The 57,671-nt window shown below is 40.6% G+C and carries 48 protein-coding genes and 1 riboswitch; of the genes, 26 read left to right on the forward strand and 22 right to left on the reverse strand.

Annotated features, from left to right (window positions below; translation table 11 throughout):
- Window positions 1–283: 283 nt before the first annotated feature.
- Window positions 284–1,348: a uroporphyrinogen decarboxylase gene (hemE, locus tag H5117_RS09635; RefSeq protein ID WP_154903731.1), complete on the forward strand. Its 1,065-nt coding sequence runs from the start codon at window positions 284–286 to the stop codon at window positions 1,346–1,348.
- 95 nt (window positions 1,349–1,443) lie between these two features.
- Here hemE and sthA read toward each other — a convergent pair whose 3' ends face one another.
- Complete coding sequence (gene sthA / locus H5117_RS09640) at window positions 1,444–2,874, reverse strand: Si-specific NAD(P)(+) transhydrogenase (protein WP_007378904.1); 1,431 nt, start codon at window positions 2,872–2,874, stop codon at window positions 1,444–1,446.
- Window positions 2,875–2,887: 13 nt separating this feature from the next.
- The gene (locus H5117_RS09645; protein WP_182737470.1) at window positions 2,888–4,021 is read right to left on the reverse strand and encodes a fatty acid desaturase; all 1,134 of its coding nucleotides are present in this window, start codon (window positions 4,019–4,021) and stop codon (window positions 2,888–2,890) included.
- Between the two features lie 126 nt (window positions 4,022–4,147).
- On the opposite strand from H5117_RS09645, the gene fabR reads away from it, so the two are divergent.
- The 13 genes from fabR (at window position 4,148) to leuD (ending at window position 20,821) form a co-directional block, all read left to right on the forward strand.
- Window positions 4,148–4,771, forward strand: coding sequence for an HTH-type transcriptional repressor FabR (gene fabR / locus H5117_RS09650; protein ID WP_007582233.1), 624 nt, complete (start codon window positions 4,148–4,150; stop codon window positions 4,769–4,771).
- Window positions 4,772–4,900: 129 nt separating this feature from the next.
- Entirely contained in the window at window positions 4,901–6,088 is a 1,188-nt protein-coding gene (locus H5117_RS09655; RefSeq protein ID WP_259404318.1) for a hypothetical protein, read from the forward strand.
- 9 nt (window positions 6,089–6,097) lie between these two features.
- Complete coding sequence (locus tag H5117_RS09660; protein ID WP_182737484.1) at window positions 6,098–6,754, forward strand: peptidoglycan-binding protein; 657 nt, start codon at window positions 6,098–6,100, stop codon at window positions 6,752–6,754.
- 1 nt (window position 6,755) lies between these two features.
- Window positions 6,756–7,142 (forward strand): hypothetical protein, encoded by a 387-nt coding sequence (locus tag H5117_RS09665; RefSeq protein WP_182737487.1) that lies wholly within the window; start codon window positions 6,756–6,758, stop codon window positions 7,140–7,142.
- A 73-nt stretch (window positions 7,143–7,215) separates the two neighbouring features.
- Complete coding sequence (locus H5117_RS09670; protein ID WP_182737489.1) at window positions 7,216–8,304, forward strand: hypothetical protein; 1,089 nt, start codon at window positions 7,216–7,218, stop codon at window positions 8,302–8,304.
- Window positions 8,304–8,612 (forward strand): hypothetical protein, encoded by a 309-nt coding sequence (locus tag H5117_RS09675; RefSeq protein ID WP_182737491.1) that lies wholly within the window; start codon window positions 8,304–8,306, stop codon window positions 8,610–8,612. The genes H5117_RS09670 and H5117_RS09675 overlap by 1 nt, the downstream gene beginning before the upstream one ends.
- Window positions 8,612–9,733: a hypothetical protein gene (locus tag H5117_RS09680; protein WP_259400406.1), complete on the forward strand. Its 1,122-nt coding sequence runs from the start codon at window positions 8,612–8,614 to the stop codon at window positions 9,731–9,733. Before H5117_RS09675 ends, H5117_RS09680 begins: the two co-directional genes overlap by 1 nt.
- Complete coding sequence (locus H5117_RS09685) at window positions 9,730–14,400, forward strand: OmpA family protein (protein WP_182737493.1); 4,671 nt, start codon at window positions 9,730–9,732, stop codon at window positions 14,398–14,400. Before H5117_RS09680 ends, H5117_RS09685 begins: the two co-directional genes overlap by 4 nt.
- Window positions 14,401–14,467: 67 nt before the next feature.
- Window positions 14,468–15,541: a hypothetical protein gene (locus H5117_RS09690; RefSeq protein ID WP_182737495.1), complete on the forward strand. Its 1,074-nt coding sequence runs from the start codon at window positions 14,468–14,470 to the stop codon at window positions 15,539–15,541.
- 593 nt (window positions 15,542–16,134) lie between these two features.
- A complete protein-coding gene (leuA, locus tag H5117_RS09695) occupies window positions 16,135–17,688 on the forward strand; it encodes a 2-isopropylmalate synthase (protein WP_002961090.1) in 1,554 nt (517 codons plus the stop codon).
- On the forward strand, window positions 17,685–18,761 hold the full coding sequence (gene leuB / locus H5117_RS09700; protein WP_002961092.1) for a 3-isopropylmalate dehydrogenase: 1,077 nt from the start codon (window positions 17,685–17,687) through the stop codon (window positions 18,759–18,761). The genes leuA and leuB overlap by 4 nt, the downstream gene beginning before the upstream one ends.
- Window positions 18,762–18,821: 60 nt before the next feature.
- Entirely contained in the window at window positions 18,822–20,222 is a 1,401-nt protein-coding gene (gene leuC, locus H5117_RS09705; protein WP_182682468.1) for a 3-isopropylmalate dehydratase large subunit, read from the forward strand.
- On the forward strand, window positions 20,222–20,821 hold the full coding sequence (gene leuD / locus H5117_RS09710; RefSeq protein WP_002961095.1) for a 3-isopropylmalate dehydratase small subunit: 600 nt from the start codon (window positions 20,222–20,224) through the stop codon (window positions 20,819–20,821). Before leuC ends, leuD begins: the two co-directional genes overlap by 1 nt.
- 93 nt (window positions 20,822–20,914) lie before the next feature.
- On the opposite strand, the gene H5117_RS09715 is transcribed toward leuD, so the two are convergent.
- Window positions 20,915–22,414 (reverse strand): DUF3360 family protein, encoded by a 1,500-nt coding sequence (locus H5117_RS09715; RefSeq protein ID WP_039488646.1) that lies wholly within the window; start codon window positions 22,412–22,414, stop codon window positions 20,915–20,917.
- A gap of 416 nt (window positions 22,415–22,830) precedes the next feature.
- Between H5117_RS09715 and H5117_RS09720 the strand changes: the two genes are divergently transcribed.
- Window positions 22,831–23,817, forward strand: coding sequence for a hypothetical protein (locus H5117_RS09720; RefSeq protein ID WP_182737497.1), 987 nt, complete (start codon window positions 22,831–22,833; stop codon window positions 23,815–23,817).
- 88 nt (window positions 23,818–23,905) lie between these two features.
- Here the strand turns inward: H5117_RS09720 and H5117_RS09725 are convergent, their stop codons facing one another.
- A complete protein-coding gene (locus H5117_RS09725; protein WP_182737499.1) occupies window positions 23,906–25,531 on the reverse strand; it encodes an endonuclease in 1,626 nt (541 codons plus the stop codon).
- 303 nt (window positions 25,532–25,834) lie between these two features.
- Here H5117_RS09725 and H5117_RS09730 point away from each other — a divergent pair, with 303 nt between their 5' ends.
- The 4 genes from H5117_RS09730 to H5117_RS09745 all read left to right on the forward strand — a co-directional run bounded on the left by H5117_RS09730 (window position 25,835) and on the right by H5117_RS09745 (window position 30,886).
- Window positions 25,835–27,649 carry an assimilatory sulfite reductase (NADPH) flavoprotein subunit gene (locus H5117_RS09730; protein WP_182737502.1) on the forward strand — a complete coding sequence of 605 codons (1,815 nt, stop codon included), beginning with the start codon at window positions 25,835–25,837 and terminating at the stop codon, window positions 27,647–27,649.
- A gap of 61 nt (window positions 27,650–27,710) precedes the next feature.
- A complete protein-coding gene (cysI, locus tag H5117_RS09735) occupies window positions 27,711–29,408 on the forward strand; it encodes an assimilatory sulfite reductase (NADPH) hemoprotein subunit (RefSeq protein WP_182737516.1) in 1,698 nt (565 codons plus the stop codon).
- 43 nt (window positions 29,409–29,451) lie between these two features.
- Entirely contained in the window at window positions 29,452–30,192 is a 741-nt protein-coding gene (locus H5117_RS09740) for a phosphoadenylyl-sulfate reductase (protein ID WP_002961106.1), read from the forward strand.
- 145 nt (window positions 30,193–30,337) lie between these two features.
- Window positions 30,338–30,886 (forward strand): DUF4124 domain-containing protein, encoded by a 549-nt coding sequence (locus H5117_RS09745; RefSeq protein ID WP_182696276.1) that lies wholly within the window; start codon window positions 30,338–30,340, stop codon window positions 30,884–30,886.
- Here H5117_RS09745 and H5117_RS09750 read toward each other — a convergent pair whose 3' ends face one another.
- The 4 genes from H5117_RS09750 to H5117_RS09765 all read right to left on the reverse strand — a co-directional run bounded on the left by H5117_RS09750 (window position 30,887) and on the right by H5117_RS09765 (window position 35,122).
- Window positions 30,887–31,141 carry a hypothetical protein gene (locus H5117_RS09750; protein ID WP_182737519.1) on the reverse strand — a complete coding sequence of 85 codons (255 nt, stop codon included), beginning with the start codon at window positions 31,139–31,141 and terminating at the stop codon, window positions 30,887–30,889.
- 120 nt (window positions 31,142–31,261) lie between these two features.
- Complete coding sequence (gene acnA / locus H5117_RS09755; protein ID WP_002961112.1) at window positions 31,262–34,006, reverse strand: aconitate hydratase AcnA; 2,745 nt, start codon at window positions 34,004–34,006, stop codon at window positions 31,262–31,264.
- 205 nt (window positions 34,007–34,211) lie between these two features.
- A complete protein-coding gene (locus H5117_RS09760) occupies window positions 34,212–34,640 on the reverse strand; it encodes a hypothetical protein (RefSeq protein ID WP_182737522.1) in 429 nt (142 codons plus the stop codon).
- Window positions 34,641–34,738: 98 nt separating this feature from the next.
- A complete protein-coding gene (locus H5117_RS09765; RefSeq protein ID WP_182737524.1) occupies window positions 34,739–35,122 on the reverse strand; it encodes an RNA-binding S4 domain-containing protein in 384 nt (127 codons plus the stop codon).
- Between the two features lie 245 nt (window positions 35,123–35,367).
- On the opposite strand from H5117_RS09765, the gene H5117_RS09770 reads away from it, so the two are divergent.
- Window positions 35,368–35,655 carry a hypothetical protein gene (locus H5117_RS09770; RefSeq protein WP_182712460.1) on the forward strand — a complete coding sequence of 96 codons (288 nt, stop codon included), beginning with the start codon at window positions 35,368–35,370 and terminating at the stop codon, window positions 35,653–35,655.
- 145 nt (window positions 35,656–35,800) lie between these two features.
- Here the strand turns inward: H5117_RS09770 and H5117_RS09775 are convergent, their stop codons facing one another.
- The 5 genes from H5117_RS09775 to glnA form a co-directional block, all read right to left on the reverse strand.
- Complete coding sequence (locus tag H5117_RS09775) at window positions 35,801–36,259, reverse strand: cyclic nucleotide-binding domain-containing protein (RefSeq protein ID WP_182737527.1); 459 nt, start codon at window positions 36,257–36,259, stop codon at window positions 35,801–35,803.
- 29 nt (window positions 36,260–36,288) lie between these two features.
- Window positions 36,289–37,674 (reverse strand): nitrogen regulation protein NR(I), encoded by a 1,386-nt coding sequence (ntrC, locus tag H5117_RS09780; RefSeq protein WP_002961117.1) that lies wholly within the window; start codon window positions 37,672–37,674, stop codon window positions 36,289–36,291.
- Window positions 37,675–37,688: 14 nt separating this feature from the next.
- Entirely contained in the window at window positions 37,689–38,759 is a 1,071-nt protein-coding gene (gene glnL / locus H5117_RS09785; RefSeq protein WP_002961118.1) for a nitrogen regulation protein NR(II), read from the reverse strand.
- Between the two features lie 82 nt (window positions 38,760–38,841).
- Window positions 38,842–39,363, reverse strand: a complete 522-nt coding sequence (locus tag H5117_RS09790) for a DUF4124 domain-containing protein (protein WP_182671859.1) — start codon at window positions 39,361–39,363, stop codon at window positions 38,842–38,844.
- Window positions 39,364–39,476: 113 nt separating this feature from the next.
- Window positions 39,477–40,883 carry a glutamate--ammonia ligase gene (glnA, locus tag H5117_RS09795; RefSeq protein ID WP_182692919.1) on the reverse strand — a complete coding sequence of 469 codons (1,407 nt, stop codon included), beginning with the start codon at window positions 40,881–40,883 and terminating at the stop codon, window positions 39,477–39,479.
- A gap of 507 nt (window positions 40,884–41,390) precedes the next feature.
- On the opposite strand from glnA, the gene typA reads away from it, so the two are divergent.
- Window positions 41,391–43,214, forward strand: a complete 1,824-nt coding sequence (gene typA, locus H5117_RS09800) for a translational GTPase TypA (RefSeq protein WP_002961123.1) — start codon at window positions 41,391–41,393, stop codon at window positions 43,212–43,214.
- A 364-nt stretch (window positions 43,215–43,578) separates the two neighbouring features.
- Here typA and H5117_RS09805 read toward each other — a convergent pair whose 3' ends face one another.
- From H5117_RS09805 to H5117_RS09815, 3 genes are all read right to left on the reverse strand, one after another.
- On the reverse strand, window positions 43,579–44,307 hold the full coding sequence (locus H5117_RS09805) for a CBM9 family sugar-binding protein (RefSeq protein WP_182696282.1): 729 nt from the start codon (window positions 44,305–44,307) through the stop codon (window positions 43,579–43,581).
- A 67-nt stretch (window positions 44,308–44,374) separates the two neighbouring features.
- Complete coding sequence (locus H5117_RS09810) at window positions 44,375–45,454, reverse strand: MBL fold metallo-hydrolase (protein ID WP_182737532.1); 1,080 nt, start codon at window positions 45,452–45,454, stop codon at window positions 44,375–44,377.
- 74 nt (window positions 45,455–45,528) lie between these two features.
- Window positions 45,529–46,185 carry a DUF2959 domain-containing protein gene (locus tag H5117_RS09815; protein WP_002961128.1) on the reverse strand — a complete coding sequence of 219 codons (657 nt, stop codon included), beginning with the start codon at window positions 46,183–46,185 and terminating at the stop codon, window positions 45,529–45,531.
- Between the two features lie 87 nt (window positions 46,186–46,272).
- Between H5117_RS09815 and H5117_RS09820 the strand changes: the two genes are divergently transcribed.
- Together H5117_RS09820 and dtd are read left to right on the forward strand one after the other, a co-directional pair.
- The gene (locus tag H5117_RS09820) at window positions 46,273–47,178 is read left to right on the forward strand and encodes a virulence factor BrkB family protein (protein WP_002961130.1); all 906 of its coding nucleotides are present in this window, start codon (window positions 46,273–46,275) and stop codon (window positions 47,176–47,178) included.
- Window positions 47,179–47,616 (forward strand): D-aminoacyl-tRNA deacylase, encoded by a 438-nt coding sequence (gene dtd / locus H5117_RS09825; protein WP_024597209.1) that lies wholly within the window; start codon window positions 47,179–47,181, stop codon window positions 47,614–47,616.
- Here dtd and H5117_RS09830 read toward each other — a convergent pair.
- Window positions 47,605–48,318, reverse strand: a complete 714-nt coding sequence (locus H5117_RS09830) for a spermidine synthase (RefSeq protein WP_024597210.1) — start codon at window positions 48,316–48,318, stop codon at window positions 47,605–47,607. The two genes, dtd and H5117_RS09830, sit on opposite strands and share 12 nt — an antisense overlap.
- A 246-nt stretch (window positions 48,319–48,564) precedes the next feature.
- On the opposite strand from H5117_RS09830, the gene H5117_RS09835 reads away from it, so the two are divergent.
- On the forward strand, window positions 48,565–49,458 hold the full coding sequence (locus H5117_RS09835; protein ID WP_002961136.1) for a bifunctional GNAT family N-acetyltransferase/hotdog fold thioesterase: 894 nt from the start codon (window positions 48,565–48,567) through the stop codon (window positions 49,456–49,458).
- A gap of 72 nt (window positions 49,459–49,530) precedes the next feature.
- Here the strand turns inward: H5117_RS09835 and H5117_RS09840 are convergent, their stop codons facing one another.
- From H5117_RS09840 to dapA, 5 genes are all read right to left on the reverse strand, one after another.
- Window positions 49,531–50,568 carry a phospholipase A gene (locus H5117_RS09840; RefSeq protein ID WP_182737536.1) on the reverse strand — a complete coding sequence of 346 codons (1,038 nt, stop codon included), beginning with the start codon at window positions 50,566–50,568 and terminating at the stop codon, window positions 49,531–49,533.
- 378 nt (window positions 50,569–50,946) lie between these two features.
- On the reverse strand, window positions 50,947–52,068 hold the full coding sequence (locus tag H5117_RS09845; RefSeq protein WP_182737539.1) for a succinylglutamate desuccinylase/aspartoacylase family protein: 1,122 nt from the start codon (window positions 52,066–52,068) through the stop codon (window positions 50,947–50,949).
- Window positions 52,069–52,073: 5 nt separating this feature from the next.
- On the reverse strand, window positions 52,074–53,279 hold the full coding sequence (locus H5117_RS09850; RefSeq protein ID WP_182737540.1) for a PLP-dependent decarboxylase: 1,206 nt from the start codon (window positions 53,277–53,279) through the stop codon (window positions 52,074–52,076).
- A complete protein-coding gene (locus tag H5117_RS09855) occupies window positions 53,279–54,019 on the reverse strand; it encodes a 2,3,4,5-tetrahydropyridine-2,6-dicarboxylate N-succinyltransferase (RefSeq protein WP_039488626.1) in 741 nt (246 codons plus the stop codon). Before H5117_RS09855 ends, H5117_RS09850 begins: the two co-directional genes overlap by 1 nt.
- Before the next feature lie 15 nt (window positions 54,020–54,034).
- A complete protein-coding gene (gene dapA / locus H5117_RS09860; RefSeq protein ID WP_182737542.1) occupies window positions 54,035–54,919 on the reverse strand; it encodes a 4-hydroxy-tetrahydrodipicolinate synthase in 885 nt (294 codons plus the stop codon).
- 190 nt (window positions 54,920–55,109) lie between these two features.
- Window positions 55,110–55,310, reverse strand: a riboswitch (Lysine riboswitch).
- 191 nt (window positions 55,311–55,501) lie between these two features.
- Here dapA and H5117_RS09865 point away from each other — a divergent pair.
- A complete protein-coding gene (locus H5117_RS09865; RefSeq protein ID WP_024597214.1) occupies window positions 55,502–56,200 on the forward strand; it encodes a DNA-3-methyladenine glycosylase I in 699 nt (232 codons plus the stop codon).
- Between the two features lie 8 nt (window positions 56,201–56,208).
- On the forward strand, window positions 56,209–57,618 hold the full coding sequence (locus H5117_RS09870; protein WP_182737545.1) for a YdiU family protein: 1,410 nt from the start codon (window positions 56,209–56,211) through the stop codon (window positions 57,616–57,618).
- Window positions 57,619–57,671: the final 53 nt, after the last annotated feature.

Genomic DNA, 57,671 nt, shown 5'->3' on the forward strand with positions numbered 1-57,671 from the left:
TATTATTTTAAAACAGTTATTTTTATTGTTTTAAGATTTTTATTATTGTTTTTGTTAACGCGGGACAAACAATAACAAGGTTTTTGTAATGTTGCAAACATATTAATAAAAAGTTTTAAATGTTATTTATTTTTGTTTATTTTATAGTCAAAATGGATTAAAAAACTCTATTCTATTGATCTACCTCTAGGTAAAGCTGTTTTCGTCCCTAAGCAATAGAGGGTCGGAGAATATGGTGGTACAATCTTGCACAATTTATACAAGTCTTAGGATCATTTACGCCATGAGCGAATTAAAAAACGACCGTTATTTACGTGCACTTGCAAAACAACCTGTTGATGTAACTCCGGTATGGATGATGCGCCAAGCAGGACGCTATTTACCAGAGTATCGCGCTACACGTGCACAAGCGGGCGATTTTATGAGCCTGTGCCGTAATGCTGAGCTTGCATGTGAAGTAACACTGCAGCCACTACGTCGCTACCCGTTAGATGCCGCTATATTATTTAGTGATATTTTAACGATTCCAGATGCGATGGGTTTAGGTCTTTACTTTGAAACTGGCGAAGGCCCTAAGTTCGAACGTCCTATTTCATCTCTTTCTGATGTTAAAAAAATTCCAAAGTTAGACCCTACAGACGAGCTTGGCTACGTAATGAACGCAGTAAGCACTATTCGTCGTGAGCTTAAAGGCGAAGTACCGCTTATTGGTTTTTCTGGTTCACCTTGGACGCTAGCAACTTATATGGTTGAAGGCGGTAGCAGCAAAGTATTTGGTAAAATCAAAAAAATGGCGTTTGCAGAGCCGCAAACACTTCATTTATTACTCGATAAGTTAGCTGATTCAGTTATTGATTACTTAAATGCTCAAATTAAAGCTGGCGCGCAATCGCTAATGGTATTTGACTCATGGGGCGGTGTATTAAGCCCGCGCGATTACAACGAATTTTCATTACAATACATGCATAAAATTGTAGATGGCTTAATTCGTGAGTACGACGGTCGTAAAGTACCGGTTACTTTGTTCACTAAAAATGGTGGTCAATGGATTGAAGCTATTGCAGCAACAGGCTGTGATGCAATCGGTCTTGATTGGACTATTAATATTAGCGACGCTAAGCGCCGTGTGGGTGATAAAGTAGCTCTACAAGGTAATATGGACCCATCTATGTTACACGGTACACCAGAGCGTATTCGCCAAGAAGTAGGCACTATTTTAGAAGACTTTGGTACAGGCAATGGCCACGTGTTTAACTTAGGCCACGGTATTACACCAGATGTAGACCCTGAAAATGCTGGCGTATTCATTAATGCAGTACATGAGCTAAGTGCTAAGTACCATAAGTAATAGTCACTTAAACAAGCTTTAAAACTGTTTAAAAGTAAAAAACCCGCTAAGTTGCGGGTTTTTTGTTACCTATTTATAAAGGCTTTTAAAACTACTTATTTAAATAAGCGATTTAAGCCATTTAATGCCGCAACACGGTAGGCTTCAGCCATGGTTGGGTAGTTAAATGTGGTATTTACAAAGTAGTCGATATTATTGCCACCATTTTTTTGTTCCATAATAGCTTGGCCAATGTGAACAATTTCAGAGGCACGTTCGCCAAAACAATGTACGCCAAGTACTTCTTTGGTTTCGGTGTGGAATAATATTTTTAAACTACCTACTTCAGTACCAGCAATTTGCGCGCGAGCCAAATGCTTAAACTGAGCACGGCCTACTTCATACGGTACTTTAGCGGCTGTAAGCTCTTGCTCGGTTTTACCTACTGAGCTCATTTCTGGGATGGTATAAATACCAGCCGGAATATCAACAATCAGCCTGTCATCGCAGTTACCACATGCAATTGCATCAGCAGCTATACGACCTTGGTCAAACGCAGCACTTGCAAGGCTTGGGTAGCCTATTACATCACCTACAGCGTAAACGTTATCAATTTCTGTTTGGTATGTTTCGTTAACTTTTAATTGGCCACGGCTATCGGCTTTTAAGCCAATGGCTTCAAGATTTAGTGTATCAGTGTTACCAGTACGACCATTAGCAAATAAAATACAGTCAGCTTTTACGCGTTTACCTGATTTTAGATGCATTATAACGCAGTCGTCACGCGTCTCAATTCGGTCAAACTCTTCGTTATGGCGAATAACAATACCGCTATTCCAAAAGTGATAGCTAAGTGCGTCAGATATTTCTGCATCCATAAAAGCAAGTAGTCGATCGCGTGTATTAACCAAATCAACTTTAGCGCCTAAACCTTTAAATATTGACGCGTACTCACAACCAATTACACCTGCACCATAAATCAGTACACGATGAGGGTCATGCTCAAGGCCAAGTATTGTGTCACTTTCGTAAATACGAGAATGCGTAAAATCTACCTCTGGTGGGCGATAAGGGCGTGAACCCGTTGCAATAACAATCGTTTTAGCAGTCAGTCGCTCAGTTGAACCATCATTTCGTTTTACTTCAATTGTGTGCTTATCTACAAAGCTCGCATCACCTTGAAACATATGAATGCGGTTACGATCGTAAAAGCTACTACGTAAATTAGATTGCTTAGAAATAACAGAACTTGCGTGACGTAAAATATCAGGAAATGTTAAGCGGCTAGGGCGCTCACCAACATTAAATAACGGATTTGCTTTGTATTCAATATAGCGGCTAACAGAGTGGCGAAGCGCTTTTGAAGGAATTGTTCCCCAATGTACACAACCGCCACCAACTGATTCTTGGCGTTCAATAACCGCTACTTTTTTATCGTTTTTTGAAAGGTTCATGGCGGTACCTTCACCGCCAGGACCCGTGCCAATAATTATTGCATCATATTGGTATGTCACGGGTACTTTTTTTTGTTCTGGTTGTTTGGCCACAGCCACTCCTAAATTAATTAAAAGAGGCTTTTAATAACCTCGCATTAAGTGCTAGCCATGCCTGTTTTTGATTTTCCCAGGCGGCTTCCAACTCATGGTATTGTGCCATTAATGCTGAGCGTTCACACTGCTTTGCCATGTTATTTTTTTTAACTTCTAACACTTGTTTTTGCAGTGAACAATAATTTTGCAGTTTTTTCAGCAGTAAATCGTACTCTTGTTGTAATAATGTAATCTTATCTTGTGCTAAAGGCAATTTTGCAAGGCGCGTTTGCGTTTTGCTCATGAGCGTTTCGGCCTTCGCTTTTTCGATACGTTCAACAGGAGTACGCTTTAATTTATTGGCTAAACCTACAGCTGCTAAAGAGCGGATCATCCATTTTGTTGGGTCGTAATGAAACCATTTAATACCGTTACGGTAGTCGCTTGCAAAAATATGGTGGAAGTTATGGTACCCCTCACCGTATGTAAATAACGCTAAAAAGCCGTTATCACGTGCCGTATTTTTTTCGGTGTATGGTCGAGAGCCCCAAATATGTGCAACTGAGTTTATAAAAAAGGTAAAGTGTTGACTCATTACTAAGCGTAGTAAACCAGCAAGAATTAACATCCCCCACACATCACCAACCAATAAACCAAGTGCTAGAGGCAAGCCTACGTTCATAGCAATAGCTAGTTTTAAGTAGTGCTTATGTTGCCACATAACTATTTTATTGCGCTGTAAATCACGACAATTACTATAATCACCGTAGCTATCGCCTTGGTAGTCACGTAACATCCATCCGATATGGCTATACCAAAAACCATTGGTCGCCGCGTAAGGGTCTTTTATTGGGTCGTCAACTTGACCGTGATGTATACGGTGATCGCTACTCCAATGCAATGCACTGTTTTGCAGCGCAAAAGCACCGCCAAGCGCAAAAATAAATTCAACTGCAGGGTGTGCGTTATAGGTTTTATGTGCCCATAATCGATGGTAGCCGGCAGTAATTGATAAGCCCGCATAAAACATGCAGGCTACAAAAGCAATCCAATGCGCGCTGGTAAATCCGTAGCTAATGGCGTACCAAGGTACAAGTGTGGCAGCCGCCAAAAAGGTTAGGCTAAAAAATAGGACGTTTGTCCAAATAATCGGTGGTTTATTCATAATTCTCAATCTCAGCGTACAACTGTAAGCTAAAATAGTATTTCAAACTCTTGTCGTCAAGTATTAGACTGTACAATTGAGCTAATATCACTAAATATTCATATAAAATAATTCAGGGAGCTGTTGATGTCGGGTGTTAGAGCGCAACAGAAACAAAAAACACGACAGGCGTTAATTCAAGCGGCATTTAATCAGCTGAGTGCTGATCATAGTTTTTCGAATTTAAGTTTACGCGAAGTAGCACGAGAAGCCGGTATTGCCCCAACGTCTTTTTATCGTCATTTTAAAGACATGGATGAGCTAGGTTTAACCATGGTAGACGAAGCCGGTTTAACCCTTCGCCAACTAATGCGTCAAGCTCGCAGACGAATAGCAAACGATGGCGGCAGTGTTATAAATACCTCAGTGGTTACTTTTATGGAGTTTATTGATAACTCAAGTAACCAATTTAGGTTGTTGCTGCGAGAACGCTCTGGGACTTCTAAAGCATTTAGAGCCGCTGTAGCCCGCGAGGTAAAGCATTTTATTTTAGAGTTGGCTCACTATCTAGAAAGCGAAACTAAGTGCAACGCTATGCATGCCTATATTCAGGCGGAATCTATGGTAACGCTCGTATTTAATGCGGGTGCAGAAGCGCTCGATATAGAAGGATTGCAACGCGACGAATTGATTGAGCGCGTTATTTGGCAGCTGCGTTATATTACTCGTGGAGCCGGACATTACGTAAGAGAAAACACTGAACAAAGTTAGCAAATTTAAAAATTCATTGTAGATTTTTTGTGCCTATTTCTTTATATTAACGCACTATAATAACGGCGTACCTTTTAGCCGTAACTAAATAATAAATAAGTCTCTTATTAAGAGAAAGCGAGGATGCAAATGCTCACCAAGGATCCGGTGAACTTAAATTACCCCCCACTATTTGAACAACCACATAATGAGCCTGAAAATTCAGAGCCTGTGGTTACATTCTCTTATTTAAGTCGTGCTCAGCTTTGCAAACTTCCTAAAGTGTTGCAAAGGCAACTTCAAGACAACTTATTTGGTGCGCTAGATAAACACCAAGCTGCGCGATTACGCGACGACACTCGGTGCCAGTATTGGGCTAAAGACAAAGAGTGGAAAAAAGTACCGTACTCAGTTTTTAAACAAGCTAATACACGTTTGGCTGTTTACCCAAAACAAACTCAAGCACCAACAAAGTACTCGGGCGCGGTTAATAATGGTTCAATTACATCATCGCAAACAGCGTTGCAAAACAATACTTTTATAATTAACACAGTAATGACGCCAAGCACTTCTGCATTTATAAACAGCCAATCAGCTGCGCAAAATAGTCCGCAATTTATAAATCAGCAAAGTTATAACCAAAAACCTAAAAAAGCAGCGCAACCTATACAACAGCATGCGCCCGCTGTACGTATTTATAAGCCAGAGCTAAACAGCACAATGCTATTAAAAGCGTCTCACACTGTTAGGCAAAATTTTACAACCCACGTACTTAGCGCCGCCGAAACCGTAGAGCAACTCGCCCAGCAATATACCGGCTATAAAAATGCCAACTTAATTTACGATTACAACCTAGGTTATAGCGAGCGCAAACCTGCTAAAGCAGGCACAAGCTTAACAGTCCCCAATGGTTGGAAACTTAATATAGAAGGCTCATGCAGTAACAGTCGCAGTGTAGTTATTCAGTGGCAAGGGCCAACAAGTGGTCAAACAACGCTACAACTAGAAAAAAAACGCCCCGACGAAGTCTCGTTTTGGCAGCACTACGCTGAGGTAAAACCGGGTATTTATAATGTTACGGTAACGGCCAGTGGCGCAACCGACACCACCACATTTACTGTTGAACAACCCACTTTAGCTTACGAAATAGAACTACTCGACGAGGCTGGCGAGCCACAAGCTAACATGGGCTACAAAATACGCCTACGCAACGGCCACATTATTACCGGGCAGCTAGATCAAAACGGTTATGCCAACGTATCAGGCCCCGACTTTGAAAACGCTAAAGTCAGCTTTTTTGAACTCGACAGCGAAGATTGGTCTGTAGGTAAAGTTTAAGGATATACAATGACCCAACAACACACCGTAGCCCAAGGTGAAACGCTATTGCGCATAGCTAAGCAATACGGCTACCAAACATCTAAAGCGCTTTACAACCACCCAAGTAATGCAGAGTTTAAAGCCCTTCGCCCAGACCCAAACTTAATTTACCCGGGCGATAAAATTACCATTCCGCCAAAAAAAGAAAAGTTTATACCGCTGCGTACCAACAGCATTAATAGCTTTGTTGTACAAAACGAAAAAGAATATTTTCGCCTGCAAATTATTCATGAAGATGGCGACGATATTACGGGTAAGCGCATCGTAATTACTATTGGTAGCCAAACAATAGACACTGTATTACCAAGCAATGGTTTAATAGAAGTTGAGTTAAACGAAAATGATTCACTCACTGGGCAGGTTGATTTATACCTCAAGGAAGATCAAAGCTCACCAAGTGAAAGTTTTACCGCACAAGTTGGTCATTTAGACCCCATTGACACACTTTCGGGTGTACAAGCGCGTTGTAACTTATTGGGCTTTGACTGCGGTAAGGTAGATGGCGTTAACGGCGCAAAAACTAAAGCCGGGGTGAGGGATTTTCAATACGAGCACGACCTTGAAGTAGATGGAATTGCAGGGAAGAAAACCAAAGCAAAATTACAGCAAGTATTTGGGAGCTAATATGAGTGTTTCACAGTGTTCGCCCATGCAGATAAATAATATAAATAAAAAGTATATTACAGAGCCAAAAATCACCTTTGCATACCAGTTAAATTTAACTAAATCATCGGCTAAACCAATAAACCCGCTTAATGAAAAAATTATTTTGGAACATGTTGAAAGCTGTTGGCGCCAAGAATGCCCTGTCGGTGATCGACGTATTGTAGATACAGATTGGGTTCGGCTCACGTTTAAAAAAATCCCCACAGAAGGTACTTTTAATTTAATACAAGATCCAGATGATGGGGCTGAGCCTTTTTATATTTTCGAACGAGTGCCTTATACGCAGTTGAGTGGTCAAACACCGCAAGCAGAACTAATGCCAAGCATTAATATAGATGATGAATGAATTTGTTATAAATAACAAAGGTTTATAATATAAATCCATTAATAAATTTACACCATATATACTAGGATTACCCATGTCATTAATCTCAGAAAACATAGCCCGATTTAAACCGCTTTTACACAGCATAACGAATATAAAGGCGTTTAGTAAAAGCGTGCGTAGCAGCGCCATGATATTACTAAGTATTACTACGCTGTTTTTAACTGCGTGTGGCGGTGAATCTAACTTTAGTAAAGATAAAATAGCGTATCGCCATACATACCATCCGGAGTGGCCAAAAGAGGTGCGTAATGAGGTGTATGGCGATAAAGAAACATTTTCAACCCCGCGTATTTTATTTAGTGCTGAGATAGAGTGGATAGGGCAAACTACATTATTTTCTGCACGTATGGATGGCTCTGATAGGCGCCGGATCATTCCAGAAAGTGCATTTTCGGGTAAGAAAATGATCGACGGCTTTAAACCTGAGCGCTCTCCTGATAATCGATATATCGCAATGTTGATGGATACAACAGAGCACGGCTTTACCCGCGAGCTGTGGGATACTAAAACCCAACAGTTTATTTTTATGGGTAAAGGCCATGGTTATGCCCATTTTAACTGGACTAACGACAGTGAAAACGTGCTTTTTTACGCCAGTGGTAAGCATTATAATTACCATGTACCCACTAAAAAGCTCAGAGAACGGCCAATTATTAACTCCAATGGCTTATATTTATTGCCAGATGGCAAAACCTTTTTAGCATATAAAAAAAATGAGTATTGGTTGCATGATTTTAATGGCGACGTGTTGGAGAAGGTCGATTTAGGTATTAATAACCATTCTACTATGCAGGGTTTAGAAGTATCCCCTTTCGGCGATTATATTTATTTTAAATCAGGGAGTACACATTACTTTATTAATTTATCAGACCCCAGTAAACGTATAACATCACGAAGTATAAGCTCGTATATTTTCTCGGATAAAAAAAATAAAGCAATAACATTTTGGTTAATAGAATCAAGGGAACTTATGGGTAATGGTCAATATTATCAAGATGAATTATTGGTTGAGTTTGATTTAAATACTCAGCAAACACGAGAAATGCGACTTAAAGAAAGTAATATATGGGGTATGGGAACTATATATATTTTTGACGTGTTTAATATCAAGGATGAATAATGAAAGAGCAATTGAATACAGGGATATGTAGCTTCCCTAAAGTATATTTACTCACGGGTTATGTGAATGAAGGCGAGCCAATCAGTAAGCTCACCCCGTTGTTTAACCGTGTGGTGGTGGCTGATAGTGATGGAGCTGCACCAATAATATTAAGCAGTGATGAAGGTGCGGTGCTTGAGGCTGTTGATGACAAGCAGTTGACAACACGTACACCGTTTCATACTCATAAAACTATTTATCTTAAGCTTCTTAAGCTCAGCAATGCTGCTTCTACGGCCAATTTACACCGTACAATCAAGGACTATTGATGTCATTAATTTCAGTAAAAAAATCACCAATAACGCCGCTGTTAACTAAGTCATTTTCACGCCGTGCAGTCATAATGTTACTAAGTGTCGCTACGCTGCTATTAGCAGGCTGTGGTGAGGAGCCTAATCCACCTGCTAAACAAGTTGTTGAAGAGCAACCCAGCCGATTTAGTAAAGATAAATTGGCGTATCGTCATACATACCACCCTGAATGGCCTAAAGAGGTGCGCAATGAGGTGTATGGCGATAAAGAAACGTTTTCAACTCCGCGGATTTTATTTAAAACCAACATAGAGTGGACGGGGCAAACTACATTATTTTCTGCGCGCATGGATCTCTCTGATAGGCGCCGCATTATTCCCGAAACTGCATTTGAAGATAAATGGATGGTTGGGCTACATAAACCGGTGCGCTCGCCAGATAACCGCTACATTGCTTTATCTATGGATACAACAGAGCACGGCTTTACCCGCGAGCTGTGGGATACCAAAACCCAACAGTTTATTTTTATGAGTAAAGGCCATGGTTATGCTCATTTTAATTGGACTAAAGACAGTGAAAATGTGATTTTTTACGCCAGTGGTAAGCATTATAACTACCATGTACCCACTAAAACACTTACTGAGCGGCCAATTATTTACTCTAATGGCTTGTTTTTATTGCCAGATGGTAAAACTTTTTTAGCCGATAAAAAAAATAAATACTGGTTACATGATTTTAATGGCGACGTGATAGAGAAGGTCGATTTAGGTTTTAATAACCATTTTACTATGAAGTATTTAGAAGTATCCCCCTTCGGCGATTATATTTATTTTTTATCAGAAGGGCTTGGGGCGGCGCAAAATTACTGGATTAACTTATCGGACCCCAATAAGCGCATTATATCACCAAGAAAAGCAGATACTTACTTTTTCTCAGATAAAAAAAATAAAGTGTTAACAAAATCTAAAAGAAAGTCTACTGAGCTTCTTGGGAATGGTTGGGCGTTTAATAATTATTACTTTATTGAGTTAGATTTAGTGACCCGGCAAACAAAAGAGATACCGATTAAAGAAAGTAATATTTGGGGCATGACCGGAATATTTATTTATGACGTGTTTAATATCAAGGATGAACAATGACAGAGCTATTGAATACAGGGCAATCTAGTTTTCCTAAAGCGTATTTACTCACGGGCTATGTTAATAGAGGCGAGCCAATCAGCAAGCTCACCCCGCTGTTTAACCGTGTGGTGGTGGCTGATAGCGATGAAGCCGCACCAATACTATTAAGTAGTGATGAAGGTGCGGTGTTAGAAACTGTTGATGACAAGCAGTTGACAACACGAAACCCGTTTCATGCCCATAAAACCCGACCTATTATTGTGCCGCCGGTTGATGCGATAAGCTTGTTAGCGGCAAGCCAAGGTGATAAGTGGTTTGATACGTTTAAAACTCAACTAGAAAGCTATAGGGGTAAAACCAATACTCTTAGCTACAAAGAAATTGCAGTTGCAGATTTAAAGCGCCCTGATATTAATAGTAAAGATAAAACCTACAGCGATTGGTATAACGAGCACATTATTAAAAGCAAGGTAAGCCATATTTATGGTTATGTTATACCCAAAACACGGGCGCTGTTGCTCAGTGTAAATCGCTCTATTCCGTTGGCAGCTGGCGTTGGTAATGTTGTAATAATAAAAGGTACTGAAAGAGCCATTGAAGGTTTTTTTGATATAGCAAAAGCCAAGAGGGAAGAAAGTAAAGTTTATAGTGCGGTTATAAATAATAATGATCAAAAGCTGAGTGCGGGCTTATACAAAATACGAATTAAATTGAATGATGACGCTTTAGGTCAACAAGGTCACCGTTGGAGTCATAACGCTCTTAGCTATGATGACAGTGGCACCCCTTATTACGAACTCAGCGAAATGTTGCATTTTGATATTCAAAACGAGGCTGGTGAGTTTGATATTATTAACTGCGACCCAATTTCAGTTGAAGAGTCACTGATTAAGCAGTTTCCGAGTTATTACACTCACTTAATTAACTTTGCAAAAAACACGGCCTCTGCCCCTGAGGCTTTTGACCCTAATGAGCCAAAAAAAGGCTTGCCTGAATATGGCTCGCCCGATGCCAAAATGCCGAATAGCAAACCCACGGCCATTGCCAGTGGCTTTTTAGATTACTGTACAAACTGGGAATTAACTAAAACCCGTGCCAGCCTTGCTGCGGGCTTTTTAGTTGCCGACATGCAGCAATATGTTGATGCCGATGGCGTACACCATGATAACCGAGGGAAATTTGCCAAGTTAGTTGCTAAAACCTTGCATACCCACTTTCAAACTAACCAAGACCCTGCAGTATCGGCAATGCTTGATGCTACCTTTGCACTTGATAGCGGTGTTGATGCCTGGGCTAAAATGAGGGGGGCATTAACTAACCCCAGTGGCGTGACAGCAAGCGATGCATTAAGGGAAAGATTCTTGCCTTTTAGTTTAGCTAACGGTGGTTTAACTGATAATCAGGAACGGCAATTCAATAATACCTTCGGTAGTAAGTTAGGTATTCCTGCGAGCGTACTTAACGTATTGGATAAGTCTATCAATACCGTTGATTTAGCTGTAAGTATTAGCGCGTTTAGTGAGGCGACCATATCGTACTTTGGTAAGGCGAAAAACACTTTAAACACCAGTGTTAATCATTATAAAAGAGTAGCTGATGATTATTTTGCCCGTTTAAGCGAGCGCGAAGTAAGCCACGATGTAGTTATTCAGAGCCAGTTTGAACTTGATAGTGATGTTGTGAGTGAGCAGTACCAAAATGAAATAATATCGCGTAGCCAAATTATTGTTGAAGGGCTGCTCGCAAACCCTAATGCAATGGTTGATATTTCAGGGTATACCTGTGATATCGGCGGCGTTGAATATAATAAAAAACTGTCTTTAAGGCGCGCTGAGGCTGTTAAAACTATTTTGGCTGAGCAGATGATTAGCCGCGGTATGGATTCTAATCAAGTTGAATCTCGCATGCGGATATACGGGTACGGCATGCTTGAGAACGTGGTTGACAACGACTCAGAAAGCCAACGCAAAATTAACCGGCGGGTAAGCCTTAAGGCTTATATTGTAAGTAGCCTTGCTGTAAGTGCCTCTCGTGAGGGGCTAAATAATTTAGAACGTTACCGTAACTTAAGTGTTGAGAAAAAAATCGCACGCTCAAAAGAGGGCGACAAAGCATTAATGGCCGCGCTTGACACTGCGCTTGCGGTATTAAGTGTAATACCTCATACCGCACTTGTAGCACGTTCAATTGGGCTTGCTAAAGCGGTGGTAGGCGCAGCGCCTGTTGTTACTCGTGGCGTTGCTGCCTTAGCTGATGAAGTAATGACAGATAATATATGCAAACAATATTTAGCGGTTGATGACAGGCAAAAACAGCAAAGCGAACGAAGCAGCGCTAATCAAGCATTAATGCGTGATTTAGTAACAGAAATGAACAGTAACCACACCATTGCTAATAGCACCTTATGGGCGGCGCAATACAGAGTGCGAGCCGAAGCCATCGCGGGGTTGGTTGGTTTACTGCTAAGAGCGCAAGTGTATGCAAGTACCAAAGAAGATTATATCAACAATGCAAAAAAATTAGAGATTCAGGCCTATATTGAAAACTTTTTACTCGGCGATGAGTGGGCATATCCACTAATAGATAACGCTGTAATAAAAATGGATACGTTTTGGGTTAACTTAGTTGAAAACGTTAATAACATGAAAAGCACTGGTGCCGCTGAGCAGGAATATCAATTAACCTACGGTGTAAACCAAGACTTTAAATTAACCGCCGCAAGTAATCGTAAAACGTTATACGAAAACCACGTACAAGTAATGGATGATAAAAGAGCAACATCAAGTTTGATAGGCATGGTTAGCCCTGCGCTTGGGTTTTATATGATGTCTAAAGCGCCAGTGTCTTCATTGCAAGGTTACTTACAAACACAGTATCAAAAGTATTTTCCGATTCATACTTTAGGCACTAATGAGCTTGACAACTTTATTGATACTTTTGACCCCTTAATGATGCAATACGGTGAGGCAAACTATCATTGTAGTGTGATGTATTACCAAGATGTTAATACAAAAAAATGGCATTTAATGAGTGATTTAGGGGATGAGTCAATTACCCCATTTACGCCGGTTAGAGTGCTGGTGGTGTTTGATGAAAAAATGGCCCATATAGCACCACTCACATTTGAAGTGGAGCGTATAGATGGTTGGGATGTGACCAGCATTAAGTATTCAGAGCTTGCACGTGCGTTGACCAAAGATGAGCTGTTTATAAATCAAGATGGTTTTGATGAATCGCGTTATATAGGCATGGTTGGGTGTGTATTTCAGCCATTTTATCAACTTGGGCCTAAAACGTATTTAGGTATAAAGCCAACCGCACACCAAGGAGCTTTTTTATTACCCGGGATTAATAACGCAGATGACTATGCTGACTCTGGTCGCCTAAATAATATGCGCTATAGAATCACGTGCCAAGTGGCTGGCACTAAGAGTGAAGATTTACCGCTTAAACAAACACCTGCACAAGGCCCTGTTGAGTTTGATGGGGTATTTAGTTTTATTGAAGACGACTTTTTAGTGAGTGTTGATAAAGAAAAACACAGCTCGCTGTTAATTAAAGACTACCTAACGAGCTATGATTCAAGCTTTGCCTACCCTGAGTTATTTGATGGTGAGAAAACCGTTACTATGGCAATTAGAATTGGGGGCGAAGGCGCGCCATTTATCTCATTAGCGAATTTAAACAATGAGTATTTAGAGGGACCTTACAAAAAAACTATTAATGAAGAGCTGTATAAGAGTGAACTTTTGGCAAGTGCAATAAAAAACAACCTTACCATCACTCGCCACGGTAATAGCCTTAAAATTAAAAAATATAATTGGGATACCGAAATAGAAGTGTTTGTCGTGGTAACCGCCGATAAGTTACTTGAAAGTAATTACAGCAAAGATTTAATTAACCTAAACCCTAATACTATTCCATGCTCTTTAAGTATGGCGGGTATTTCGTCAAGTTGGCTCAAAGACAGTGAGTTGCAAGGGCCTACTTACCCCAGTAATTTAATTAATATTGGTGAAATTGAGCGTTCTTTAACAGGTGGTTTTAACAGAGGCAAAATACGTGATAATCACTATAAACTAACAAGACGACGTAAAGTTAAAGAGCAATTTCAACTTCGCGATTTTATCTCATTTTTAAAAGACGATTCTCCAGAGGTACTCTCGTTGTTTAATTGGCATAACAAAAAAGCTGAGTTAGACAAGCAAGGCCAAACTGAGAAAAAACATTTGTATGTCGCACGCTTTAAACTGGATTATAAAACCCCTAAAGGCAATACCGTAAAAGGTATTCGCCCTTTTGGTAACGTGGATATAAACGCTAATGGCTCTGTTGATGAATCACCTAAACTATGTTTTAAAGAATTTAGAACGGCTGGTAATTCAGGAATAAGCGTTGCCGACTTTAGTACTGTTGATGGTTTGTTTTTAGACGATACATACAGCCATGGCTTTGGTCTAGAGGTGGAGTTACCGAAATCGGTAACCAGCAACGTGCCATGGTCTAAAGCCATGAAGAGTAAACGCTATAACAAACTCGAGCCCCACTTGAGTGATTATCAAAAAGACTTTTATAGCTCCAATGACATGACTGTTGATGAAGTTAAAGAGTGGTTTGAAACACATTCAAACAGCTTAGATGAAGCGCGTATAGAGGCAATCAATGTACGTAAAATAAGTGATTAGCCACAATATACAAAAAAAGCCCATTAATTTGGGCTTTTTTATTGAGTTTTTTAAAAAGGATATTTAAATGTTTTCGCCAAAAAGGCACTGTGTTTTTATATTAGTTTTCAGTTTAATTGTGTTTTTAACTGGTTGCTCTGAGCCCTCATCGCAAAGTACAACAAACACAACAGCTGTTGATGTTGCTAAATACCCATGGGCTAAAGAGCATAAAAACCATCCAGAGTGGCCACTAGAAATACGCGAAGAGGTATATGGCGATGCTGATACATTTTCAACCCCGCGGTTAATGTTCTGGAATAAATATAAAGGCAGTGAAGTGCGCACGCTGTGGTCATCAAAGTTAGATGGCTCAGACAGGCGCCGTATTATTCCAGAAGAGGTATTTCAAAAGCTTGAATCTATTAGTATACATGCACCCGCTCGCTCACCAGATAACCGTTATATCGCTATTTCGGGCTATATAAATGACCGAGCGACTCGTCAGCTTTACGATACTAAAGAGAAAAAGCTAATCACCATGTCAGGCGGGGGCGGCTACCCTTGGTTTAACTGGACCTCAGACAGTGAAAACGTCATTTTTTACTCAGATGGTAAAAATTTTAACTACAATGTACCAACAGGGGAACTAACCTCTCGGCCGCAAATTCACCACAGTGGCGCTGCTTTTTTACTCCCAGGTGATAAAGAGTTTTTAGCTGTAAAGCACGATGGCTTTTGGATACATAAGTTTAATGGTGAAGTAGTGCGTAAAGTGAACTTTGGTTTTCCGAGGAAATGGGAGATGCAGGACCACCGTATCTCACCGGATGGAAAATACTTAGCGTTTATGACTCATATTAGACCAAAAGCGCATTTTCATTGGGTGAATATTGCCAATCCGGAAATAGAGCACTCAGAAATAGGGGAAGGTAATAGCGTGATTTTTTCTTTGGATGAAAATGTCACTCTTAAATTTGGTTATAACGATTTTAAAGAGCCAACTAGTCGAGATGAGGTAGTTGATATATATAGTATTGTCACTAAAACGAATGTTTTAACGGATGAACAAAAAATCATACGAGTAAAAGAAATGAATATTTGGGGGTTGGACAGATTATCACCAGTAGCGATTACAAACCAAAAAGCACAGGGTAACTAGTTATGCATGACATTAGCAAAGGAAGTGCCAGCCCAATCGTGTATTTATTAACTGGTTATGTTGAGAATAATGAATCGATTCCATCGATATGCAAGTAGGCTCAATATAGCTCAAATCACTTTGACTATTTTGTCGATAAAGTGAGTAATGGCACTTTTTAATTATTAAACATGGGATTACTTTATAAACCCAGATAAAAATAATAAAACTTATCTAATCGGGGATCACTTCAAAGCCGATTTGATTATGGTGGCAAGAAGCGTGTTTGGTATTTTTAATCTTGTTATTTAAGGTTTTTTGGTTTTAATTTTCTTTATGATTGTGTTTTAAAGGTGTTTTGTGGAATTTTTATGCTTGCTTCCGTCGCTTTGTAATGTTAAAAATAGGCTTCACTGAACACACACACAAGAAAACAAGATGCATATTATTCGTTTAATTACACTAAAAATTAACCTCTTACTGCTATGGTCAGTGAGCGGGGATTAGTGTGTTTGCATCGAGTTGAACACTAAAAACCCCGCAATTGCGGGGTTTTTTTTATCTCGCGGCTGGGATTAATTGAAATTTGGGTAACATAGGAATGAGGGGCAGTTATGCAAGAGCAAGATAAAGTATGGATTTTTGATACCACCTTACGTGATGGCGAACAGGCGCTTAAAGCAAGCCTTACTGAAGATGATAAAATTCAATTAGCGCATACAATTAGCCGCTTGAATGTGGATGTGATGGAAGTGGGTTTTCCAGTTTCGAGCCCTGCTGATTTTCGCTCGGTGCAACGTATTGCAACCGAAGTAAAAGGCCCGATTATTTGTGGTTTGGCACGCTCTGTTGCTAAAGACATTGAAGCCTGTGGCGAAGCACTTCGCACAGCTCAGCAAAGCCGTATTCATACTTTTATTGCTACAAGCCCTTTGCACCTTGAACATAAATTACGTATGAGCCTAGATGATGCAACGGCAATGGCTGTTAAATCAATTAAATTGGCGCGTAACTATACTGATGATGTTGAATTTTCGTGTGAAGATGCCGGTCGTACGCCGCATTGGGATTTATGTAAAATTGTTGAACAGGCAATTAACGCCGGTGCCTCTACTATTAACTTGCCAGATACCGTTGGTTTTGTAACGCCAGATGAGTACGCCGCGATGATCCGCCATTTAATGAATAACGTGCCAAATATTGATAAAGCGCGTTTAAGTGTGCATTGCCACAACGATTTAGGTTTAGCAGTAGCAAACTCTGTGGCCGCTGTACAAGCGGGTGCACGCCAAATTGAGTGTACTATCAATGGCATTGGTGAGCGGGCTGGTAACTGCTCGCTTGAAGAAGTGGCAATGATCATGAAAATGCGCAAAGACCATTTAAAAGTATACACAGATATTAAAAGTGAAGAAATTTACCGCGCATCTCGTCAAGTGGCTAAAATTTGTAATATGCCAGTACAACCAAATAAAGCAATTGTTGGCGAAAACGCCTTTGCGCATAGTTCTGGCATTCACCAAGACGGTGTATTAAAAGCGCAAAATACTTATGAGATTATGTCGCCAGAAAGCGTTGGTGTGCCAAGCAACCAATTAAATATGACTTCGCGTTCGGGCCGTCATGTTATTGAGCATCGCTTAGAAGAGTTAGGCTATCAAAAATCTGATTACGATATGGATGGCTTATATAAAAGCTTTATCGAATTGGCTGACCAAAAAGGCACAGTATACGATTACGACCTTGAGGCGATGATTTACTTTAATCAAATTAACGACAAAGACGAAAAATACCAATTAGAATTTGTTAACTCAGCCTCTAACTCACAATCGGTAGCAAGCTCTACCATTGGAATGCGAATTGATGGCGAAGCTAAACAAGAAGCCGCGACAGGTAATGGCCCAGTAGAAGCTTCGTTTGCAGCTATTGAGCGCTTAACCGGTATGAGCGTTGAAATGATTGAATATAATTTAGAAGCGACAGGTCAAGGTGCAAGCTCATTAGGCCAAGTAAATATTATAGCTAAATACGATGGCCGACCTTACCACGGTGCGGGCATTGCAGCGGATGTGGTTGAAGCGTCGGTACGCGCCATGATCCGTGTTTATAACTTAATTTATCGTGCACAAAAAGTGTCTGATTTAAAACAACAAAGGAAAGCAGGATGAGTAAAACAAACTACAGCGTTGCCGTATTAGCTGGCGACGGTATTGGTCCAGAAGTGATGGCAGCAGCAGAACAAGTACTTGATGCTGTGAGCAATAAGTTTGGTTTTACCCTGAACCGTGAGCATTATGCAATTGGTGGCGCAGCCATTGACGAATTTGGTAAAGCATTACCAGAGAGCACACTTGCAGCGTGTGAAAACGCTGATGCTATTTTATTTGGTTCGGTAGGCGGTCCTAAATGGGAAAACCTACCACCAAACGAGCAGCCTGAGCGCGCATCGTTATTGCCGCTTCGTAAGCACTTTGGTTTGTTTTGTAACCTGCGCCCTGCACAGTTATTACCTGCATTAAGTGCAGCGTCACCACTTCGCGCTGATATTAGCGAAAAAGGTTTTGATATTTTATGTGTGCGCGAGCTAACCGGCGGCATTTATTTTGGCGAAAAAGGCCGTAGCGGCGAAGGCGCTGAAGAAGCTGCTTTTGATACGCAAACATACTCGCGTAAAGAAATTGAACGTATTGCTCGTTTTGCTTTTGAAGCTGCAAAATTACGTAGTAACCATGTTACCTCTGTTGATAAAGCAAACGTACTTGCATCAAGCGTATTATGGCGCGAAGTAGTCACCGAAGTAAGCAAAGACTACCCAGAAGTAAGCCTAGATTACATTTACGTAGATAACGCCGCTATGCAGTTAGTTAAACAGCCTAGCCAATTTGACGTACTACTTTGCGATAACTTATTTGGCGATATTTTGTCAGATGAGTGCGCGATGATCACAGGCTCAATGGGCTTATTACCTTCGGCAAGCTTGAATCAATCGGGTTTTGGATTGTACGAGCCAGCAGGCGGTTCAGCACCAGATATTGCAGGTAAAGGCGTTGCAAACCCAATAGCACAAATTTTAAGTGCCGCATTAATGCTACGTTACTCGCTAGGGCAAGACGAAGCTGCGCGCACCATTGAAAAAGCCGTAGCAGAAGCCGTTGAAGCAGGTGTAGGCACACCAGATATATATCCAAATGCAGGTTACAGCACAAGCGATGTGGCAGCCGCTATCGTTTCACGCATTTAATAACATATTAAAGTTGCAGCACCGTTATGCTGCAACTCAAACAGATTAGGGAATTAGCAAGTGGCCCAAACGTTATACGACAAAATTTGGCAAGCACATACCGTTGCCAGCATAAATGAGCAAACCGACTTACTTTATATTGACCGCCATTTAGTGCATGAAGTTACTTCTCCGCAGGCTTTTGCAGGTCTACGTGAAAAAAACCGTACTGTACGTTGCCCAGAAAAAACCTTTGCAACGATGGATCATAACGTATCGACTAAAAGCCGATCACTTGATGCCGCAAGCGAAGTATCTAAAAATCAATTAATGGCGCTTGATAAAAACTGTAAAGAGTTTGGTATTGTACTTTACGATTTAAACTCAATTAACCAAGGCATTGTGCACGTAATGGGCCCAGAGCAAGGTATTACTTTGCCAGGCACAACCATTGTATGTGGCGATAGCCATACTTCTACGCATGGTGCGTTTGGCGCATTAGCGCATGGTATTGGTACGTCTGAGGTTGAGCACGTATTAGCAACGCAAACGCTACAGCAAAAAAAGGCGAAATCGTTAAAAATTCAAATTAACGGTGTATTGCGTCCAACAGTTACGGCTAAAGATTTAATTATGGCGGTAATTGGCAAGTTAGGTACTGCTGGTGGCACAGGCTATGTAGCAGAGTTTTGTGGTGCAGGCATTGAAGCGCTTTCAATGGAAGCCCGTATGACGCTATGTAATATGAGCATAGAAATGGGTGCAAAAGCGGGTTTAATTGCATCTGACCAAATTACTTATGATTATTTAAAAGGTCGTCCGTTTGCACCTAAAGGCGCAGATTTTGATGCAGCCGTTGAATATTGGGAAACCTTAAAAACAGACGAAGGCGCACACTTTGATTTAGTTGTTGAGCTAAATGCTGACGACATTCAGCCACAAATTACCTGGGGCACAAGCCCAGAGCAAGTAATTGGTGTTGATGAGTGCATACCCGATCCAGATAAAGAGCCAGATTTAATTAAAGCCGATGCCATTCGCAGCGCACTTAAATACATGGGCTTAAAAGCGGGCGATAAATTATCAAGCGCAAAAGTAGACACGGTATTTATTGGCTCATGTACTAATAGCCGTATTGAAGACTTACGCGCAGCTGCAAAAATTGTTGAAGGCAAGCAAGTTGTAGCCGGCATAGAGGCGTTAATTGTACCGGGCTCTGGCTTAGTTAAAAAACAAGCTGAAGACGAAGGCTTAGCCGATATTTTTAAAGCCGCAGGCTTTGAATGGCGCGAACCAGGTTGTTCTATGTGTTTAGCGATGAACGATGACCGCCTAGAAGCAGGCAAGCGTTGTGCATCTACTTCTAATCGTAACTTTGAAGGTCGTCAAGGTCGTGGCGGGCGTACCCATTTAGTTAGCCCTGCAATGGCTGCAGCCGCTGCAATACATGGTCACTTTGTTGATATTAGAGGAGAAGCATAATGAGCGTATTTTTTAGTGGCTTAATGGCTCCACTTGATAAAAACAATGTAGATACTGACCAAATTATTCCTAAGCAGTTTTTAACATCAACTAGCCGCGAAGGTTTTGATGCTGCCTTGTTTTATGATTGGCGTTACCTAGATAACGGTGAGCCAAACCCTGACTTTATTTTAAATCGCCCATGCTACCAAGGCGCGCAAATATTATTAACGCGCGACAACTTTGGTTGTGGCTCATCTCGCGAGCACGCGCCATGGGCACTTAAGCAATATGGTTTTGAAGTTATTTTAGCTGAAAGCTTTGCAGATATTTTCTTTAATAACTGTGGTAACAACCAAATGTTAGCCATTGCGTTACCTGCCGACACGCTTGAGCAATTGTTTGTACTTAGCGAGCAGCACGACGATATTAACATTGAAATCGACCTTGAAAATCAAACACTAACAAGCAGTAAGTTTGCACCAATTAGTTTTGATATTCGCAAAGACGTAAAAGAGCGCCTATTAAGTGGCTTAGATTTTATTGGTGTAACCGAAACACTAAACCCACAGATTGATGCGTTTGAAAAACAACTAGCAGCTGAGCGCCCTTGGCAGTAATTGTTTAACTTGTATATAGTAAATTCACGTATTAAAAAGCACGGCAATTGCCGTGCTTTTTTGTGGGTAAATATTAGGTTCAGTACCTAAGGCTTAATGTCTAAAGTCAGCCATTAACGCAGGTATACCAGGTAACATGCCTACAATTGCCATTACAGTGGTAAGTAGCACAAACATAATAAGTGGAATCACCCAGCGGCTCATTTTAGTTAGCTCAGCGCTACGTTCTTTACAGCCAATAAGCCCTAGGTTATCAAGTAGCATAGTAAGCGACCAACCAAAAGCCGGGTTAACCAAGGTTGAGGCAAATACCACAATAGCGGCTGATTGCGTTGTTTTGCCTTCGCGCGTCATTTCCATGCCAGCTTCAAGTAGCGGAATAAACACACCTACAATAAGCGCTACACAAAGCACAGGTTGCCAAATGGCTAAATCCATTGGGTAACCCCATAAACCAGCAATAATACAAAATACGGCTGTTAAAATGGCGCCAGCCGGAATAGGGCGTTTAGCAATAGCAGCAGGTACAATGTAGGTTCCCCACGATGAGGTAAAGTTAGCACCACCGGCAAGTGAGCCAAATGTTTGTCTAACCGATGCGCTCAGCATGGTGTCGTCGATATTCATTTGTACTTTTTCAGTACGTTGCGGATAGCTTATTTTTTGAAATACTTGATGACCTAAAAAATCAGGTGACCACATAGCAACGGCGAGCACTGCAAATGGTAGTACAACCACAAAGCTTTCAAGTGTTGGCAGGCCAAGCATCCAGCCCGTGTTTTCACCCCACCAGTAAGCTGGGTTCATATTTGGTAAACCGGGAGCTGTATGAAACTCAAACGGTGCACCTAAAGCAAAGGCAACCACGCCACCAATAAGGCAGCTTAACGGCACAGCTAACCAGCGCTTTTTAAAGTGCTCTAATAGCGCATACAATAAAATGGTGGCTAAAATAACAATAAACGCAATATGCGCCATATCAATGGCCTCAGCCCAGGCAAACAGCTTTTTAACCTGCGAAATAGTACCAATAAAGCCTAAATAAATGAGTAGCCCGCCACATACACCTTTACTGGTTAGGCGCGCGAGCATACTTCCTCCTTTGGTTATGGCCAAAATAAAACCAAAGGCACCAATGAGTAAGCCAAACGCCATAGGGTGACCGCCAGCAGCAACAACAATAGGAATTAACGGAATAAGCGGGCCGTGAGTACCGGCTAAGTTGGCCGTGGGTAAAATAAAGCCTGAAAATAAAATGATAAAAATAGAAACAATGAGTAATTCGTAGCGCACGTTTTCTAAAACAAAGGCATCGCTTAATCCAAGAGGCGCTGCAAATGTTGCCGCAATAGCACCCACCATAACGACTTTACCAATAGTGCCCGCCATTGCTGGAATGGTGTCTTCAAATTCAAATCGGTAATCTCTAAACGGTAAATTAGGACGCCAGCGTTTAGGCTGCATAATCTGTAATTCATGTTCGAGATACTCGTCGCGAGTATTAAACTCTGAACTCGGTTTGTGAAGCTGCTCGTAGCTTTGAGCATTCTTGTGCGTGTTTGATGGTGCATCACCGGGTGGTGTAGTTTGCATGCGTTCTCCTGCAACATTGTTGCTTAATCAAATAAATACGGCTTTTGTTAAAGCAAATGAATATTGAATATGCAGGGTAGATCAGCTTTTAGGCTGCTATGTATAGGCAAAAGGTCGTGCATGGTTGTTTTTAATACAGTTAATCTGACAATCAGCTTTACGTTAAAAATTATAAAACTACACAAAATGATTTAAAATTACTATAAATCAATGGCTTGTTTTTATTTTTAAAGAATTTGATCACTGTTTATAGCGGGAAATAGTGTTAATGGCAGGTTATTATCCTTTAGTCTTAGTGGCTGTGAAAGCCGTTTTATTTCAAGCTATTTGCTTGCAGGAGCCGTTAATATTGTTTTATTTGTGGTGGAATAATACTTCTGTTACTTTCTGATTGTTAATAACAATAAAGAATAGACATGCAACTCAACTCCCCTAAATCAATTGGTATTTTACTTGGTACGCTTTACGGCATATTTATGCGGCTGTTTATAGAGCTACTTGATACTTATAATTTAAGTAGCCTAGTCTCTATATCATTTATGTTTTTAGTGCCCGTTGCAATTGGTTATATTCGTGTTCACTTTGAATTTAAGAGCTCAAAAACATTAACTAAAAGGCAAATGGTCACGATTGCTTGGCAGCCTATTTTTGTTTTTTTATTTGTAAGTGTAATTACTTTACTTGAAGGCAGTATTTGTGTGGCCATGGCATTACCTGCCTTTATGCTCTTTGCAAGTATTGGCGGTTTACTGGCAGGCTTTATTAATAATCGTCAAACAAAAAATGCTAACCGTTCTTTACTTTCAATTGCTTTGCTTCCTGTATTACTTTCACCTATTGAAGTTAATTTTTTAAATTTATCAAAAACGTACGAAGTCACCAACTCTATAGTTATTGAAGCACCTATAAATCGTGTATGGCAGCAGCTTGCAAATGTAAGCACAATAGAGCCACAAGAGTTGCCATTTTCGCTTACCCAATTAATAGGTGTACCTAAACCATTAGAGGCCAGTATGAATGCAAGCGGTATCGGGGCTGTTCGTACAAGCACTTGGCAAAAAGGCGTTGTGTTTAAAGAAGTAATAACCGACTGGCAACCAAATAAACAGATGCTTTATAGATTTGACATAGACCCAGATGCTATTCCCGATGACGCACTCGATAAACACGTAAAACTTGGCGGTGAATACTTTTCCCCACTTTACGGTGGTTATCAGCTAAGTGAAGATAAAAGCGGCAATACAATTTTAACTTTAAAAACGACCGTGCAAGACAATACAAATTTTGGTATTTATTCACGAATATGGGGAGAGGTGATATTTCAAGATTTTCATCATTCACTTTTAACGTTGATGAAAAACAGAGCTGAAAAGTCACTTATCGCAACTGTTTCTTATAATTAGCTTAAATCATCATGTTTTTAAAAAATATTACACACTAAAGGTTAAAAGCCTCTGCAATTGCAAAGGCTTATGTTTTAACTGCTAACTTTTACCAAATCATTTCTACAAATTCAGGATGGTCGATATACGGGTTACGATTACCTTGAAATTCAAAGGCTGCTTGGTTACGGTCAAGTTCCATTTGGCTTACAGGATCGCTGTTATGCCAGTTAAGCAGCATGGCTACAACCCAGTTCTCGAATACTTGGTTGCTTGAACCATTAAGCACTGCATTACTTGAGGTCGTTTTGGTTTGCCAAGTGCCTATTACATTTTCGTAGCGCGTTGCCATGTAAAAATAAGCGCGAGCAAAGTCACCTTTAAATTCGTCAATTGGCTCAAATACAGTACCTGAGTAATTTAATGAACTTGCGGCAGAGCCTAATTTACTTCCGTTGGTTGATGTAAATGAAGCGCTTGCTACTTCACCAAATGGGAAGTTACTACGTTTTGAGTTTACATAACCGTCGGTTGCGTAAATATGATGCACATCTGAGTTCATTGGCTCAATAGTGCCGCCAAACCAGCTTTTAGGAAATGAATGCTCACGGTTGTAACAGCCGCCTTCTCCACTATAGTTACCACATTGGTCACTCACCGCAGTATAATTGTAGCTATCTGAGCCGTTTGGTTTCTCGCTATACATATCTAAAATGCTGTTATCGTTTTCAAAGTATTTATCACGTGCAGATGAGTCGTAAAAATTCCAAATAGCCGAGTAACCCTGTGCATTATGATCTTTAATAATATTATAAAGCTCAGTTTTTAGTGCATAACCTGATAACCCTTGAGCAGTAACATAGTAGCCAGTGGGTGTTGGGTTAGTCCCGCCGCCATCACCAGAGCCACTACCTAAAGTAAATGCCGTGCTGTCTGTATTATTAAAACTTGCACCGCTAGCAAGTGTGGTAGAGCCTTGCTTAAGTGCATAACTGCCACTACCTGTTGAACAACACATACCATCGCCGTAACTGTCGCTAATAACAAGTGTGTAAGTACCATCAGTTAGGCATATTTGCTCATCATACTGAGTGTTTGATGCGTAACCACTGCCGTTAGCAACAGCGCTACCTTGATTATTATTAACGGCCCAGCTAGTTTCGCTACCGTAATTATCGGTGTTAAGCGTTAAAGTAAGGCTATTGTCGGTGCAACTTGTTGATGCGTTGCCATCAGTATTTGGTAAAAAGTTATCTACGTATACGGTTTCGCTGCCATCAAATCCACTTACATCGTAAAACCTAAGCCCAACACTAATTGTTTTATCACTGCTTGCTGTATAGCTATGGCTAATTGTTTGCCATTGGTTAGTTTGTGCTTGATTTGAATAGCCTTGATAGCCATCTACATATAAGCGCGCTTTAATTTTACCTTCGGTGTGGTAAACATCAGCCGAAAAGTTATAGGTTTTACCTGCTTCTACAGTAACTTGTTGTAATAAATCGGTGTTACTTTGCGACCCTGTAGTTACATTTACAGCAGCAGAGCTACTGCCACTTTTAACTGTGCTGGTGGATCGTGAAAGGCTAATTCCGCCATCTATTGTTGTCCATGCATCAGGTGTATTACCTGACCATTGCTCAAAGCCGCCATTAGTTACATTGGCCATTACAGGTAATGAGCCCAGTAACAAAGCGGTACTAATTAATTTGTTTTTATATTTCCCGTGTAACATGATTGTTCCTATTTTTACTTTGAAAGTAAAATATACCCTACATTAGTTTGGTTACAAAATTGTTAATTTAAAGTGCAGTAAAAGGCAATAATTACTCTTTAAACTGTTTTTGAAGGTATTTTTATAAATTAATAACTAAATGGAATATCAAAGCAGATTCTATTCTTTTTTTATCTATGCTTAGCCCGTTATCCTGCATACTTAGAAAACCTCAACAGATACACTCTGGATGAGGTAAAACTCATTTTTAACAATACACAAAGTGTGTTGTGTTTAATTTTCAGGGTTATGGGGAATCGATTCATGTTGTTAGGTCAACTAAATGCTGCGGCAAGCCCGCTATCGCAAGATCAAGTACAAAAGCTGCAAGGTTTAGTGGCTGAACTTAATCCAATTCAACAAGCGTGGGTAAGTGGTTACTTAGCTGCAAATGCTAATTCAGCTGCGTTAGGTGCTCCTACGGCAGGCGTACCGGCTGCGGGTGATGCAGCAGCGCTAACTATTTTATATGGTTCGCAAACAGGTAACGCAAAAGGTGTAGCTACCAAAATGAAAGAGCAGGCTGAGTCGCGAGGCTTAGCAGTTAAGCTTGTTAGCATGTCAGATTACAAACCAACAGCCCTGAAAAAAGAAAAGTTTTTAACTATCGTTGTATCTACTTACGGCGAAGGTGAGCCACCAGAAGACGCAGAAACACTCCACGAATTTTTAGCCACTAAAAAAGCGCCAAAACTAGACGATGTGAAAATAGCGGTTATTGGCTTAGGTGATTCTAGCTATGAGTTTTTCTGCCAGACAGCAAAAGATTTTGAAGAGCGTTTAAATAAACTCGGTGCACAAACTATCTATCAACGTGCTGATTTAGATGTAGATTACGAAGATGAAGCCGCTACGTGGATCGCCGGTGCAGTTGATGCATTTGAACCTGATTTAAAAGCGCAGCAAGAAGCCGCTGGTGGTCAAGTTGTATCAATGCCATTTGGCGCTCCTACCTCTGCAGCAAGCCAATATACAAAACAAAATCCATTTGAAGCAGAGCTATTAACTGTTCAAAAAATTACCGGTCGCGACTCGACTAAAGATGTACGTCACGTTGAAATTTCGCTTGAAGGTTCTGACATTACTTACACGCCAGGTGATTCATTAGGTGTGTACTTTTTAAATGACGATGTATTAGTTGATGAAGTACTTACACTTACTCAAATTGATGCAACAAGCATTGTAAAAGTAGGTGATGAAGAGCTAAGCGTACGCGATGCACTTATTGAAAAACTAGAGTTGACTCAGTCGTACCCAGGTTTTGTAGAAAAATACGCAACAGCAACAGGTACGCCTGAATTATTAAAGCTTGTAGAAGATAAAACGGCAATGCGCGCATACATTGAGCCTCGTCAAATATATGATGTGATTCGCCAAAACCCAGCAAAGCTTGATGCGCAAACATTAGTAGATTGCTTACGTAAACTACAAGCTCGTTTGTACTCAATTGCATCTAGCCAAAGCGAAGTTGAAGACGAAGTACATTTAACACTAGGTCTAGTGCAGTTTGATGCATTTGATAGCGAGCATTTAGGTGGCTGTACTGGTTACTTAACTCGTCGTGCAGAAGAAGGTTGTAAAGTTAAAGTATTTAGCGAACACAACGACAATTTCCGCCTACCAACTAACGATGATACACCGGTGATTATGGTTGGTCCTGGTACGGGTATAGCGCCGTTCCGTGCATTTTTACAAGAGCGTGATTCGCGTGAAGCACAAGGCAAAAACTGGTTGTTCTTTGGTAACCCACATTTCACTCAAGACTTTTTATACCAAGTAGAAATACAGGGTTATTTAAAATCGGGTTTACTTAACAAAGTAGATGTTGCATTTAGCCGTGACCAAGCAGAAAAAGTATACGTACAAGACAAATTACGCAGTAACAGTAAAGACGTGTTTGAGTGGTTAGAAGCCGGCGCTCACTTTTATATTTGTGGCGATGCAAATCGCATGGCAAAAGATGTACACAACGCCTTGGTTGATATCGTTAAAGAAAACACAGGCAAGAGCAATGAAGACGCAGAGCAATATTTAAAAGATTTGCGTAGCGCAAACCGCTATCAGAAAGACGTGTATTAATCACGTTTCTTATTTTATTTAACAGCTAGCAGCCGTCACTGTAACAAATTTAGGATTTAAAATGAGCGAACAAGATAAAAACGTAAAACTTTCTGATAACGAACGTTTGAAAAGAGAAAGTAACTTTTTACGTGGCACCATAGAAAAAGATTTAAAAGACGAGATTACCGGTGGTTTTACTGCCGACAACTTTCAGCTAATTCGTTTTCATGGCATGTACCAACAAGATGACCGCGATATACGTGGTGAGCGTGCTAAGCAAAAGCTAGAGCCGCTACATAATGTAATGTTACGTGCACGTATGCCTGGCGGTATTATTAAGCCAGAGCAGTGGCTAGCAATCGATAAGTTTGCAGATGACAAAACAAGCTACGGCAGTATTCGTTTAACAACGCGTCAAACGTTTCAGTTTCATGGTGTATTAAAGCCTAATATTAAAGGCATGCACCAAATGCTTGATAGCGTAGGTATAGACTCTATTGCTACAGCGGGTGACGTTAACCGTAATGTGCTTTGTACTACTAACCCAGTTGAGTCTGAGTTACATCAAGAAGCTTACGACTGGGCTGCAAAAATTTCTGAGCATTTATTACCAAAAACGAAAGCGTATGCCGAAATTTGGTTAAATGGCGAAAAAGCAGAAACCACAGAAGAGCCAATTTTAGGGTCTAATTACTTACCGCGTAAATTTAAAACAACGGTAACTATTCCACCTAACAACGAAGTTGATGTGCATGCGAATGACTTAAACTTTGTGGCAATTGCTGATAACGGCAAGCTTGTTGGTTTTAACGTATTAGTGGGCGGTGGCCTTGCCATGACGCACGGCGATACGGCTACGTATCCGCGTAAGGCTGATGACTTTGGCTTTATTACGCTAGAAGATACCTTAAAAATTGCAGAGCATGTTGTATCTGTGCAGCGCGATTGGGGTAATCGTTCAAACCGTAAAAATGCAAAAACTAAATACACACTAGACCGTGTAGGTGTTGATGTATTTAAAGCAGAAGTAGAAAAACGCTCAGGCGTTACGTTTGCACCAAGTCGTCCGTTTGAGTTTACTCACCGAGGCGATCGCATTGGTTGGGTTGAAGGCATTGATGGTAAGCATCACTTAACGCTATTCATTCAAAGTGGTCGTATTTTAGACTACCCAGGCAAACCGCTTAAAACAGGTTGTCGTAAAATTGCAGAAGTTCACCAAGGTGACATGCGTATGACGGCAAACCAAAACTTAATTATTGCTGGCGTACCTGCAGATCAAAAAGCCGTGATTGAAGAAATTGCTCGTAGTCATGGCCTGATTGACGACAAAGATTCGCAGCAGCGTAAAAATTCTATGGCGTGTGTTTCACTGCCAACGTGCCCACTTGCAATGGCCGAAGCAGAGCGTTACTTACCAAGCCTAGTAGAAAAAACTGAAGCATTACTTGCCAAGCACGGTATACCAGATGACAGCATTATTATGCGCGTTGTAGGTTGCCCTAACGGTTGTGGCCGCGCAATGCTTGCAGAAGCTGGTTTAGTGGGTAAAGGCCCAGGTAAGTACAACGTTTACCTAGGTGGTAATTTAGAAGGTACACGTATTCCTAAATTGTACCTTGAGAACGTAGGCGAACACGTTTACCTAGAAGCATTCGATAAGCTCATTGGGCAATGGGCAAAAGAGCGTAACGAAGGTGAGTGTTTTGGTGACTTTGTTATACGCAAAGGCATAGTTGCTGAAGTAAAAGTATCAGTAACCGATTTTCACGCTTAATTAAATACCAGCGCCAAAGCGCTGGTGAGGTTTGGAATTTACCATGAGTGAATTTAAAAACATTTTACAGCTAGATAAACAAAGCCAAGCGGCTATGTTAGCTGATGCTAATGGTTTGCTAGCGAATATGAGCGCAGAACAGCGTGTTGCATGGGCGCTTGATAACTTGCCTAATACGGCTTTTTTATCATCTAGCTTTGGTATTCAAGCGGCAGTAATGCTGCATTTAATGACCTCACAACGTCCAGATATTCCCGTTGTATTAACCGATACAGGCTATTTATTTCCTGAAACGTATCAGTTTATTGAACAAATGAGTGAGCGTTTATCACTTAACTTAAAGGTGTATAGAGCGCAGCTAAGCCCTGCATGGCAAGAAGCTAAGTTTGGTAAGTTGTGGGAGCAAGGCGAGGACGGCATTAAGCAATATAACCAGCTTAATAAAGTTGAGCCGATGACCCGCGCACTTAAAGAGATAGAAGCGGGCACGTGGTTTAGTGGTTTGCGTCGCGATCAATCATCTACACGTGCTGATAAACAGTTTGTAGAAATAAGCCGTGGTACCGTTAAAGTGTACCCGATTATTGAATGGTCTAACCGCGACGTGTATCAGTACCTGACTAAGCACGATTTACCTTACCACCCATTATGGGAACAAGGTTATGTATCGATGGGTGACGTACATACAACACGTAAGTTAGAACCAGGAATGACAGAGGAAGAAACTCGCTTTTTTGGCTTAAACCGAGAATGTGGACTGCACATGGATGGTGACGGTATTTAACGTCACTACGATGCAGTTAAATCGCAAATAAAAACGCAGCTTCGGCTGCGTTTTTATTTTCTTTTATTCGGGTACAAAAAATTGCCTAATTAAGTATTTTTTATTAGACTCAAGGCATTAAAGGATTAATTAAAGCAGGAACGCTATGAAATACTTTACCTACTTAGCTATATCAATTATGGCTATTGCAGTCATCTCTTTGTTTTATCTAAAAAAGCCCGATGGTCAAACATGGCTTTCTGCATCATCAATTAGCAGTGAATCTCAGCAAATTAAAGAAAGAATGGTCGCGCTATCTAGCAGTACTTTGGACCAAGCAGTGCAGGGCGTTCAGCAAGCTGGCGATAAAATTGCGAGCAGTATTTCTGATGAACCAATTGCTGCAAATGCTACCTCAAGTGGTAAAATTTTTAAGTGGCAAGACGAAACAGGCCAATGGCACTTTTCTGATACACCTAACCCGCATGTAAAAAGTATTGAAGTAAAACTCGATCCTAAAGATATTACAGTTATTGCTGCAGAAGACACGTCTATTTTAAATACCTCTTCAACTCCAAACACAATATCGGCTGCACCAGAGGGGATCAGTATTTTGAACCCAGATTCGGTTAAAAAGCTATTTAATGACGCCGAAAATGTAAAAGACAAACTAGAAAAACGTAATAAAGAAATTAATAATTTAAGTGCACTTTAATTATTTAGAGTGAGTGCTTTTATGGTTTTTTAAATAACGTTTTTCGGCTTCCATCAATAATACTGTTAAATATATTTTAGTGGGAAGCGACAGCAGCACGCCTACAGCAATGCATGCCGCCGCTGTAATTATTCCTTTAATACCATGCTCGACAGTAAAGTAGTTCGACACAATTAAAGTATGGCCAGTCACGATAAGGCACAACCCAAGCATTATTGATGTTTTAAGCAGCCTAATTATCATTGTTTGCGACATAGTTACCTCAGTAGGCACGCTTTAAATGCTTAGCATTGATTTAAGACAACAAACAACACATATAAAAAAGCCCAGCTTATTACTAAGCTGGGCTTTTAGATGTATTAGCTACTGTTTTTATTAGTCGAGCATATTACGCAGTACATATTGTAAAATGCCGCCGTGTTTGTAGTAATCCCACTCTTTAGGGGTATCAATACGTACGTCTGCACTCAAGGTTACTTTTTTACCTTCGGCATTTGTAGCAATAACGGTAACTTCATCGGTTTTATCGTACAGGCCATCAATATCAAATTGTTCTTGCCCTGTTAACCCATGTGTCTCGTAGCTTTCACCCTCTTTAAATTGCAGCGGTAATACACCCATACCAATTAAGTTAGAGCGATGAATACGTTCATAGCTTTGTGCTACAACGGCTTTAACGCCTAATAAAAGTGAGCCTTTAGCAGCCCAGTCACGAGATGAACCCGTGCCATATTCTTTGCCCGCTAAAATAATGAGTGGAGTATTATTTTTTTGATACTCCATTGCTGCATCATAAATACTCTCTAGCGTATCGCCAGGCTGAGTACGTGTTACGCCACCTTCAGTACCAGGAGCTAGTAAGTTTTTAAGACGCACATTAGCAAACGTGCCGCGCATCATTACTTCGTGATTACCACGGCGTGAGCCGTACGAGTTAAATTGCGCTTTATCTACACCTTTCTCTTGCAAGTATAAACCTGCTGGCGCTTCTGCTTTAATAGCACCCGCTGGAGAAATATGGTCAGTGGTTACTGAATCTCCAAGTTTAGCTAAACAACGTGCACCTTCAATAGAAGGAATGCCCGGTGGTTCTACTTTCATACCATCAAAAAAGGGTGCTTTTTTAATGTAGGTAGATGCATCATCCCAATCGTAAAGTTTGCCATCCGGTATTTTAATTTGCTGCCAACGGCTATCGCCTTCGTAAACGTTAGCGTAGCTTTTTTCAAACATTTCCTTAGTTACGGTTTCTTTAACTAAGTCACTTACTTCTTTAACGCTTGGCCAAATGTTTTTAAGGTAAATATCGTTACCGTTAGCATCTTGAGCAAGGGGTTCGTTGTATACGTCAATATCGGTTCTACCTGCAATGGCATAAGCTACGACAAGCGGAGGAGAGGCTAAAAAGTTCATTTTAACATCTTGGTGAATACGCCCTTCAAAGTTACGGTTACCCGATAAAATAGAGCTCACTACTAATTTATGTTTTTGAATCGCGTCTGATATTTCAGTTGCAAGTGGCCCTGAATTACCAATACACGTAGTACAGCCGTAGCCAACTAAGTTAAAGCCTAGGCTTTCTAGGTCATCCATCAGGCCTGCTTTTTCTAGGTAGTCGGTAACTACTTTTGAGCCTGGAGCAAGTGATGTTTTAACCCAAGGTTTTACATTAATGCCTAACTGTTTCGCTTTTTTAGCAACCAAACCAGCAGCTAAAATAACACTTGGATTAGAGGTGTTGGTACAGCTGGTAATTGCGGCAATAACACAAGCGCCATCGTTTAGCTCAAACTCTTGGCCTTTAAATTTAACCTTAGCGGCACCCATAAACTGCGCTTCGTTAACTGGCTCATCTGGATTTGTTGTCGGCCCTTCACTCTCAATACGAGCTTGTTCTTCATCGCTTTTATCACGACGAGCCATACGTTCGTCTTGGAAGCCTTTTAAATGATCGCCAATAACTTTGCCAGCTTCGTTTAAGGCAATCCTATCTTGTGGGCGTTTAGGGCCTGCAAGGCTTGGTACAACGTCATCTAATTTAAGCTCAAGTGTATCGGTATAATTAGCTTCGTCGCCATCGTTACGCCATAAGCCTTGATGCTTAGCGTAATCTTCAATTACTTTTAAGTGTTTTTCGTCGCGGTTTGTTAAGCGAAGGTAGTTAATGGTCTCATCATCAATTGGGAAAATACCACACGTAGCGCCGTATTCTGGTGCCATATTGGCTATGGTTGCTCTATCGGCAAGTGGTAGGTCGGCAAGGCCGTCACCATAAAATTCTACAAATTTACCCACTACCCCATGATTACGCAGTATTTCGGTTACTGTTAACACTAAATCGGTTGCGGTAGTACCTTCAGGTAAACGTCCGCTTAGCTTCATACCTACTACTTGTGGAATGAGTAAGCTAATTGGCTGACCAAGCATGGCTGCTTCAGCTTCAATGCCGCCTACACCCCAACCAAGCACGCCTAAGCCATTAATCATGGTGGTGTGAGAGTCAGTCCCTACAAGCGTATCTGGGTAAGCGAATTTTTTGCCGTCGCGCTCTTCATTAAAAACAACGCGCGCTAAGTATTCTAGGTTTACTTGGTGAACAATACCGGTTGCTGGTGGCACTACTTTTAAATTATCAAAAGCGGTTTGTCCCCAACGTAAAAATTCATAACGTTCTTTATTTCGGTCGTACTCAAGTTTTGCATTTAAATCAAATGCACCATCATTTCCGTAGCCATCTACTTGTACCGAATGGTCAATCACAAGTTCAGCAGGCGATAACGGGTTTATTTTTGCAGGATCTCCACCTAGCTTTTCCATTGCGTCACGCATCGCGGCTAAATCTACAATAGCGGGTACGCCGGTAAAATCTTGCATAACAACACGGGCGGGGGTAAAGGCAACTTCAGATGCAGGCTTTGCTTGAGGATCCCAATTAAGAAGGGCTTGAATGTCTTGTTCTTTTATATTTACGCCATCTTCGTTACGAAGAAGGTTTTCAAGTAGTACTTTTAAGGAAAAGGGCAATCGTTTCGCTTTGTCGCCAAGTCCTTTTAGAGAATGAATATGATATTGCTCACCATTTATTGTGAGCTGATGTTGGGTATCGAAACTATTATTCATTATTTGCCCCTTTATGAATTATAAAAATGTTTTGAAGAGTGACCTCTGTAGTGTTCGAGTTGCAAAGTACATACCAGTGTAAAAAATCGCGTTTAGAGAACGAATTTTATACAGTTATTATAGTAGAGATGATGCTGAAAAATTTAATTTCAAGAGATGATTTAAAAGAAGAGATAGGGTCAAAAGTTATTTCGACCCTTATTAATTACTGTAACCAACCTTGTTGCTTACCTTTAATACTCAAGCAAAGTAAAGCGATGGCAATAATGATTACAAAAATAGGCATAAATACCGCACTTGCGCCAAGTAGCTCAATACTATTTATGACCACAAAATTATAATATTGCTGAATTAAAATAGCGCCGAGCGATAGCCAAAAAGTAGGTGTTGCCAGCGCGTTTTTAGCAAGTAAAAACAGACAACCCAAAGTGCTTCCAAATACAGCTACAGCAAATGCAATGGTTGACCAAAGAGGGATGTCAGAGTAGGCAGCTTGTTGATCTAACGGAAGTTTACCTATCATTTCGGGTGTCATCATCATGTGCATAGCAAATGCAATAACGCCAAGTAAGTTCCATACGAGTGCCGCCCATACAACGGGTTTAAACCAATTTTTAGGTGTGTTTACAGACATTTTATAACCTTGTTTTTATTATTAATTAGGTTATTAAAGAGTAAAAAGGCCAACTATACAAGTTGGCCTTTTTATATAAAAAGAGTGCTTTTAAATGCTTAACCAAATGAAATAGGACGACGACCTGTTTTATCATCTACTTTTGGTTTTTTAGTTCGCTTACGCTTACTTTTAGCTGGTTGATTTGTTGGTTGTGGTGCAACTTGCTTTGACTCTGCTTGAGTTTGTACCGCAGGTTTTTCTACAGGGATTGCATCTTCACTTAGTGAGAGTTTAAAAAACTCATCATCAAACTCTAGTACATCACCACTGTATAATTTTTTCCGTTTAATTGTACAAATTTCATGGTTAACACCCACATAGCCTTCAGTAATTAGGTTTTTAGCTTGGCCGCCACCTTCAACTAAGTTTAGTACTTTTAATAATTTACAGAGCTCAATCGGCTCTTCTTCTAATTCTATTTCTATGTATTCTTCGTTCATATTTGCTCTCGGTGGGGTAACGCACAAGCTGTAGTATAAAGGCTTGCAGCTACTTTTGCACCAAAGCAAGTAACTTTAGCTAATTGTAATAGGGAAATAACGACGAAAGTTTTTATGTATTTTATCTGTCTTTAAAAAAACTGAAGCAATTGAAGAGTAATCTTTGCAGCAGTTAATTTTACGTATGGCCTGCTAATTGCTAAAACTTTGGCGGAATAAATATTTTTCATTAAATGGAGTAGGAAATGGGCGTAAGATTAGCAATGAAAAAAGAGCTAATGGGATTAGATAATTCAGGTATGTTAACTGCTGACGATGTTAGAGAGCACCTTGCTAATTCTGTAAAAAAGCAAGCTGATCAAGGTGAGCGCGGTTTTTCTGTAATTTCAAAATTCAATGATACCCATAGCCGTTTAGTTAGTGGTGATGCCACGAGAAAAACAAAACTTGAATTTGAACGTCATCGTTTATTTAAAGAAGTTTTATATACTCGCAAAAGTGTTGATGCTTGGTTAGATAGCCAAATTAGCTGATTTGCTATTTATCAAAAATATAGTTTTAGTGTGCTTAGCCATTTTATTAAGTACGTGTCAGTAACCGACTGCATATATTTATACATAAACGTTGAGTGCAACTCAAAGGTAGCAGCTAGAATCAACTTGGGGATATAAACAGTCTCTAACCGTGGATTTCTATATGCTCGCTTAATTTGGCAATGCGCAGGCTCATACCTTCAATAATTCGGTCTTTAATTTTTTCGCGGATAACATTAGGTAAGCGGGTGAGTGCTTCAGGGGTAATGGCAAGTACTATGGTGTCGGTTTTAGCGCGAGCACTGGTACTGCGCTCTCGGTTATTTATAAAGGCACCTTCACCTATAAATTCACCGGGCTCTATAGTGCCAAGTTCTAGTAAATGGTTATGCTTAAATAATAATAATGCGCCGCTAAGTACAATGTACAAGCGCTTGTCGTTATCGTATTGCTTAAATAAAAATTGATGCTGACTTACTAAATATAACAGGCCGAACGACTCCAATAAGACTTGGCGCTCGCTGAGCGTAAATTCTTTAAAAAAGTGCAGCCTGTTTATAATTTCCATTTGTTTGAATAATGGAATATGTTCGATTAGCTTCATCAATAACCAAATGTGTTAAAAGCGTTTAATCAGCTAATATTGCGCTCTTTTAATTTTCGGGTCAACGTGTTGCGTCCCCAACCAATTTTTATAGCAGCATCTTGTTTATGACCAGAGCAATTAGCCAGGGCTGTTTTTATTAAGCGAGTTTCTAGTTGAGCTTGAATGTCAGGCCAAATATTTTCTTTGCCTTTTTTTAGCTCTTGATTAAGCCATTGTTGAAACGCATCTAACCAATCACCTTCTTCTTGGGTTGGTGAAGCATCCAGAATTTCCGGCGGTAAATCTTGCTCGCTTACAAGCTCACCCGGTGCCATAACTGTCAGCCAGCGACAGGTGTTTTCTAACTGGCGTACATTACCTGGCCAATTAAATAAACGTAATTGCTCAGTCGCTTTAGGGCTCAGTACTTTACTTTCTACTTGTAGCTCTTTAGCGCTTTTATGTAAAAAGTGTTGCGATAAGCTTTCTATATCTTCAGTACGCTCTCGAAGAGCAGGTAAACGTAGGCGCACAACATTAAGACGATGAAATAAATCATCCCTAAACTTGCCTTGTTTAACTAAATCTTCAAGGTTTTGGTGCGTAGCTGCAATAATGCGTACGTCCACTTTTATACTTTGATGGCCACCAACGCGATAAAACTCACCATCGGCAAGAACGCGTAATAAACGTGTTTGCACATCAAGTGGCATATCACCAATTTCATCTAAAAATAGTGTACCGCCATTGGCTTGCTCAAAGCGGCCTTTACGTACGCTATCGGCGCCCGTAAACGCGCCTTTTTCGTGGCCAAATAACTCTGACTCAACAAGCTCTTTTGGAATGGCCGCCATGTTAAGTGCAATAAATTGATTTTCTTTACGTGGGCTATGGTTGTGCAGGGCGCTGGCGACAAGTTCTTTACCTGTGCCAGATTCACCATTTATTAATACGCTCATGCTAGAGGCCGATAGTTTACCTATCGCTCTAAACACTTCTTGCATAGCGGGTGCTTCACCAATAATGTGGGCACTTTTTGGTGGAGCTTGCTTTCGCTTAGTTTTTTTAGTGGAGTTTGCTCTGCATGCGCTTTCGACTAGCGCCACTGCTTCGTTTAAATCAAACGGCTTAGCTAGGTATTCAAAAGCACCTTTTTGGAATGCATTAACTGCAGAGTCCAAATCTGAGTGGGCAGTCATTATAATAACTGGCAGCCCAGGGTTTTGCTCTGCTATAAGCTCAAGCAACGCCATGCCATCCATACCAGGCATTCGTACGTCCGAAACTAAAACAGTAGGTTGACTAAACTTTAATGCGCTTAATACATCTTGCGCATTAGCAAAGCTTTCTGCGTTAAACCCTGCACGGGTTAGTGCTTTTTCAAGTACAAATCGAATAGAAGCATCATCATCTACAAGCCAAACTGTTTTCATGCAAACTCCAAACATTAATCTGCAAAGGGCAGATAGATATTAAATTCAGTATGTCCAGGCCAGCTATCACATTCTATATAGCCATCATGTTGATCTATCAGCGTTTGCGCTATTGAGAGTCCTAACCCTGAGCCATCTTCTTTATTGGTGATCATAGGGTAGAACAGTGTTTCACGTACACTGGGATCAATACCTGGTCCGTTATCAGATATTTGGATCAACAAGGCTTTTTTAGGTGCTTTACCTGGGCGACGATGTTGATGATTAATGCGGGTTTTTATTGTTATTTCACCGCCATCTACAAGCGCCTGCTGAGCATTTCGAACAATGTTTAATACTACTTGCTGAATTTTACCTTGATCAATGTATACATCAGGAATGCTTGGGTCGTAATCCTTAACCAAGCTAATGTTAGAACAATTATCTAACGTACTTAGTCGTGCAACTGATTCAAGTGATTGATGTATATTGCCATACGATTTTTGCGGAAGCTGATTTGGCCCTAAAAGCCTATCTACTAATTCGCGTAATCGGTCAGCTTGCTCAATGATAAGTTCAGCACATTGGTCTCTTTCTTGTTGATCAACCTCATACTGCAATAACTGCGCCGCTCCGCGAATTCCACCTAAAGGATTTTTAATTTCGTGAGCTAAGCCTCTAATTAGATTTCGGGCTGCTTGGTATTGATGCATTTGATTAGACGCTTGGTCGTGCTTAATTTCGTCATCAGTTTGGCGCCACTCAAATAAAATATAAAGTGAGCCATCAAACTTAATTTGTCGTGTACTTACGGCTACTTTTGCATGGCGAGAATCGCTAAAAACCACGTCAGCTCTGTGCTGCTGGCAATCTACACCTTCAACTAATGAGTATTGTTCTATACGCTGCAAATCGATTGAATGGTAATTAAAAAGACTATCGAAAGGCTGATCTAATAGGCGCTTGTTACCAAGGCCAAGCAGTTCGCTAGTACTGGTATTGGCATAGACAACGGTGAAGTTTTTATCAAGCAACATAATAGCGGTTGTTTGATTTTGCCAAATAGCATCGAGTAGCTCAGGGCTAAAGTTTTTATTATTAATCATAGCTGCACCATTTTAGTGCGTGGATATTTACAAGCAAGTTATATAGTAAAATACACTGCTGCACGTTTAGTAATGCCCCAATTTAGTTACTTAGGTTTAGCCCTTTTCGGTGCATAAAAAATATGCAGGGCTCACTTATAGCAATAACTTGGTTTTTACTATTAAAAAGCTTTAATTGTAGTGTGTGCTCACCACGTTCTACATCTCTTATTGCAAAGGTTGAACTGTCACTGGCTGGGCCATGTGCTTTGCCATCAATAAAAAGTTGTATAGTAAAACCAGTTTCAAAGCGTGGTTTTATTCGGCTAGTAACATAAACAGTGCCGGTATTTTCACGAATAGTCTGGTTATGATCAGGTGAGGAAATGGCAATACTAAAGGCCGCTTGTTGGGGCTGGGGTTGCTCGTCAAAAATGTCAGTATTTGTTGCAGGCATATTAAGATCTTGGCTGGTAAGCTTTACCTCTTTAGCACCTTTATGAGGGGTGTCAGAGAACACTAATACGCCATTTTTATCTTTCCAAGCGTATATCTTTGTTTCACCAGCGTAACCATAATTGCTTAATCCTAAAGCAATTAATAGTAATAAAATCTTGTTGTTCACTCTGCAGCCCTGCATTTTTGTCGGTAACTTAACTTTAGTGGAGATTGATTAATTTTACCATTAAAAAAGCCCGCAAAGCGGGCTTGAGAACACACATATTTTATACAGCTAAATTAACAGCTGTAGTACATTTCAAACTCAACTGGGTGAGTTGTCATGTTAAGCTTTTCAACTTCTTTAGATTTAAGTTCGATGTAAGCATCGATTAAGTCGTCAGTGAATACACCACCTTGAGTTAAGAATTCACGGTCTGCGCTAAGTGCAGATAGTGCTTCGTCAAGTGATGCTGCAACAGTTGGGATTTCTGCTGCTTCTTCAGCTGGTAAGTCATATAAATCTTTATCCATAGCATCGCCAGGGTGGATCTTGTTTTTGATACCATCAAGGCCAGCCATAAGCATTGCTGAGAAAGCAAGGTATGGGTTAGCTGTTGGATCTGGGAAGCGTACTTCAATACGACGACCTTTTTCAGATGGAACCACTGGGATACGGATTGATGCAGAACGGTTACGTGCAGAGTATGCAAGCATAACTGGTGCTTCAAAACCTGGTACTAAACGTTTATACGAGTTAGTAGAGGCATTTGCAAAAGCATTGATTGCTTTAGCATGCTTAATGATGCCGCCAATGTAGTAAAGTGCATCTTCAGAAAGACCGCCGTACTTATCACCAGCAAAAAGGTTTACACCATCTTTAGCAAGTGACTGGTGACAGTGCATACCAGAACCGTTATCACCAACAACTGGCTTAGGCATAAACGTTGCTGTTTTACCGTATAAGTGAGCCATGTTATGGATAACATATTTCATTTCTTGAATTTCATCCGCTTTTAATACCATTGTATTAAAGCGAGTAGCAATCTCGTTTTGACCTGCTGTTGCAACTTCGTGGTGATGTGCTTCTACTACTTGGCCCATTTCTTCTAGGACTAGACACGTAGCTGAACGCCAATCTTGGAAGTCATCAACAGGAGCAACGGGGAAGTAACCGCCTTTAATACCTGGACGGTGACCTGTGTTGCCATCTGCATATTCTTTATCTGAGTTCCAAGCAGCTTGCTTAGAATCAATTTTGTACATAGAACCAGACATATCTGATTTGTATTTAACGTCGTCAAATACGAAAAACTCTGGCTCAGGGCCAAATAAAACTGTATCTGCAATACCTGTAGAGCGCATGTAATCTTCAGCACGCTTAGCAACAGAACGCGGGTCGCGCTCATAACCTTGAAGCGTTGAAGGCTCTACTACGTCACAACGTACGATTAATGTTGATTCTTCAGTGAAAGGGTCTAGTTTGATTGAGTCAGCAACTGGCATTAATACCATGTCTGATTCGTTTATGCCTTTCCAGCCTGCAATTGAAGAACCGTCAAACATTTTACCGTCTTCAAAAAAGTCTTCATCAACTTGGTGATGAGGAATAGATACATGTTGTTCTTTACCCTTAGTGTCAGTAAAGCGTAAATCAATGAACTTAACGTCATTTTCTTTAATAAAATCTAAAACCGATTGTGACATGTGTCCTCCAACTATTGGGTTTTGTTATTGCTGCATAATTGCTTTGGGATTTACTAAGCTGATTTTGTGCCATTTTTATAACTAGCTGTTTATAAATTAAAAAAATATCGTTGCATCAAAATGGAATGTACAAACGCACTATGTTGGTGCGTAAATTTTCCTTTTTGGTGCAAAATTTACAGGGCACAATTTGCTGCTAATTTAATCGCTCGGAAATAGCATAACCTAAATGCAAAAGAGTACCAAAAAGATCAGCAAAATAGCCAAAAAGGCTGTTTTTCAAAAAAAATTTGAAATTTAATTCATATAATTGTCATATATAAAACAGATACTTAGTAAAAGTATTGAGAAAGTTTTGAAATTTATATTGGATAAACTTTCATCCATGTCATTAATGAGGGATAATATGCGCCCTTTTAAATCCTATGCTGGGACATCTCGCGAAAGCGTGGATGAGTGCGTAGATCTTGCAGGATCAATGAGAATTTAATTTCTCTGAGTAAATATATGAGCATCGAACAGTTAAGAAATATAGCGATTATCGCGCACGTTGACCATGGTAAAACAACACTGGTTGACAAACTACTTGAGCAATCAGGTACATTAGAAACACGCGGCGGTAACGAAGAGCGCGTGATGGACTCAAACGACATTGAGAAAGAACGTGGTATTACCATTTTGGCTAAAAACACAGCCATTTCTTGGAATGACTACCATATCAATATCGTAGATACCCCGGGACACGCCGATTTCGGTGGTGAAGTTGAACGCGTACTTTCGATGGCTGACTCAGTATTATTACTTGTTGATGCTCAAGAAGGTCCAATGCCGCAAACGCGTTTCGTTACGCAAAAAGCATTCGCGCAAGGCTTAAAGCCAATCGTCGTTATCAATAAAATTGATAAGCCAGGCGCTCGTCCAGATTGGGTTATGGATCAAATCTTTGATTTATTCGACAACCTTGGCGCGACTGACGAACAGTTAGACTTTAAAGTAATCTACGCTTCAGCAATCAACGGTTGGGCAACACTAGATTTAGACGAACCATCAGACAACATGGAACCTATGTTCAAGATGATCGTTGAAGAAGTATCACCACCGGATGCAGATCCTGAAGGTGACTTCCAAATGCAAATTTCTCAACTAGATTACAACTCTTATGTTGGTGTAGTTGGTATTGGTCGTATTAAACGTGGTTCTGTTGCTCCTAACCAACAAGTTACTATTATCAGTGCTGATGGCACTACACGTAATGGTAAAATTGGTGCAGTACAAAGCTACTTAGGTCTTGAGCGTATCGAAACTGATAGAGCTTACGCTGGTAACATCGTAACTGTAACAGGTATTGGTGAGCTTAAGATTTCTGATACAGTTTGTTTCCCAGGAAACGTTGAAGCATTACCACCACTAAGTGTTGATGAGCCAACTGTAACAATGACATTCTCTGTAAATAACTCACCTTTCTGTGGTAAAGAAGGTAAGTTTGTAACGTCACGTAATATCCGTGAGCGTTTAGACAAAGAATTAGTACACAACGTAGCACTTCGCGTTGAAGATACTGCAAGCCCAGATAGCTTCCGTGTTTCTGGTCGTGGTGAATTACACCTAGGTATCTTAATCGAAAACATGCGTCGTGAAGGTTACGAGCTTTCAGTTTCTCGTCCAGAAGTTATCTTACGAACTGTAGATGGCGTTCTAGAAGAACCGTTTGAAACAGTGACTATTGACTGTCAAGAAGAGCATCAAGGTTCTGTTATGGAACAAGTTGGCCTACGTAAAGGTGAACTTACTAACATGACTCCAGATGGCAAAGGCCGTATGCGTTTAGACTTCATGATCCCAAGCCGTGGTTTAATTGGTTTCCAAACTGATTTCATGACGCTTACTTCGGGTTCTGGTCTTATGTACCATACGTTCGATCATTATGGTCCTCATAAAGGTGGCGCTATCGGTGTTCGTAAGAACGGCGTAATGATTGCAAACGCAACTGGTAAAGCACTTACTAACGCATTATTCAACTTACAAGAGCGCGGCCGTTTATTCATCGGTCACGGTGTTGAAGTATACGAAGGTATGGTTATCGGTATTCATAACCGTGATAACGACCTTACAGTTAACGCCCTTAAAGGCAAGCAGTTAACTAACGTACGTGCATCTGGTACTGATGAAGCGCAAACGCTTTCTCCGCACCTTAACTACTCACTTGAGCAAGCGCTTGAGTTCATCGATGATGACGAGCTAGTTGAAGTTACTCCACTAAACATTCGTATCCGTAAGAAACACCTTACAGAAAACGAACGTAAACGTGCGGGTCGTGCACCTAAGTCATAATCTATTAATTTAGAATAATGATTTTAAAAGCCGCTGTATTGCAAAATACAGCGGCTTTTTTGTGGATGAAAATAAGAGCTATTAGCTATAGTCGTCAGTTGAAAGTATTTAGTTAAAAATTATATGACTACTGTTTTGAGATGAAATTTCCATAATATATTTACCTCTAAAAGCGCAGCGCCTCTTAACCTCTTTGTGAATAATTTACTTAAAGATCTTTTGCACAAGGAGAAGGGAATGAGAAGAGAAAGAGAGAGCTGAAACAGCCGATAATGCAAAGTATCTGTGTTTTTTGGTGGGGGGGTCGTTGGGTCTCGCTTCGCTCAACCCAACATACATGTTCAATTATTTTATTGGTAGTAACTTACTTTTTAGGAAGTAGGGTTATTTTGCCAAATACGTCGGCATCTATAAAACCACGATTTCTGTCGCCATTTACTGGTTGTACTTCGTGTGAGCCCATAAAGTGCTCGCGCACGTCACTGCCATCGTTATCGCAATACGCTAACATAAACCCGATTACTTGCTTTTCGCTAAGTGTAAGTGGGGTGTTTTTAGCCCCTTCTTTATAATTATTAGGGTAGAGCTTTATCGCTACTTCCCAGGTGATGTTAAAGGGCGCGGTGGTGTTGCGCTTCCAGTTACTAACTAGGTGGTCGGTATACAAATGGGCTTTTTTATCAGGTCCGTAATCGGCAGCTTGGTTATCAAGGCCAATATGGTACGCCAATGCGGTGTGATTAAATTGATGATTACCACCCGATGCATCGCTATCAATAAATACTTCAAGCGCATCGTCATCCCAATATTTATAGGTTGGATCTGCGTGTGTATCTATTAAAACATCATCCACAATATCGGCTTGTAGGTATAAATAGTTTTGATCCCACAATAAACGATAACGCCCTTTAAAGTCGGCATCGTTTGTTGGCAGTGTGCCATCCATTAAATAAGGCATGTCGTGCCAAGCGGCTTTATCCCATGCGCTTTCTGATACGCCATCAATAGTAATTGGAGTTGAGGTATGTTCAACATCAATAGCCATTGCTGGCGTGCTTAATAAAAAGCTTAAGGCGAGTGCTAATTTTTTCATTAATCTCTCAATTTTATTGTCGATTCGTCTTAATGTAATAACAATCTTAAAACAGCTAAGTGAATAGTTACAGTGAAATACTTTCGCCTTCGTTTAAAATATACAGCGGCACTTTTGAATCCATTTTATTGTACATATGCAATAAGCGAAGTAAGGCTGAATGACTGCTGTGGTCGCCCATTTTCCAACTTGAGTTACCGTATCCCCACGGTATCATTACTTTGCAGTTAAGCTCTTGTGCTGCGTTGAGCGCGTCTTCTGGTGTGGTGTGAACGTAACGATAAAATTTACCACTTTCTTTACTGTAGTAAGAAGCGATTGGCATTAAGCAAATATCGATATCGCCGTATTTTTGCTGTATGTCTTTAAAATGTTTTGAGTAGCCTGTATCGCCTGCAAAAAATAAGGTGCTACCGTTTTGTTCGAGCAGCCAGCCATTCCATAAGTCTTTATTGTTATCTTCGTAAATAAAGGGCACTAATACGCGAGCGCTAAAATGATGAGCTGGCACGGCGTTAATAACTAAGTCGTCAATGTTGGTTGTTGAGTACCACGGCATTTCGCTAATATTAAAACCGCCGGTAGGGAAGTTGTCGGCCATACCGAGTGGTGTTAAATAGCGAGGTTTATTGCCAATGCTTTGTATGTCGGCTTTATTAAAATGATCGTAATGAATATGCGAATACATTACCGCATCAATATTTTCCAGTTCTTGCTCACTAGGCCAAGCGCCTGCTTTACGATAAGTGCCACCGCTGAGTTTAAAGCCAAGTGCGACTGGAGAATCAAACTGATTTTTTACCGGATCAAACAGCACACTTTGACCATTTGGTGTGTTAATTACAAAACTAGCGTGGCCAAGCCAGCGCACAGTATAGCCAGTGCTAAGTTGTGGTTTAGTTTGCTGGCCTTGGTACTGGCAGTTTTCGCTGCCGGTTTTGCATAGTAAGTCTGGGTGAGCTGGGTAGCAGTTTTCAGTACAGGTAGTGGGATATATTTTTTCACCTGTGTATAAATTTTTATAACGGCCGTTCTTATCATTAATAACAACAACTGAGTCAGAGCTGGTAATACGATTAATATTATTAGGTGCACCGCAGGCCGTTAATATACATAAGAGAATTGTTGCGATTAAAAAGCGTTTCATTGTAAATCCCTTTTAGTATTCCCTTTAACATAAAAAAGCCTGCAGCTAAGCAGGCTTTTTAAAGTAACAAATGATTAGCCAGCGCTGTTCATTTGTTCAATAAATTTATTTGAATCGGCAATCGATTTGTTCATGTCGTTCATCAACAATTGAATATCGCGCTTAAGGTTAGTGAATTCACCTTTAATAGCCGATACCGCTTGTGCATTTAAGTTATGCTTTAAGTATAAAACGTTATCATGAAGCGAGGTTAATACTGGCTCCATTTTACTCTCTGCGCTGCGCATTGAGCGTAATAGCTGATCAAATTGACGCTTAGTCGCGGTTAGCTTTTTGCTGCTTTCACGCTTAAGTGACGCGCTTTTGTATTGCTCTAACTCATCGCTCCACTCATCAAATAGCGCTTCTGCCACGTCTTCTACTTTATTGATGTTAGTTGACACTTCGTTAGCGGCATTTAAGCTCGACTCGTAATCGTCGTTTAACTGATTATAAGTGTCTTGTAGTTCGCCACCATTAAAATCGATTAGAGTAGTTAAGCGCTCTAGTGCCGATTTAAATTCTTCTTGTGACTCTTGTTGCGAGTCTTTGGTTTCTTCTACGCGGTCAATAAGAATATCGCGTTTGTGAACACCCACTTTTTCCATCGCAGAATAATAAGCTGATTGGCAGCCAGTTAAAGTAAGTGTTACTACAAGCATTGAAACACTGAGTAATGTTTGTTTTTTCATTTGAATTCCTGTTTACGAGCGTTAGTGCTGTAAATTATGGCGCTGATTGTTATTATAATCAAAACTATATAAGCACAAGTCAATTGTATGAATGATAAGCTCTCACATTACAAACAGCAAGTTAAGTCCTTTATACGCCAGCAGCCTGGTTGGTGGATGCAGTATTTTAATCGGTGTATAGACGATCAAATAACGGTTAATGCAGGTTACCTTGCTTACGTAACCCTTCTTTCTTTAGTGCCTTTAATTGCGGTGGGTGTTGCTATATTTTCAGCTTTTCCGGGCTTTGAATCTACTCGCATGGAAATTGAGAGCTTTTTGTTTACCAACTTTGTCCCTACCTCTACCGATGTTATTAGAGAGCACATTAGCTCCTTTGCCGGTAACGCTAATCAAATGACGGCGGTAGGTATTGGCTTTTTAGCTGCAATAGCCTTGCTGTTAATACGTAATGTAGATGCCACACTAAATCGAATTTGGCGAATTAAGAAAAAACGCCCAATGATGATCTCATTTGCTGTGTACTGGATGGTTTTGAGCTTAGGGCCTGTATTACTCGGAGCGAGTATTGGTGTTACCTCTTATATTGTATCTTTGGTATCGTTTGCTGATCAGGGTATTCCTGGGTTTAGCGGGTTTTTGTTAAAGTTATTGCCGTATGGGATTTCGATGGTGGGCTTTATTATGCTCTACACCTTAGTGCCTAATACGCGTGTATCGTTCAGAGCGGCAATACCTGGCGCTTTTTTTGCGGCACTTTTATTTGAGCTGACTAAAAAAGGGTTTGCACTTTATATTAGCCATTTTCCTTCGTACGAAGTTATTTACGGCGCAGTAGCAACCATTCCTATTTTGTTTGTATGGGTGTATTTATCGTGGGTCGTTGTTTTGCTTGGCGCTGAATTTACTGCGTGTATTAGCCCAAATGATATTCCAGAAACACCAGAACTTGAACTAGAAGATGATGAACCAGCAGTAAAGGACACAGTTTAAATGCAAGGTTTAATACAACGCGTAAAGCATGCCAAAGTAGAAATTAACAACCAAGTAGTAGGTGAAATTAGCCAAGGTATATTGTTGTTGCTGGGCGTTGAAAAACACGACGATACGCAAACGGCCGATAAGCTTTTACACAAGGTAAGTAATTATCGTATTTTTACTGACGAAAACGACAAAATGAACTTAAGCCTTAAAGATATTAAAGGTGAGTTACTGGTGGTTTCGCAATTTACGCTAGCGGCTGATACTAAAAAGGGTATGCGCCCTAGCTTTTCATCTGCGGCAACGCCAAGCCAAGCTAATGAGCTTTACGAGTACTTTGTTGCTCAAGCTAAAGAGTTGGGGCTTACAATAGCCACCGGTGAGTTTGGTGCCGATATGCAAGTAAGCTTGTGTAACGATGGGCCCGTTACGTTTAACTTATCTGTTTAAGTTTTTGGTTACCACGACAATATGATTTACATAGCCCGTAATTTTTTGCGGGCTAACATTACAACCAAATACATCGAGTAATAGCTGCTGAAGTTGCTTTAATTGCGACTCATGCTGCGATAAAAAGTTAATAAATAGCACACCGTTGTTATTTAAAGCCGAGTAAATTTTTTTATAAAATGCCTCTTCAAATAAAAATCGAGGTGCATCTATCTGGCTAAACAAATCTAAAATAATCCAATCAATATTTTGCGCACTTTTTAAAATCTGTTGCGCATCGGCGCAAAGCAGTTGCTCATTTTTATTTGACGAAAAAAATTGGGTATAGCAATCAATAATATCAGCGTTTTTTTCAACCGATGTTATTTGTGCTTTAGGGTATTTGTATTGTAAATAATTACGAATTGCTCCGCCGCCGAGGCCTAGTTCTAACACTTTTTGTGGCGGCTTAAGAGCCTGCCAATGCTTACCTAGGCATAATAAATGTGGAAAAAGTAATAAATCCGGGTTATTTAAATCAATAACAGATTGAAGAGTGTCGTTAATCAGTAACCAGCGTAACGGCTCGTGCTCACGTACTTGAATGTGATCGCCACTGCATTTATGCCAATAGATTAACTGACCAATGCTGTGGCTATTTTCAATAAATTGATCGCCCAGCAAACCCGTCAGTGAATTTATATAATTGATTTTTTCCATCATATTCTCAGCATAAACTAGCAACGTTAAAGCGCAATGGCCTTTGCCATTATTTTTTACGTTATTTTACAGCCATCACCAAAGTCGTATTTGCAGTTTTTTTAAGATGGAGTATGGTATTTGCCATAAATAATACCAACGGACTTAATTATTTAAGCTTTTTAGTTTGGTAGATAATCAATACTATTAGTATAGCGCCGTAGCCTTTTTTGACTTTTATTTACGGCTTATATAACAACAGGAGTATGTATGTTTCAGGTAAGCACCCCACAAAGTAGCGAAGATTGGCAAGCGTATTACCAATTGCGTTGGCAAGTATTACGCGCGCCTTGGGGCGAGCCTCGTGGCTCTGAACAAGACGATATGGAACAAGACTCTGAGCACCGCTTTATAAAAAATAAAGAAGGCGAAGTGCTAGGTGTAGCACGTTTGCACTTTAACAATCATGAGCAAGCACAAGTGCGCTATATGGCGGTTGCAGAGGGTAATCGTAACCAGCATATTGGTAGTCGCTTACTGCACGAGCTTGAAAAAATTGCATGGGTTCAAAACGCAGGCGAGCTTGTATTGTTTGCACGCGAACGAGCGCTTGAGTTTTATAAACGCCACGGTTACGAATTAAAAGAAAAAGCGCACTTAGCGTATGGCGATGTTCAACACTTTAAAATGGTAAAGCAAAAACCGTCTGAGCCAGGTTGGTTTCGTCACCCTAATTGGACGCAAGTACTACAAAATACGTGGCGTGAGTCTATTCCAATTAGTGACGCGATGGGTATTAAGGTAGAAAGCTATACCGATTGGCAATTTACAACCAGCGCCGACCTAGACGCTAACTTAAACCTACATAACACAATGTTTGCAGGTTCTATTTATAGCTTGGCCACGCTAACAGGTTGGGGCGCTACGTACTTAGCACTTAAAGAAGCTGGGCTTGAAGGTAATATTGTATTAGCCGATGCTAACATTAAGTACTTAAAACCGCTTACTACCGACCCACGTGGTTGTGTTGATATACAAACCTGTAAGGGCAAGTTAAGCGATTTAGAAACCGACGGTAAAGCAAGTTACGTAGTGCCAGTAACTATTTACGATGGTGATAACGTGGTTGCAGAATTTGAAGGGCAGTTTGTAGTAAAAAAATAACTGTTTAGCTGTTCAAAACACAAAAAAGCCAAGCAATGCTTGGCTTTTTTGTGCGTAAAACTTAGGGAAGTATTACAGCAAATCGGTTAATAATATACCGACACCAATACGTTCTACATCCGCATTGTAATCAATTAAGCTTTCGCCATAACCGTTAAAGTATTGTGCATAACCACGAACGCGACCCCATAAAGGAAACGACCAGTCGAGTTGAATTGCACCGCGATTATCTGAATTTAAATTGTTACGCGTCATAAAGCTAAATTCATGGTCATGAAAACGATACGCGCCGCTAAATTCAAAGTAACCCATGTATTTGTATATGTCTGGGTTGTCGTCGCCATTGGCTTCTAAAATATCTTCTTTTTCGTCCTCAGCTATGCGATACCAAGGTTTAAAGCTAAAAACAAAGCCCCTATTTTCCCAAATAAAGTCTGCGTAAATACGGTTCCACGAACGTGAGTTTGGTTGGCTTCGACCGTTTGATTGGTGCGAAATACCTAATGCGATTGCCATTTCGTCGCCCCATAATACGTTTTCTGGATCGAGGTAGTTTATCCAAAATATTTCTGGTTCGTAGTTGGTTTCACGAAATGGAGAAGAGATTTCTGAGTTATAAAGCTGCCAGTAAGATTGCAGAGTAAAGCCAAAAAATATGGCTTGGTCTTCATCAGAAAAATCATCATATAGAGGCACTTTGATTGAAAGCTGGTATTTTGCTTCTAGGTTGTCTAGTGGCTCACCATCGTTATCATCTGTTAATTCGTCAAAACCATCAAAAGGACGATCGTTTGGGTGTGATACATACGAAAGCGGTAAAATATAGTTACGCTTATGTGGCGTAATTACGTTTCTATTTTTTTTACCGACTTCTTCACGAGCTTGGCGTTTATCAAGCGCGGTAAGTTGTTTGTCTTCTTCAAGGGATGAGCACTTTTTACGCAAGTCATCGAGAGTTTGCTTGCCATCTCCACCAATCACTTCATTTAAAATACACTGTTTTACAAGCTCGATGTCGTTGTCTTGCTCGTTTGTAGCAACTTCTTCTTCTTGTGCGAAGGTAGCGGTACTAATTAAAGCAGAAAGAGTTATCCAGTGGCGCCAGCTCATTGTAATTCCTTGTGAGTTTGGGTTGTTGTATGCGTTAATTTAATTATAACGTCTTTTTACATATGTAACGGTGAACTTTTACTGAATTTGTATTCATAACAAGGTCCATACGTATACAAAGTAAATATAGATCAAAAGAAAAGCGGCCTAAGCCGCTTTTCTAATGCAAATTAACTACTTTAGTTAATTTATACCAATTTTGTTAAAAACATGATCATTCTAGCGTATTAAATAACTCACTAACTACGTTAAAAATTATTTATATAGAACAACTATGTACCATAATTTTAGCCTTGTTATTAAGCTATTTCCTTATCGCTATAATAGATCACTAATTTAATGCAATTGGTATTACTCTCACGCAATGAGAAGGGTGAGCTAAAGCTCAAATATGTTAGTAAAAAACTTATAAAGCTCGGTACCTTGATTAACACTCGCTGAGGCAAAGTGCAAAATAGCAATTGCATCGCAATCAAGAGTAAGTGTTTGCAATGGTTGCTCACTTAAGTAGCGCTCCATGCGTAAAATATTGGCAATAGGCTCACCAGCTTTAATGTGCCCGCCAAGTGGGGCTAAGTATTCAACCATGCCGCCAATAGGGGCGTAATAAGCAAAGTAGTCATCTAAATTACATGCATAACGAGTCATATTGGCTGGCGTATGCGGTGCGTTTTGTAATACGCCTTTGTGATTTAAGTAACTTAAAATGCTGTTTGCATCGTTTAATGCTTCTTTTAAGTCTATTTTTTCTTGGCTGCCTAGCTCTACAGTAAATGCTTCTACAGCTATTGATAATTCGCGACCTTGTCCGCTAAGCGCATCACTTAAATGCCACCATGGGCAAAAGTTAGCTTCATCCATAGCGCCGTCAAAATCACTAGGAATAAGCAATACATGTTCAATATTAAAGTAACGTGCGCTGTCGGTTGCATAGGTTGGGCAGTACAGATGCTTGCTTGAAATAGGGCCTGTGTGTAAATCGAGTACTATATCAGCCTGATGAGCGAGCTTTTGTAAGTTAAGCGCAATGCGTTTACCCGTATTGAGTAAATAAGCAGGGCCGTTAAGTTTGCTGTCTACTTCGTCAATAAGTGCCTGTTTGAAGTTACTTTTTAATGTAGCGTCGTCATACTGAGTATGATTTTGTGCAAACTGTGCCACTAAATTTTTATTGTAGTGATACATGCGATTCCAATTAGTGCCCGTAATCGGATCGAACCTGCCAAGGGTAAACTCGCCAGATTTTTGATTACAGCCAATCGGATTTGCATAAGGTACAAGGGTAATATCGCCATTAAGGTTAAGGTGTTTTAATTGCTCAAGCAGCTGAAAAATAACTGCGTTACCTTGCACTTCAGCGCCATGCATATTGGCCTGAATGTAAACACTTGGCCCTGTGCCATCACCTTTTAAACGATACACAGGAATTGTAAGTGGTAAGCCGTTTGCAACTTCCCCTACTACAATGTTCTCTTGGCTAATGTGTGTTGTATTACTCATACTTGTTACCTTAAATAATGGCTGGCATTTTCGGCTTGGCGAACACAGGTAAGTGTACCGTTTTGCAATGTGTACTCAGCAGCTAGCTCATGGCATAAAAAATACGGCATACTTTCGGTAAAGCCGTAAGCACCGCATTGGCTAAACACTAGCCAGTCGTGCTCATTTAAATCGCTTGGTAAGTTATGTTCACCCAAGCAGTCAAGCGCTGTACAAAGTGGGCCATATAAAGTGACCGCTTGAGTTTTAGCATTGGATTCACGCAGTAATGCAGCAGGAAAGTCCTGGCTGGTAACAGCAGGGCGTAATAAGTGATTTATACCGCCGCTTAAAATTACTTGTTCTTGATTGTAGTTTTGTTTGCGCTCTACTACTGGGTTTGCGTAATGACCGCATTCGCCAACGGCATAGCGACCAAGTTCCATCCATAGCTCTTCTACACCCGCATCATTTTTAATTTTAGCGAGCGCAGCAATCAAGTCATCCCAATCAAGTGTTGCTTCGTTTTGTGTATAAGGAATACCTAAACCGCCACCTAAATCTAAAATTTTAAGGCTAATATTTAAATCGCTGGCAAGTTGGCTAAGAGGTGCAATCATTTGTGACCACAAGTCGCTTAGTTTTTGCGTGCTAAGCATGTTGCCCCACTGAAAGATATGCAGGCCGTCAAATTTAAGCGCAGGGTAGTCAGCTACATTGAGTGCTTGCCATTCATTACAACCCAAACCAAACGGCGTAAGGCTGTCGCCGCCCAGTGGGTTTTTTTCACCTTCAGGCCAACGTAATTGTACACGCAGTAATACTTGTAACTGCGTGTTTTGTCGTTGCGCTTGTTGGTTTAACCAACGTACTTGATTGAGGCTTTCTGCTACGAATATACGCACGCCGCGCTCAATAAAGTGTTTTATTTGTTTAGGGCTTTTTGCAGGCCCTGTGTTGAGCACGCGCTGCGAGCTAATACCTTGTGCTAGTACTTGCTCAAGCTCACCTTTACTTGCTACGTCAAAATTAAAGCCAGCACTGTCTAAGCTTTGAATAATTTTAGACAGTGGGTTTGCTTTTACCGCGTACCACAGTTTTACATCGGTTTGCGCAACTAAACGCGCAAGATGCGTGTTTAGTTGATCTAGGTCGTAAACAAAAAAAGGTGTATCAAGTTGCTGTGTAATCGTATTTACAGCGGTTTTGATAGGCGTGCTCAAAAAGCTCATTATCGTAAAACCTCTTCAAGCAATAACGATGCATCGCTTTTCTCGTCGCGGTATTTAACTATTAACGCACACGACATGCTTAGGCCTTGCTCGCGCGCCCATTCGTTTGACGCAGGGCGAGAGCCCGGTATTACAATCGCGTACTCTGGGATTGGCTCGCCTTTATCAAGTTGGCGCTCGTTTACGCAGTCGTATACTGGAATAGTTGCTGATAAACGCACGCCAGGGGCAAGTACTGCGCCTTTTTTAATGACTACGCCTTCAACAATAACACAGCCTGCACCAATAAATGCGTCATCTTCAACCACTACTGGGCTTGCACCAATTGGCTCAAGCACACCACCAAGCTGAACTGCAGCGCTTAAATGTACGTTTTTACCTACTTGTGCACAAGAACCCACCAATGCGTGGCTATCTACCATTGTGCCTTCGTCGATATATGCACCAATGTTTACATACGCTGGTGGCATAATAATCGTGCCTTTAGCAACATAAGCACCACGGCGAACACTTGAGCCACCTGGTACCATACGAACGCCATCATCAGTACTAAATTCTTGCGGAGCTAGGTTATGTTTATCAACAAAGCCGCCTGCAAACTCAGTATTAGTGCCATTTTTAAAGGCTTCTAAAATGCCTTGCTTTACTTCTACGTTAGCTTGCCATTGGCCGCTTTCGTTTTGTGATGCTGCGCGTACTGCGCCCGATTCTAAATTATTTAATAGTTCTAACCAGCTCATTATAAAAACCTGTATTTAATGCCAAGATAAAATGGTGTTGTTTGCAGTTGTGATGCAATCGGTTTGAGTTAACTCAAGATGTGTTAAAGGTGGACGAAGTTGCGGGCTGCTTAAGCGGCCTTGCAAATGCATCAGTACCTTTACGGGAATAGGGTTTGCGACAGCAAACAGGCTATTAATAGCGCTTGACCACTGGGCAAATAAATTAGGGTGTTGACCACTTAAACTGCGCTTAACAAACTCGTGAGTTTGTTCAGGCCATGCGTTTGCAGCTACCGACACCAAACCTTTTGCGCCAGCTTGAGCAAAATAAGGCATTAGCGCATCGTCGCCACTAAAAATAGCTAAATTAGGCGCCGCTTGGCGGTAAGCTTCAAACTGAGCAATACTGCCGCTCGCTTCTTTTAACGCCCATAAATTTTTATTGTTTTGTAAGTTTTGAATTGTTGCCGCTGGGATGCTAACAGCGCTTCGACCTGGTACGTTATAAAGCATACATGGGTGAGCGCTTGCATTTAGTAGGCTTTCAAACCAATGAGTTTGACCTACAGCGCCAGGCTTTGCATAAAGCGGTGAGCCAAGTAAAAAGCTATGAATTGGGAGTGTATTACAGTAGTTAACCCACTCAATTTGTTGCTTTAAGTTACTACCGCCCACAGCTACCATGAGTGGTACTGTTGGTTTTAGCTGGCATACGTGCTCAACAATGGCTTGTTGCTCTTTTAGCGTTAGTGCTAAACCTTCGCCCGTACTGCCAAGTAGCAAAATACCGTTATGTGCCGCTTCTTGATCGCTAACCAACTTAGTTAACGTGTTGTAGTCAACATCGCCGTGTTGATCAAATGGCGTTACGAGCGCGGTCCACAGTGAGTAGTCGTTTAAATTGAAGTTGTTGATCATCTCTCACGAACTTATAATTTGTACCAATTTTATTAAAAACGTGATCATTTTAGCGATAACTAATTTAATGCAATTGGTATTATTCGAAGAGTTAAAAAGCTTTATGGAAGGAGCCGCATTAACGTCGTTCGAACTAATAATTCGAAGAGCGAATGGGCTTAAAATAATAGGGCGCACGGCCTTAATATTTAAGACCAGAAGCTCTCCACCAAACTAACAAGCTGCTTTTTATAAGCAGCTATTGGTGACAGTCGCTAGGGTTCAACCTAGTCGCCCGAAATAAACACCTCGCAAAAGTGGTTACTTCTCGGCGTTAATTCCCCTCACGTATGCTTACTGGAGTTTGCGCTCCTAACATACGCTACCTGAATAACGCACCTCTTCTAGCCCTTTGCACCTGTTTGTAGGGTAAAACTTACAAACCTGTGCAATTTAAATAGGGTAATTACGGCGATTAAAGCATTTTAGCCGTCTAGGTGTCAAGCGACTAAATACAGATTAATTCATCGAAAAGAGGGGTGGTTACGTATTAGGTGCTTTTCTCGTACACTAGCAATATAAGTAGTGAGGTATTTAATTAGTATGGAAAAATTTAGCGATATTTATAAGCGAGCGGTAGAGCGAAAAGGCTCTGAAAAAATGCTTAAGTTATTACTTGCAAAACCGCTATCTAAAAAACAACTAAGCACGTTAAGTGACGACGATTGGCTTGAAGAATTTACTCGAAAAGTATTTCAAAGCGGCTTTTATTGGTCAGTCATAAATAATAAGTGGGCAGGCTTTAGAGAGGTTTTTTGGGATTTTAGCGTTGATAAGTTATTAATGATGCCACCAGATATGCTGGAACAAAAAGCAACGGATGAGCGCATTGTTCGTAACTATAAAAAAGTAAAAACAATTACCGAAAATGCTTACATGATCCACGAAATAGCAGGGGAACATGGCAGTTTTAGCCAGTTTATCGCTAATTGGCCGACAGACGATATTATTGGTTTGTGGGCATATTTAAAAAAGCATGGTTCGCGTTTAGGCGGAAATACAGGGCCTTATGCGCTGCGAGCACTTGGTAAAGATACATTTTTACTATCACGCGATGTAGAGAATTATTTGCGTGCCCATAAAATTATAGACGGCGGCCTACAAACTAAAAAGTCACTAAATGCAGCCCAAGCTTTTTTTAACGAAATGCAAGAGCAAAGTGGCTTAAGTATGCAAGAGTTAAGCTTAATTGTTGCTTATGGCGTAGGTGACAACCGTGTTGGTATAAGTCAGCAACAATAGGAATTACAATGAAATTAGTGCCAAGATACACAGATGTTGCAGAAAACTTCGCGATAGAAGATTTCCCTGCAAGTGTCGCCTCTCCTCAGTTATTGCTGTGGAACGAGAGTTTAGCAAAAGAGTTTAATATTAACGTTGCGGCTGATTTACGTGCCAGCACTTTTAGCGGTAACGAAAAACAGGCGATTCCTGCAGTAGCACTTGGTTACTCTGGGCACCAATTTGGACATTTTTCACAACGCTTAGGTGATGGACGAGCGCACTTACTGGGCGCTATTAGTGATGATGAAAACCAGTTATGGGATATTCAATTAAAAGGCTCTGGTGCTACTCCTTACTCAAGAGGTGGGGATGGACGTTGTGCTCTTGGTCCTGCTATTCGTGAATACGTAATGAGCGAGGCAATGCATGCGCTGGGAGTTAAAACCACACGCTGCTTAGCGGTTGTTGGTAGTGGTGAAACGGTTTATCGTAATCCGCCACAAGCAGGGGCTATCGTTACGCGTGTAGCAACTAGTCATATTCGTGTTGGCTCGTTTCAATATTTAGCGACGCAAGGCGATGTTGAAGGGCTTAAAAATTTAGCCGATTTAGCTATAGAGCGACACTACCCAGAAATAACCGATACAGGTTCGCAGCGATATTTAGCATTTTTAGGCGCTGTGATTAAAAACCAAGTTAAGCTAGTTGTGAGCTGGATGCGTGTTGGCTTTATTCACGGAGTAATGAATACAGATAATACGCTAGTTAGCGGAGAGACCATTGATTACGGTCCGTGTGCCATGATGAATAGCTTTGATTTTGATACCGTATTTAGCTCTATAGACAAACAAGGCCGCTATGCATTCGGTAATCAACCTAATATAGCTAACTGGAACTGCGCACGCTTAGCTGAGAGTTTAATACCGCTTATTAGCGATGATGACGAGCAAGCGGTTTCATTAATGACGCCATTTATTAATAGTTTTGCTGAGCAGTTTAATACTGAGTTTACGGCTATGTGGGCACAAAAACTGGGTTTAAATGAATCTAGCGATAGTAGTGGCGAGTTAATAGCAGAGTTGTTAACGCTATTAAAAGATAATCAGCTCGACTACACCAATGCCTTTGATGCGCTTACTGAATCCTTAAAAGGAGAAAAAAGCGTACCTGAGTCGCTAATTGAATGGAGAGCTAAGTGGGTAAGTTTAACTGACGATAATAGTTATGAAGTAATGAGAGCGGCAAATCCTCGTGTAATACCGCGTAATCATGTGATCGAAGAAATAATTGCACAATATAACGCTACAGGATCCAGCGAGTTGCTACAGCGCTTTATAAAAATAGCCAGCAATCCATATTCTAACAGTGAAGAGTTATCAGAATTTTGCTCTCCACCGACGAATGATAATGACTACCAGACTTTTTGTGGTACTTAATACTTAACTTTAAATATAACCGCATGATTAAAAAGAGTCATTTTTTAATCAAA

Origin of the sequence: Pseudoalteromonas sp. SG45-1, assembly GCF_014164135.1 — a bacterium.
GTDB lineage: Bacteria > Pseudomonadota > Gammaproteobacteria > Enterobacterales > Alteromonadaceae > Pseudoalteromonas > Pseudoalteromonas distincta.

Bases quoted from the DNA above. Each gene is read 5' to 3' on its own strand.
- H5117_RS09835 (WP_002961136.1), top strand. From the start codon at position 48,565: ATGTTTCAGGTAAGCACCCCACAAAGTAGCGAAGATTGGCAAGCGTAT.
- dtd (WP_024597209.1), top strand. From the start codon at position 47,179: ATGCAAGGTTTAATACAACGCGTAAAGCATGCCAAAGTAGAAATTAAC.
- H5117_RS09845 (WP_182737539.1), bottom strand. From the start codon at position 52,068: ATGAGTAATACAACACACATTAGCCAAGAGAACATTGTAGTAGGGGAA.
- H5117_RS09765 (WP_182737524.1), bottom strand. From the start codon at position 35,122: ATGAACGAAGAATACATAGAAATAGAATTAGAAGAAGAGCCGATTGAG.
- H5117_RS09870 (WP_182737545.1), top strand. From the start codon at position 56,209: ATGAAATTAGTGCCAAGATACACAGATGTTGCAGAAAACTTCGCGATA.
- fabR (WP_007582233.1), top strand. From the start codon at position 4,148: ATGTCGGGTGTTAGAGCGCAACAGAAACAAAAAACACGACAGGCGTTA.
- H5117_RS09715 (WP_039488646.1), bottom strand. From the start codon at position 22,414: ATGCAAACTACACCACCCGGTGATGCACCATCAAACACGCACAAGAAT.
- H5117_RS09805 (WP_182696282.1), bottom strand. From the start codon at position 44,307: ATGAAAAAATTAGCACTCGCCTTAAGCTTTTTATTAAGCACGCCAGCA.
- glnL (WP_002961118.1), bottom strand. From the start codon at position 38,759: ATGATTAATAATAAAAACTTTAGCCCTGAGCTACTCGATGCTATTTGG.
- typA (WP_002961123.1), top strand. From the start codon at position 41,391: ATGAGCATCGAACAGTTAAGAAATATAGCGATTATCGCGCACGTTGAC.
- H5117_RS09855 (WP_039488626.1), bottom strand. From the start codon at position 54,019: ATGAGCTGGTTAGAACTATTAAATAATTTAGAATCGGGCGCAGTACGC.
- glnA (WP_182692919.1), bottom strand. From the start codon at position 40,883: ATGTCACAATCGGTTTTAGATTTTATTAAAGAAAATGACGTTAAGTTC.
- H5117_RS09720 (WP_182737497.1), top strand. From the start codon at position 22,831: ATGCAACTCAACTCCCCTAAATCAATTGGTATTTTACTTGGTACGCTT.
- acnA (WP_002961112.1), bottom strand. From the start codon at position 34,006: ATGAATAATAGTTTCGATACCCAACATCAGCTCACAATAAATGGTGAG.
- H5117_RS09850 (WP_182737540.1), bottom strand. From the start codon at position 53,279: ATGAGCTTTTTGAGCACGCCTATCAAAACCGCTGTAAATACGATTACA.
- H5117_RS09775 (WP_182737527.1), bottom strand. From the start codon at position 36,259: ATGAAGCTAATCGAACATATTCCATTATTCAAACAAATGGAAATTATA.
- H5117_RS09840 (WP_182737536.1), bottom strand. From the start codon at position 50,568: ATGAGCTGGCGCCACTGGATAACTCTTTCTGCTTTAATTAGTACCGCT.
- H5117_RS09685 (WP_182737493.1), top strand. From the start codon at position 9,730: ATGACAGAGCTATTGAATACAGGGCAATCTAGTTTTCCTAAAGCGTAT.
- dapA (WP_182737542.1), bottom strand. From the start codon at position 54,919: ATGATCAACAACTTCAATTTAAACGACTACTCACTGTGGACCGCGCTC.
- H5117_RS09665 (WP_182737487.1), top strand. From the start codon at position 6,756: ATGAGTGTTTCACAGTGTTCGCCCATGCAGATAAATAATATAAATAAA.
- ntrC (WP_002961117.1), bottom strand. From the start codon at position 37,674: ATGAAAACAGTTTGGCTTGTAGATGATGATGCTTCTATTCGATTTGTA.
- H5117_RS09680 (WP_259400406.1), top strand. From the start codon at position 8,612: ATGTCATTAATTTCAGTAAAAAAATCACCAATAACGCCGCTGTTAACT.
- H5117_RS09730 (WP_182737502.1), top strand. From the start codon at position 25,835: ATGTTGTTAGGTCAACTAAATGCTGCGGCAAGCCCGCTATCGCAAGAT.
- H5117_RS09750 (WP_182737519.1), bottom strand. From the start codon at position 31,141: ATGTCGCAAACAATGATAATTAGGCTGCTTAAAACATCAATAATGCTT.
- H5117_RS09830 (WP_024597210.1), bottom strand. From the start codon at position 48,318: ATGATGGAAAAAATCAATTATATAAATTCACTGACGGGTTTGCTGGGC.
- H5117_RS09670 (WP_182737489.1), top strand. From the start codon at position 7,216: ATGTCATTAATCTCAGAAAACATAGCCCGATTTAAACCGCTTTTACAC.
- H5117_RS09815 (WP_002961128.1), bottom strand. From the start codon at position 46,185: ATGAAAAAACAAACATTACTCAGTGTTTCAATGCTTGTAGTAACACTT.
- cysI (WP_182737516.1), top strand. From the start codon at position 27,711: ATGAGCGAACAAGATAAAAACGTAAAACTTTCTGATAACGAACGTTTG.
- leuA (WP_002961090.1), top strand. From the start codon at position 16,135: ATGCAAGAGCAAGATAAAGTATGGATTTTTGATACCACCTTACGTGAT.
- H5117_RS09820 (WP_002961130.1), top strand. From the start codon at position 46,273: ATGAATGATAAGCTCTCACATTACAAACAGCAAGTTAAGTCCTTTATA.
- leuD (WP_002961095.1), top strand. From the start codon at position 20,222: ATGAGCGTATTTTTTAGTGGCTTAATGGCTCCACTTGATAAAAACAAT.
- hemE (WP_154903731.1), top strand. From the start codon at position 284: ATGAGCGAATTAAAAAACGACCGTTATTTACGTGCACTTGCAAAACAA.
- H5117_RS09645 (WP_182737470.1), bottom strand. From the start codon at position 4,021: ATGAATAAACCACCGATTATTTGGACAAACGTCCTATTTTTTAGCCTA.
- H5117_RS09770 (WP_182712460.1), top strand. From the start codon at position 35,368: ATGGGCGTAAGATTAGCAATGAAAAAAGAGCTAATGGGATTAGATAAT.
- leuB (WP_002961092.1), top strand. From the start codon at position 17,685: ATGAGTAAAACAAACTACAGCGTTGCCGTATTAGCTGGCGACGGTATT.
- H5117_RS09740 (WP_002961106.1), top strand. From the start codon at position 29,452: ATGAGTGAATTTAAAAACATTTTACAGCTAGATAAACAAAGCCAAGCG.
- H5117_RS09725 (WP_182737499.1), bottom strand. From the start codon at position 25,531: ATGTTACACGGGAAATATAAAAACAAATTAATTAGTACCGCTTTGTTA.
- H5117_RS09865 (WP_024597214.1), top strand. From the start codon at position 55,502: ATGGAAAAATTTAGCGATATTTATAAGCGAGCGGTAGAGCGAAAAGGC.
- H5117_RS09660 (WP_182737484.1), top strand. From the start codon at position 6,098: ATGACCCAACAACACACCGTAGCCCAAGGTGAAACGCTATTGCGCATA.
- H5117_RS09810 (WP_182737532.1), bottom strand. From the start codon at position 45,454: ATGAAACGCTTTTTAATCGCAACAATTCTCTTATGTATATTAACGGCC.
- H5117_RS09760 (WP_182737522.1), bottom strand. From the start codon at position 34,640: ATGTCTGTAAACACACCTAAAAATTGGTTTAAACCCGTTGTATGGGCG.
- H5117_RS09675 (WP_182737491.1), top strand. From the start codon at position 8,304: ATGAAAGAGCAATTGAATACAGGGATATGTAGCTTCCCTAAAGTATAT.
- H5117_RS09690 (WP_182737495.1), top strand. From the start codon at position 14,468: ATGTTTTCGCCAAAAAGGCACTGTGTTTTTATATTAGTTTTCAGTTTA.
- H5117_RS09655 (WP_259404318.1), top strand. From the start codon at position 4,901: ATGCTCACCAAGGATCCGGTGAACTTAAATTACCCCCCACTATTTGAA.
- H5117_RS09745 (WP_182696276.1), top strand. From the start codon at position 30,338: ATGAAATACTTTACCTACTTAGCTATATCAATTATGGCTATTGCAGTC.